General features: G+C 36.8%; 58 protein-coding genes, 1 tRNA gene and 2 pseudogenes (2 of these 61 running past the window's edge). 37 read left to right on the top strand and 24 right to left on the bottom strand.

Features of this window, described 5'->3' with window-relative positions:
- Window positions 1-276, top strand: partial view of a translocation/assembly module TamB domain-containing protein gene (locus E0H80_RS08260; RefSeq protein WP_131364822.1) — the end only. Its footprint begins 4239 nt before the window's first position; only the last 276 of its 4515 coding nucleotides appear in the window; its start codon lies off the left edge, out of view; its stop codon occupies window positions 274-276.
- A 578-nt stretch (window positions 277-854) separates the two neighbouring features.
- Here the strand turns inward: E0H80_RS08260 and E0H80_RS08255 are convergent.
- Window positions 855-1064: a cold-shock protein gene (locus tag E0H80_RS08255; protein WP_053577989.1), complete on the bottom strand. Its 210-nt coding sequence runs from the start codon at window positions 1062-1064 to the stop codon at window positions 855-857.
- Between the two features lie 574 nt (window positions 1065-1638).
- Here E0H80_RS08255 and E0H80_RS08250 point away from each other — a divergent pair.
- From E0H80_RS08250 to E0H80_RS08225, 8 genes are all read left to right on the top strand, one after another.
- A tRNA-Met gene (locus tag E0H80_RS08250) sits at window positions 1639-1715 on the top strand.
- Between the two features lie 156 nt (window positions 1716-1871).
- Window positions 1872-2231 (top strand): hypothetical protein, encoded by a 360-nt coding sequence (locus tag E0H80_RS08245; protein WP_131364820.1) that lies wholly within the window; start codon window positions 1872-1874, stop codon window positions 2229-2231.
- A gap of 159 nt (window positions 2232-2390) precedes the next feature.
- The gene (locus tag E0H80_RS08240) at window positions 2391-2660 is read left to right on the top strand and encodes a hypothetical protein (RefSeq protein ID WP_131364818.1); all 270 of its coding nucleotides are present in this window, start codon (window positions 2391-2393) and stop codon (window positions 2658-2660) included.
- Between the two features lie 56 nt (window positions 2661-2716).
- The gene (locus tag E0H80_RS16630) at window positions 2717-2854 is read left to right on the top strand and encodes a hypothetical protein (protein WP_165494297.1); all 138 of its coding nucleotides are present in this window, start codon (window positions 2717-2719) and stop codon (window positions 2852-2854) included.
- A 103-nt stretch (window positions 2855-2957) separates the two neighbouring features.
- A complete protein-coding gene (locus E0H80_RS08235; protein ID WP_131364816.1) occupies window positions 2958-5597 on the top strand; it encodes a bifunctional aconitate hydratase 2/2-methylisocitrate dehydratase in 2640 nt (879 codons plus the stop codon).
- Window positions 5598-5730: 133 nt separating this feature from the next.
- A complete protein-coding gene (locus E0H80_RS16845; protein ID WP_228259970.1) occupies window positions 5731-6000 on the top strand; it encodes a DUF4062 domain-containing protein in 270 nt (89 codons plus the stop codon).
- Between the two features lie 485 nt (window positions 6001-6485).
- Window positions 6486-6695, top strand: a complete 210-nt coding sequence (locus E0H80_RS16840) for a hypothetical protein (RefSeq protein ID WP_228259969.1) — start codon at window positions 6486-6488, stop codon at window positions 6693-6695.
- A gap of 115 nt (window positions 6696-6810) precedes the next feature.
- Window positions 6811-7032 carry a hypothetical protein gene (locus E0H80_RS08225; protein WP_067866982.1) on the top strand — a complete coding sequence of 74 codons (222 nt, stop codon included), beginning with the start codon at window positions 6811-6813 and terminating at the stop codon, window positions 7030-7032.
- 286 nt (window positions 7033-7318) lie between these two features.
- Here the strand turns inward: E0H80_RS08225 and E0H80_RS08220 are convergent, their stop codons facing one another.
- Complete coding sequence (locus E0H80_RS08220) at window positions 7319-8179, bottom strand: alpha/beta fold hydrolase (RefSeq protein WP_131364814.1); 861 nt, start codon at window positions 8177-8179, stop codon at window positions 7319-7321.
- Between the two features lie 117 nt (window positions 8180-8296).
- On the opposite strand from E0H80_RS08220, the gene E0H80_RS08215 reads away from it, so the two are divergent.
- Entirely contained in the window at window positions 8297-8761 is a 465-nt protein-coding gene (locus E0H80_RS08215) for a hypothetical protein (RefSeq protein ID WP_131364812.1), read from the top strand.
- 73 nt (window positions 8762-8834) lie between these two features.
- On the opposite strand, the gene E0H80_RS08210 is transcribed toward E0H80_RS08215, so the two are convergent.
- Complete coding sequence (locus E0H80_RS08210; RefSeq protein WP_067866989.1) at window positions 8835-9077, bottom strand: hypothetical protein; 243 nt, start codon at window positions 9075-9077, stop codon at window positions 8835-8837.
- A gap of 487 nt (window positions 9078-9564) precedes the next feature.
- Window positions 9565-10851, bottom strand: a complete 1287-nt coding sequence (gene brnQ / locus E0H80_RS08205) for a branched-chain amino acid transport system II carrier protein (protein ID WP_131364810.1) — start codon at window positions 10849-10851, stop codon at window positions 9565-9567.
- Between the two features lie 360 nt (window positions 10852-11211).
- On the opposite strand from brnQ, the gene map reads away from it, so the two are divergent.
- Window positions 11212-12006, top strand: coding sequence for a type I methionyl aminopeptidase (gene map / locus E0H80_RS08200; protein ID WP_131364808.1), 795 nt, complete (start codon window positions 11212-11214; stop codon window positions 12004-12006).
- 408 nt (window positions 12007-12414) lie between these two features.
- On the opposite strand, the gene E0H80_RS08195 is transcribed toward map, so the two are convergent.
- On the bottom strand, window positions 12415-13314 hold the full coding sequence (locus tag E0H80_RS08195) for a LysR family transcriptional regulator (protein WP_131364806.1): 900 nt from the start codon (window positions 13312-13314) through the stop codon (window positions 12415-12417).
- 252 nt (window positions 13315-13566) lie between these two features.
- Here E0H80_RS08195 and E0H80_RS08190 point away from each other — a divergent pair, with 252 nt between their 5' ends.
- Window positions 13567-14481, top strand: coding sequence for a LysR family transcriptional regulator (locus E0H80_RS08190; RefSeq protein ID WP_131364804.1), 915 nt, complete (start codon window positions 13567-13569; stop codon window positions 14479-14481).
- 61 nt (window positions 14482-14542) lie between these two features.
- Here E0H80_RS08190 and E0H80_RS08185 read toward each other — a convergent pair whose 3' ends face one another.
- On the bottom strand, window positions 14543-15442 hold the full coding sequence (locus E0H80_RS08185) for an alpha/beta fold hydrolase (protein WP_131364802.1): 900 nt from the start codon (window positions 15440-15442) through the stop codon (window positions 14543-14545).
- A gap of 18 nt (window positions 15443-15460) precedes the next feature.
- Window positions 15461-16003, bottom strand: coding sequence for a PadR family transcriptional regulator (locus E0H80_RS08180; protein WP_131364800.1), 543 nt, complete (start codon window positions 16001-16003; stop codon window positions 15461-15463).
- A gap of 136 nt (window positions 16004-16139) precedes the next feature.
- Between E0H80_RS08180 and E0H80_RS08175 the strand changes: the two genes are divergently transcribed.
- From E0H80_RS08175 to E0H80_RS08160, 4 genes are all read left to right on the top strand, one after another.
- Entirely contained in the window at window positions 16140-18164 is a 2025-nt protein-coding gene (locus E0H80_RS08175; RefSeq protein WP_131364798.1) for an NADPH-dependent 2,4-dienoyl-CoA reductase, read from the top strand.
- Between the two features lie 176 nt (window positions 18165-18340).
- Window positions 18341-18751, top strand: coding sequence for a nuclear transport factor 2 family protein (locus tag E0H80_RS08170; RefSeq protein WP_131364796.1), 411 nt, complete (start codon window positions 18341-18343; stop codon window positions 18749-18751).
- 83 nt (window positions 18752-18834) lie between these two features.
- Window positions 18835-19926: a YheT family hydrolase gene (locus E0H80_RS08165; RefSeq protein ID WP_131364794.1), complete on the top strand. Its 1092-nt coding sequence runs from the start codon at window positions 18835-18837 to the stop codon at window positions 19924-19926.
- A gap of 254 nt (window positions 19927-20180) precedes the next feature.
- Window positions 20181-20411: a hypothetical protein gene (locus E0H80_RS08160; protein WP_067867009.1), complete on the top strand. Its 231-nt coding sequence runs from the start codon at window positions 20181-20183 to the stop codon at window positions 20409-20411.
- A gap of 579 nt (window positions 20412-20990) precedes the next feature.
- Here E0H80_RS08160 and E0H80_RS17000 read toward each other — a convergent pair.
- Window positions 20991-21188 (bottom strand): lipocalin family protein, encoded by a 198-nt coding sequence (locus E0H80_RS17000; RefSeq protein WP_265937224.1) that lies wholly within the window; start codon window positions 21186-21188, stop codon window positions 20991-20993.
- 37 nt (window positions 21189-21225) lie between these two features.
- Entirely contained in the window at window positions 21226-21321 is a 96-nt protein-coding gene (locus E0H80_RS16995) for a hypothetical protein (RefSeq protein WP_265937223.1), read from the bottom strand.
- 950 nt (window positions 21322-22271) lie between these two features.
- Between E0H80_RS16995 and E0H80_RS08145 the strand changes: the two genes are divergently transcribed.
- Together E0H80_RS08145 and E0H80_RS08140 are read left to right on the top strand one after the other, a co-directional pair.
- Window positions 22272-22481 (top strand): hypothetical protein, encoded by a 210-nt coding sequence (locus E0H80_RS08145; RefSeq protein WP_228259968.1) that lies wholly within the window; start codon window positions 22272-22274, stop codon window positions 22479-22481.
- A gap of 168 nt (window positions 22482-22649) precedes the next feature.
- Entirely contained in the window at window positions 22650-23012 is a 363-nt protein-coding gene (locus tag E0H80_RS08140; RefSeq protein ID WP_228259967.1) for a hypothetical protein, read from the top strand.
- 245 nt (window positions 23013-23257) lie between these two features.
- On the opposite strand, the gene E0H80_RS08135 is transcribed toward E0H80_RS08140, so the two are convergent.
- A complete protein-coding gene (locus E0H80_RS08135; protein ID WP_131364792.1) occupies window positions 23258-23875 on the bottom strand; it encodes an SOS response-associated peptidase family protein in 618 nt (205 codons plus the stop codon).
- A gap of 660 nt (window positions 23876-24535) precedes the next feature.
- Here E0H80_RS08135 and E0H80_RS16625 point away from each other — a divergent pair.
- Together E0H80_RS16625 and E0H80_RS08130 are read left to right on the top strand one after the other, a co-directional pair.
- Window positions 24536-24703 carry a hypothetical protein gene (locus E0H80_RS16625; protein ID WP_165494296.1) on the top strand — a complete coding sequence of 56 codons (168 nt, stop codon included), beginning with the start codon at window positions 24536-24538 and terminating at the stop codon, window positions 24701-24703.
- A gap of 123 nt (window positions 24704-24826) precedes the next feature.
- Complete coding sequence (locus E0H80_RS08130; RefSeq protein ID WP_131364790.1) at window positions 24827-25081, top strand: hypothetical protein; 255 nt, start codon at window positions 24827-24829, stop codon at window positions 25079-25081.
- Window positions 25082-25135: 54 nt separating this feature from the next.
- Here E0H80_RS08130 and E0H80_RS08125 read toward each other — a convergent pair whose 3' ends face one another.
- On the bottom strand, window positions 25136-25372 hold the full coding sequence (locus E0H80_RS08125) for a hypothetical protein (RefSeq protein ID WP_067867017.1): 237 nt from the start codon (window positions 25370-25372) through the stop codon (window positions 25136-25138).
- Between the two features lie 239 nt (window positions 25373-25611).
- A complete protein-coding gene (locus E0H80_RS16620; protein WP_165494295.1) occupies window positions 25612-25788 on the bottom strand; it encodes a hypothetical protein in 177 nt (58 codons plus the stop codon).
- A gap of 260 nt (window positions 25789-26048) precedes the next feature.
- Between E0H80_RS16620 and E0H80_RS08120 the strand changes: the two genes are divergently transcribed.
- Window positions 26049-27206 (top strand): MFS transporter, encoded by a 1158-nt coding sequence (locus E0H80_RS08120; RefSeq protein WP_131364789.1) that lies wholly within the window; start codon window positions 26049-26051, stop codon window positions 27204-27206.
- Between the two features lie 32 nt (window positions 27207-27238).
- Here E0H80_RS08120 and E0H80_RS08115 read toward each other — a convergent pair whose 3' ends face one another.
- The gene (locus tag E0H80_RS08115; RefSeq protein ID WP_131364787.1) at window positions 27239-28729 is read right to left on the bottom strand and encodes an amidase; all 1491 of its coding nucleotides are present in this window, start codon (window positions 28727-28729) and stop codon (window positions 27239-27241) included.
- Between the two features lie 497 nt (window positions 28730-29226).
- Here E0H80_RS08115 and E0H80_RS08110 point away from each other — a divergent pair, with 497 nt between their 5' ends.
- Window positions 29227-29709 (top strand): hypothetical protein, encoded by a 483-nt coding sequence (locus E0H80_RS08110; RefSeq protein ID WP_131364785.1) that lies wholly within the window; start codon window positions 29227-29229, stop codon window positions 29707-29709.
- Window positions 29710-29789: 80 nt separating this feature from the next.
- Here E0H80_RS08110 and accC read toward each other — a convergent pair whose 3' ends face one another.
- The 4 genes and pseudogenes from accC to E0H80_RS08090 form a co-directional block, all read right to left on the bottom strand.
- Window positions 29790-31157, bottom strand: a complete 1368-nt coding sequence (gene accC / locus E0H80_RS08105; protein WP_131364783.1) for an acetyl-CoA carboxylase biotin carboxylase subunit — start codon at window positions 31155-31157, stop codon at window positions 29790-29792.
- An 18-nt stretch (window positions 31158-31175) separates the two neighbouring features.
- Window positions 31176-31592, bottom strand: a complete 417-nt coding sequence (gene accB / locus E0H80_RS08100) for an acetyl-CoA carboxylase biotin carboxyl carrier protein (protein WP_131364781.1) — start codon at window positions 31590-31592, stop codon at window positions 31176-31178.
- Window positions 31593-31608: 16 nt separating this feature from the next.
- A complete protein-coding gene (aroQ, locus tag E0H80_RS08095) occupies window positions 31609-32064 on the bottom strand; it encodes a type II 3-dehydroquinate dehydratase (protein ID WP_131364779.1) in 456 nt (151 codons plus the stop codon).
- Window positions 32065-32300: 236 nt separating this feature from the next.
- A pseudogene (locus tag E0H80_RS08090) lies at window positions 32301-33615 on the bottom strand (Y-family DNA polymerase).
- Between the two features lie 319 nt (window positions 33616-33934).
- On the opposite strand from E0H80_RS08090, the gene E0H80_RS16615 reads away from it, so the two are divergent.
- Window positions 33935-34087, top strand: a complete 153-nt coding sequence (locus E0H80_RS16615; RefSeq protein WP_165494290.1) for a hypothetical protein — start codon at window positions 33935-33937, stop codon at window positions 34085-34087.
- Window positions 34088-34241: 154 nt separating this feature from the next.
- Here E0H80_RS16615 and E0H80_RS08085 read toward each other — a convergent pair whose 3' ends face one another.
- Window positions 34242-34850 carry a LexA family protein gene (locus E0H80_RS08085; protein WP_131364777.1) on the bottom strand — a complete coding sequence of 203 codons (609 nt, stop codon included), beginning with the start codon at window positions 34848-34850 and terminating at the stop codon, window positions 34242-34244.
- A gap of 125 nt (window positions 34851-34975) precedes the next feature.
- Here E0H80_RS08085 and E0H80_RS08080 point away from each other — a divergent pair, with 125 nt between their 5' ends.
- The 5 genes and pseudogenes from E0H80_RS08080 (at window position 34976) to E0H80_RS08060 (ending at window position 38695) form a co-directional block, all read left to right on the top strand.
- Complete coding sequence (locus E0H80_RS08080) at window positions 34976-35332, top strand: hypothetical protein (protein WP_131364775.1); 357 nt, start codon at window positions 34976-34978, stop codon at window positions 35330-35332.
- A 299-nt stretch (window positions 35333-35631) separates the two neighbouring features.
- On the top strand, window positions 35632-35889 hold the full coding sequence (locus E0H80_RS08075; RefSeq protein WP_131364773.1) for a hypothetical protein: 258 nt from the start codon (window positions 35632-35634) through the stop codon (window positions 35887-35889).
- A 4-nt stretch (window positions 35890-35893) separates the two neighbouring features.
- Window positions 35894-36646, top strand: a complete 753-nt coding sequence (locus E0H80_RS08070) for a zeta toxin (protein ID WP_131364771.1) — start codon at window positions 35894-35896, stop codon at window positions 36644-36646.
- A 115-nt stretch (window positions 36647-36761) separates the two neighbouring features.
- Window positions 36762-37639, top strand: a pseudogene (locus tag E0H80_RS08065) (MBL fold metallo-hydrolase).
- A 285-nt stretch (window positions 37640-37924) separates the two neighbouring features.
- A complete protein-coding gene (locus E0H80_RS08060) occupies window positions 37925-38695 on the top strand; it encodes an alpha/beta fold hydrolase (RefSeq protein WP_131364770.1) in 771 nt (256 codons plus the stop codon).
- A 49-nt stretch (window positions 38696-38744) separates the two neighbouring features.
- Here E0H80_RS08060 and E0H80_RS08055 read toward each other — a convergent pair whose 3' ends face one another.
- The 6 genes from E0H80_RS08055 to tssH are packed head-to-tail and all read right to left on the bottom strand — an operon-like array spanning window position 38745 to window position 46167.
- Window positions 38745-39698, bottom strand: coding sequence for a M15 family metallopeptidase (locus tag E0H80_RS08055; protein ID WP_131364768.1), 954 nt, complete (start codon window positions 39696-39698; stop codon window positions 38745-38747).
- Window positions 39695-40123 carry a hypothetical protein gene (locus E0H80_RS08050; RefSeq protein WP_131364766.1) on the bottom strand — a complete coding sequence of 143 codons (429 nt, stop codon included), beginning with the start codon at window positions 40121-40123 and terminating at the stop codon, window positions 39695-39697. Before E0H80_RS08050 ends, E0H80_RS08055 begins: the two co-directional genes overlap by 4 nt.
- Before the next feature lie 11 nt (window positions 40124-40134).
- Complete coding sequence (locus E0H80_RS08045) at window positions 40135-40941, bottom strand: DotU family type IV/VI secretion system protein (RefSeq protein WP_131364764.1); 807 nt, start codon at window positions 40939-40941, stop codon at window positions 40135-40137.
- Between the two features lie 15 nt (window positions 40942-40956).
- Window positions 40957-42318 (bottom strand): type VI secretion system baseplate subunit TssK, encoded by a 1362-nt coding sequence (gene tssK, locus E0H80_RS08040; protein ID WP_131364763.1) that lies wholly within the window; start codon window positions 42316-42318, stop codon window positions 40957-40959.
- Between the two features lie 5 nt (window positions 42319-42323).
- Window positions 42324-43451: a type VI secretion system protein TssA gene (gene tssA, locus E0H80_RS08035; RefSeq protein ID WP_131364761.1), complete on the bottom strand. Its 1128-nt coding sequence runs from the start codon at window positions 43449-43451 to the stop codon at window positions 42324-42326.
- Between the two features lie 37 nt (window positions 43452-43488).
- Window positions 43489-46167 carry a type VI secretion system ATPase TssH gene (tssH, locus tag E0H80_RS08030; protein ID WP_131364759.1) on the bottom strand — a complete coding sequence of 893 codons (2679 nt, stop codon included), beginning with the start codon at window positions 46165-46167 and terminating at the stop codon, window positions 43489-43491.
- Between the two features lie 368 nt (window positions 46168-46535).
- On the opposite strand from tssH, the gene E0H80_RS08025 reads away from it, so the two are divergent.
- The 9 genes from E0H80_RS08025 to tssM form a co-directional block, all read left to right on the top strand.
- The gene (locus tag E0H80_RS08025; RefSeq protein WP_228259966.1) at window positions 46536-47237 is read left to right on the top strand and encodes a hypothetical protein; all 702 of its coding nucleotides are present in this window, start codon (window positions 46536-46538) and stop codon (window positions 47235-47237) included.
- 15 nt (window positions 47238-47252) lie between these two features.
- Window positions 47253-47756, top strand: a complete 504-nt coding sequence (gene tssB, locus E0H80_RS08020; protein ID WP_131364755.1) for a type VI secretion system contractile sheath small subunit — start codon at window positions 47253-47255, stop codon at window positions 47754-47756.
- Window positions 47749-49230 (top strand): type VI secretion system contractile sheath large subunit, encoded by a 1482-nt coding sequence (tssC, locus tag E0H80_RS08015; RefSeq protein WP_131364753.1) that lies wholly within the window; start codon window positions 47749-47751, stop codon window positions 49228-49230. The genes tssB and tssC overlap by 8 nt, the downstream gene beginning before the upstream one ends.
- A 52-nt stretch (window positions 49231-49282) precedes the next feature.
- Window positions 49283-49786, top strand: a complete 504-nt coding sequence (locus tag E0H80_RS08010) for an Hcp family type VI secretion system effector (protein ID WP_131364751.1) — start codon at window positions 49283-49285, stop codon at window positions 49784-49786.
- A gap of 75 nt (window positions 49787-49861) precedes the next feature.
- Window positions 49862-50338, top strand: a complete 477-nt coding sequence (tssE, locus tag E0H80_RS08005) for a type VI secretion system baseplate subunit TssE (RefSeq protein WP_131364749.1) — start codon at window positions 49862-49864, stop codon at window positions 50336-50338.
- Between the two features lie 11 nt (window positions 50339-50349).
- On the top strand, window positions 50350-52158 hold the full coding sequence (gene tssF, locus E0H80_RS08000; RefSeq protein ID WP_131364747.1) for a type VI secretion system baseplate subunit TssF: 1809 nt from the start codon (window positions 50350-50352) through the stop codon (window positions 52156-52158).
- On the top strand, window positions 52122-53114 hold the full coding sequence (gene tssG, locus E0H80_RS07995; protein ID WP_131364745.1) for a type VI secretion system baseplate subunit TssG: 993 nt from the start codon (window positions 52122-52124) through the stop codon (window positions 53112-53114). Before tssF ends, tssG begins: the two co-directional genes overlap by 37 nt.
- Entirely contained in the window at window positions 53114-54520 is a 1407-nt protein-coding gene (locus E0H80_RS07990) for a hypothetical protein (RefSeq protein WP_131364743.1), read from the top strand. The genes tssG and E0H80_RS07990 overlap by 1 nt, the downstream gene beginning before the upstream one ends.
- A 63-nt stretch (window positions 54521-54583) precedes the next feature.
- Window positions 54584-57671, top strand: the 5' portion of a protein-coding gene (tssM, locus tag E0H80_RS07985; protein WP_131364741.1) for a type VI secretion system membrane subunit TssM. The gene runs 737 nt beyond the window's last position; only the first 3088 of its 3825 coding nucleotides appear in the window; the start codon lies at window positions 54584-54586; its stop codon lies beyond the right edge, outside the window.

The raw sequence follows: 57671 nt of genomic DNA, 5'->3' as shown, positions 1-57671 counted from the left end.
AGTATGGGCTTGGGCGGTACACGTGCCTTAACCAATCAAATCGGTCGTACCTTTGGCTTGAGTGGTTTAGCACTTGATGCACAAGGAACAGGTGATGATACCCAAGTCAGTGTGACGGGTTATATTACCCCAGACTTGTTTATTCGTTATGGTGTAGGTGTGTTTACACCCGTTAATAAATTGACCTTGCGTTATCAAATGAACAAGCGATTGTATTTAGAAGCGAGCCAATCCTTAGAGCGAGCAATAGATGTATTCTACAATTGGAGATTCTAAATTTATGAAAAATATAGTTTTTTAATTTATTTTATTTGTTTTAAGATAGCTGAAAAGTTGTTCACCTATACCGATGAGCAGCTTTTCATTTTATCTAAGTATTAAGAATTATAAAAACAGGGCATTATCTAATTTTTTAGATTTTATAAAACTAAGAGTAGTAGCAAGAATCATTAAAATTCTAGTGTGTAGAAAAAAGTGATCTAAATAGATCTCTGCTGTGAAACCGACCAAGCCAGTTAATAAAAAACATATGAATAAAACTAGGCAGCATATATCCCCCATACCAATTCATACACAATATAATTGAGGTGGTTGACTGGGGTAAATTATAAAAGTTAAATTAAAAATACGTCTTATTTGATGATTAAATATACTATTTGTAAATACTATTAGCGTAAGATTTAAATATGAAAGTTGCAATGAGGGGGGTAAAAATTCAAAAGGAGAGACTTGAAAATAAAGCTCTTATTTATTATAGGAAAAATATTTTTATAAAGTCCAGATATGAAAAAGCGAGAGTGGACTCTCGCTTTTTACTCTTAAACTATCTTACTAATGTAAGAATAATTTTAGAATTATAGTGCTACGATGTTTACAGCATTCGGGCCTTTTTGACCTTGAGTAATGCTGAATTCAACTTGTTGGCCTTCAGCCAAAGTTTTGAAACCAGAGTTAGCGATTTCGCTGAAATGAGCAAAAACGTCAGGACCGTTTTCTTGTTGAATAAAACCGAAACCTTTAGTTTCGTTGAACCACTTAACAGTACCTTTAACAGTATTAGACATAATACAATCCTATAAACTTTAATATTTGTTGGCTTAATAAAAAACCGGATGTTAACTTGAAAATATGAATGGAACTTTAAATCTGAAAAACGAAGGATTATGACTAAAACTGCGAAATACAAAAAGATTTACCAGAACAAAACTATTTTTCTAGTTGAGATAAAGAATACAGGCATATTTAAGAATGTGCAAGCTAATATTTAATAATTGATGCTTTTTATAGGTGTTGCATGTGTAACTAAATAATTATTTATTTTAAATCAGTAGTTTATACTATAATTTGGTTAATTTTTTTAAGTTAAAATTATAAATAGACTCTATTGCATGAATGTAAACTGCTTTATTTAAACCTTATTTGAAAAAAATGACTTAAATTTTCTAGATTGGCCATCTTGAGCATAAAAAAATACCCACATAACGACTTTAAGCAATCCTTATTATAGTTTCATGTGTTTTATGATTTTGAATTTAGGGCTTAAACAGGGCAATGACTGCCTAAATGCGTTATTTTTCAATTGAAATGGAATAAAGTTTGCTTTGTTATGATTTAGGGCGTATAAAGCTAACTCGTTGATGCGGGATGGAGCAGTCTGGTAGCTCGTCGGGCTCATAACCCGAAGGTCGTTGGTTCAAATCCAGCTCCCGCTACCAACGAAAGAATAAAAGAGTTTATAGCCTAATCTACACAGATTAGGCTTTTTTTATGCTCTTTATTTGAGTTTAAAATTTGATTTTTCCTATATAAGCGATGAGTTATTTCGTATTTTCCTTAACTTTGATTATGATAGAGCCAACAGGAGAAGGTTCATGAACAAGTTATTCACTTTAATGGTGTTGGTTGCTTTGGTCGGTTGTGCTGAAAAAAAACCGTTAACTGCTGAAGAGCAGTGGAAAGGCTATTGTAAAAGTGTGGGAAATGCTGCAAATACAATTATGTATGACCGTCAAAATGCAATTGATAAAGCAGCCGCATTAGAACATGCCAGTAAAATTGAAGATGCAACGACAAAAACATTCATCTTGGATATTATTGAACAAGTGTATGCGTTTCCATTAGCTGAAATTACTGCAGAGCCTGAAGCAAGCCGTAATCAATTCAAGCAAAAAATCATAGAAAAATGTCTCGCGACTCCGCACGATAAAATGCCAGATTACAAACCGTTCTAAGGAACGGTTTTTTTATATTGGCAGTTATTTAAATTTCTAAAAATAGCCTAAGGATGGGCGGCATAAATTGTGACATTTGAATAAATCATAAATATAGAAAAGCTTATATAAATAGTGAATAATCAAAATAACTACAAAAAAAACTCTAAGGAGCGCTATATGGACGTTGTGGGTTATCTACATAATGCAGACTTGCTCTTAGAAGATGAACAGGGTGCTGTCGTGATGAGCGGAAGTCATTACGTACTCAGTTTGGGCGATAAAGTCTATCTTCAGCATATAATTGATCAAGAAACGAAGCTTTATCAGGTTCATATTTCATTTGCCAGCGCAGACCATGCTATGCTGCATGAAGATGAAATTCAGGTTAAATTTGAAGGTTGTCGCGATGATTTACGTGAATATATGAATGCAACAACAGTCCACTAAGGTTGAATGTTTTTCTTTTTAAGAAAAGGGCAACATATAGGTTGCCTTTTTTATGTATGAGTTTCAGTCAAAAGTTAATTATTATCATCTTTAAAGGTGTACATTGGGGTGAACCTGCTGATTCATTGATCAATATGGGCATCATTTATTTAGAAAATAATGGGCATCACGAAGAAACACTGGTAGCGCATTAACTTTTAACTGGAATTTTAGTAAAATTTAGCAGTCCATATTATTTGTGAAGCTTTATACAAGCTGGAATTCACAGGTAATTTTTTAAAAAAGAGGAATAACACCGTGCTAGAAGCTTACCGCCAACACGTTGCAGAACGTGCCGCACTCGGAGTCCCACCGAAGCCACTTGATGATGTTCAAACAGCTGACTTGGTTGAGCTATTAAAAAATCCACCCGCTGGTGAAGAAGCATTTTTAGTTGATTTACTAGAAAACCGTGTTCCTGCGGGGGTTGACCAAGCTGCTTATGTTAAAGCTGCTTTCTTGGCTGCTTTAGCAAAAGGTGAAGCAAATTCTCCATTAATTTCTAAAGAACGTGCTGTTTACTTACTAGGTACTATGCTTGGTGGTTATAACGTAGCGCCTTTAGTTGCTCTTCTTGATGATGCTGAACTTTCTGAGCTTGCTGCGGAAGCGTTGAAAAAAACACTTCTAGTATTTGATGCGTTCCATGACGTAGCTGATAAAGCGAAAGCGGGTAATGTAAATGCACAAGCTGTTATGCAGTCTTGGGCTGATGCTGAATGGTTCACTACGCGTCCAGACGTTCCATCTGAAATTAAATTGACAGTTTTCAAAGTAACTGGCGAAACAAATACAGATGACTTGTCTCCAGCTCAAGACGCTTGGAGCCGTCCAGACATCCCATTGCACGCAAATGCGATGTTGAAAAACGTACGTGATGGCATCAACCCAGAAGTTCCTGGTGAAGTAGGCCCACTGAATCAAATTAAAGAACTTATCGCGAAAGGCAACCAAGTTGCTTACGTAGGTGACGTTGTTGGTACGGGTTCAAGCCGTAAGTCTGCAACTAACTCTGTACTTTGGTTCTTCGGCGATGACATTCCGCACATTCCGAACAAAAAAGACGGTGGTTACTGCCTAGGTTCTAAAATCGCTCCAATCTTCTTCAACACGATGGAAGATGCTGGTGCGTTACCGATCGAGATCGATGTTGGCAACATGAACATGGGCGATGAAATCGTTCTTAAAATTGATCATGCTGCTGCGAAAGTAACTGCGTTCAAAGATGGCGCGCAAATCGCTGAAGCTGATCTTAAAACGCCTGTACTTCTAGACGAAGCTCGTGCTGGCGGTCGTATTAACCTGATCGTTGGTCGTGGTTTGACAACTAAGGCTCGTGAAGCTTTAGGTCTTCCTGTATCTACTTTGTTCCGTGTTCCAGTTCAACCTGCTGCAACTGGCAAAGGTTTCACTCAAGCACAGAAAATGGTTGGTCGCGCTTGTGGTCTTCCTGAAGGTCAAGGTGTACTTCCAGGTACTTACTGTGAACCACGCATGACGACTGTAGGTTCGCAAGATACTACAGGTCCTATGACTCGTGACGAATTGAAAGACTTGGCTTGCCTTGGTTTCTCTGCTGACCTTGTGATGCAATCGTTCTGTCATACTGCTGCGTATCCAAAACCAATTGACGTTCAAATGCAACACTCGCTTCCTGATTTCATCATGAACCGCGGTGGTGTGTCTTTACGCCCAGGTGACGGTATTATTCACTCTTGGTTAAACCGTATGCTTCTTCCGGATACAGTTGGTACTGGTGGTGACTCGCATACTCGTTTCCCAATTGGTATTTCATTCCCAGCGGGTTCTGGTCTTGTAGCATTTGCTGCAGCAACTGGTGTTATGCCACTTGATATGCCTGAATCTGTTCTTGTTAAGTTCAAAGGTAAAATGCAGCCTGGTATCACTCTACGTGACCTTGTACATGCAATTCCTTATGTTGCGATTCAGCAAGGTGACTTAACTGTAGAGAAGAAAGGTAAGAAAAACATCTTCTCTGGTCGTATCCTTGAGATCGACTTAACAGAAATGGAAAATGACTTAACGGTTGAGCAAGCATTCGAACTTTCTGATGCTTCTGCTGAGCGTTCAGCTGCTGGTTGTTCTATCACTCTTTCTGAAGAGAAAGTTGCTGAATACCTGAAATCAAACATTACGATGTTGAAATGGATGATTTCTGAAGGTTATGGCGATGCGCGTACAATGGCTCGTCGTGTTGAAAACATGGAAAAATGGTTAGCGAACCCCTCACTTCTTAAAGCTGATGCTGACGCTGAATACACTAAAGTGTATGAAATTGACCTAGCAACAATTACTGAACCAGTTCTTTGCTGTCCAAACGATCCAGATGATGCGAAATTGTTGTCTGACGTTCAAGGCGTGAAAATTGACGAAGTATTCGTTGGTTCATGTATGACGAATATCGGTCACTTCCGTGCAACTGGTAAGTTACTTGAGAAAGTTCCTGGTGGCGTACTTTCAACTCGTCTGTGGATTGCTCCGCCTACGCGTATGGACGAACGTCAATTGATGGAAGAAGGTTTCTACAACATCTATGGTAAAGCTGGCGCGCGTACTGAAATGCCAGGTTGTTCATTGTGTATGGGTAACCAAGCACGTGTAGCTCCGAACACTACTTGTGTTTCGACTTCTACTCGTAACTTCCCGAACCGTTTAGGTCAAGGTGCTAACGTTTATTTAGCTTCTGCTGAACTTGCATCTGTTGCTGCTGTACTTGGTAAATTACCAAGCCCAGAAGAATACCAACAATATGCAGCTCAAATTGACAGCATGTCAGCTGACATCTATCAATACTTAAGCTTCGACAAAATGAGCGACTACACAGACGCTGCTGCGAATGTTGATACTAAGAAAATTGCTGCTGCTCAATTAACCTAAGTTGTTGTAAAACAATTTAAATTGAGTTAGAAATAAGGGCTGATTATTCAGCCCTTATTTTTTATTTATGTTGTTTTTCTATCAGATAATAATTAGAATTAATTTAATATACTTATTTGTTTTAAAAGAAAAAATGGCTAAACCTAGAATTTTTATTAGTTCAACTTATTATGATTTAAGAAATATCCGTTCAGATCTTGAACGTTATATTAAAGAAAGAAATTATGATCCAATTCTTAATGAAAGAGGACATATTGCCTATTCAAACTTATCAAGACTAGAAGATTATTGTTATAAAGAAATTGATAATTGTGACATATTGATTTCGATTATAGGTGGGAGGTTCGGTTCTTCAGCTTTTGAAAGTGGTGGTTATTCAATATCACAAAAAGAACTAAAATAGCTTTAGAAAAAGGGAAGCAAATATATATTTTTGTTGAAAAAGCAGTTTTACATGAATATAAAACTTATGAGCATAATAAAGATAATGAAGAAGTAATAAAAATAATGAAATTTTCTGCTGTAAACGATATAGGTATATATAAATTTTTAGATGAGGTTTTCGCCTTACCAATTAATAATCAATATACAGGATTTGAAACTTCAAATGATATTATTATTTATCTTCAGGAGCAGTGGGCAAGTCTATTTTAAAGTTTATTAAGTGATGTTTCAAAACAAAAAGATTTTAAGCTTATAGAAGAACTAAAAGACACAGCTAAAACTTTAAAACAACTAGTCACTTATCTTACTAATGAGAAATCAAAAGGGAATGAGGCGATAAGTGAAATATTATTTTCCAATCATCCTGTATTTAATGCTATCAAAAAAGCAATAAATACGAATATTAGAGTTTATTTTACAAATGAAGAAGAGCTGAATGCACTTTTGAGCGCTTTTGGTTATCATTTTGAGCTATTTGCAGGAGATAAGGAATTCCAAGTTTGGGAGAATAAAGATGGGGAAAAAACAAAAATTGCAAATAGCTTATTTTCTGAAGACAAAAAATTAAAACCAATAGATATTAATGATTGGGATAAAAATATGGTGCAAGCTATATTAAAACCAACTGATTTGGATGATGACTTACCGTTTTAGAAAATTTTATAAATATTTAAGATTTTTTGAAAGTCATGTGTTGCTCTGCTTTACACTTCACCCAATAAATTGTTTAATCCCCCCATTGTAAAATGATTAAAAAGTTGATGTAACAATGGCAAAACAATCCCGATTCCTCTGTATTGGTGGTTTCCTAAATGGAACTCAAGTCAAAGACCAAGGCGATAGCTTTGTCTGTGTCGAAAAGTCAAAAAATGTGACTTACGTTAAGAAAGAAATCTTCCATCAAGAGGCGTGGAATCATGACTACTATGTGTGTGAAACAACCACAGATAAAGAAGCTCGAAACTGGGTGTATGACATCAAATCTAACTAATTGTTTATTCAGTAAATATATCTTTAAAAACTATTATTAACGCGATTAGGATTTAAAAGATCATCGTATTTTTTGGTTAACCATCCATTTAAGATTCTTGCATCTAGAAAAGGGTTGGTATTGTTATCAGCCTATTTTTAATGTCTGTTGTAAAACATTCAGACATTAAAAAACCCCATGGTTAGGGGTTAGTCGTATACAGGTCAAGCCCATATACTGTAAGAGGCTCATCTCAAACTAAGTGTATTAGAACACAGCAGCCTTCAAATAACTATCTATATCTTATTTAAACTACAAGTTGTTGTTCAATCACCCGCCATAAGTTTTGATGCGATTTTTTAAATATCAACATATGACCAATGGCTTTATGCTCATAGTTTTTAGGCTTGAGTTCGATCATCCGGGTATTTGCATTCGGGTATAAACGCAGTAAATCTTTCACGTTTGCAAACGTGGCAATCTCATCGTCTGAAGACCAAAGCACGGTGATGGGACAATTAATTTCAGCGTGATAATCTTCAAATACGGTTTTACCCATCGCATTCATGACATAACCCGGTTTGCTACAAAATTGCGCCCATTGTTTAGCCACATCTTTAGGCAAGTTTTCACCCATACCTATGGCTTGGGTTGGACCATAGCCTTTGGTAATACGCGCCAGTGGGAAAATAACATTGAACATGACAGGGGCAAGCAATTTGGTTTTGCCTTTTAGACCCTTCACATGTCCGGTCGAGCCTGAAACTGCAATGACTTTGGCAACTTTTTGATAATTTGACACAATGCCTAAAAGCTGCCCGCCTGCACTATGACCCAATAAAATGACCTGTTCCGCTTGTGTCTTGCATAACAAGGTGTCTATTGCTGCAGGAATATCCAGTTGTCCCCAATCGACAATACTCGCCTCAGACTTACTTAAAGGGCCGTGTAGGGAGCGACCAATACCACGGAAATCAAAACTTAAAACATCATAACCTTGCATAGCCAACCATTCTGCAAAAGCCTGGTAGAAATGTTGGGTAATGCCAGTCGCAGGGCAAATTAAAACAGGATAATTATTTTGACTTGGATTTTGATTTGGGTAAAAACGTCCACTGAGAGAATATCCATCTTTGCAGCTGATTTCTAATGTTTCAAAAACACTCATATGGAGAACATTCTATAAATTTATCTTATTAATACTGTACCCAAGTTCCAAAAAGAAACTTGCGCAAATGATGACTTTAAAGTCAGAATAGCATTATAAAAATATGGATATAAATCAATGGATATTGGAAGTTTAGATCAATCTGTTTCGCTTGCCATTATATTTAGCGGTATTTTTCTTTGGGTTGGCATGCTGACTGGGGTATGGAAATATTATCAGATAAGTCATTCTGAACAGGCGCGGGCCCATTATTATGTCGATATTGCGCATAGAAGCAGTTTGCTTTATGCCCCCGCCAGTTTAATTCTTGCGGTATTGGCATATTTTTCAGTCTGGCCTGAAGGGCTTAACTTAATTTTCATACTGATTAATCTATTCTTTTTTAGTTTTTCAATTTTAAGTTATGTATTGCATGGCTGGCTTAAAGATACCAGCAACCAATTTAAACAGCCGCATCAAATGGGGCGTTGGCATTTACCAAAATGGATGCTTAGCAGTGCAATGATTTTTTTGGTGATGGGTGAGTTGGGAGCGACAGCAGGGTTGTTGCTTGGAGCAATAATGGGCTTGAATGGATTTTGATTAAGAAGATTAACTAGATAATATTTATGATTTTTCTTGGCTTTTTTTAAGATGGGTGAGAGTCACCCATCTTTTATTCGGTAGAATTAATTTGTTTCTGTTGACGATACTTTTGATCGACCACAGCCCAAATGTAAAAGGCAATCGAAACAATAAAAGCATACAAAAAGTATTCAGGCTTCAAATTACCTTGAATTAAACCATGAATGATTAATGTCACGAGCAGAGCAACAGTCGTACTCAAATAGGTGACCATGTTCTTATTTGCTTTTAGAGCGTTAATGAAGATTTCTTTATTGAAATGTAATGATAACATCTCCACCCCTCCTGTCATTTTTTGACCAAAACCTAATTGTTTTAGTCAGATTAGTATCTATTGTTGTACTGGTTATTTAGCGGCATTTCAATAGCTATTGTCATTATTTTGTAATAAAACTATGTTAATGCATAAATTCATATACGGATTTTATTCAAAATGTATACATTCGCTATTTTTTAGTGCATAAAGCGACCAAATTTTATGGTATCCCTTTGCAATAAATAAGCTTTATTCAACAATAGTAGATAGATATATAAGAAAGCAATATTGATGCCATTAGCTGAAAATATGGCATAGTAAGTGAGGAGGTGTTGAGAAGAATAACGATTAATTATCGAGCATTATTAGAATGGTGTTTATACAGAAACTGTGTCATTCAGGGATGTAAACAATAAAACTCTATTTGGGTAAAACAGGATGTTTTATTGATCACGCTTAAAATCATGTTTGGATAAAACTTGATTTTAATGACCTCAGTTTTCGGTTATTTTTTAACTTTGTCGATCACAATAGCAATAATCAGCACAATAGTTGACGGGATTAGCCATGCTAAATTTTGTGCGTTTAAAGGTAAATGCTGAATAATTTCAGGTAAGTTGAAACCTGCAACTTTAAGTCCATCCAGTATGCCAAATAAAAATGCAATCGCAGTTACAGGTGCAACGACGTAAGCAGGTTTATTGAAAAACTTCCAGCAGAAGCTCAGTAGAATAACGACAATGGCTGGTGGATAAATTGCACTTAACACAGGTACAGACACTGCAATAAGTTTGGTTAAACCTAAGTTTGAAATGATGAACGAGAAGCCAACCAAAACAAAAACCAAGATTTTATAAGGAATTTTAGTTAGTTCAGAGAAGTATTCTGCACATGCACAGGTTAAACCAATGGCGGTAACCATACAGGCAAGGAAAATCATTCCAGTTAAGAACAGCGAGCCAACATCACCAAACGCATGTTGCACATATGCATGCAGGATCACTGCACCATTTGCTGCATTTGGAGCAACTTCGTGACTGCCTAAACCTAATTTGAACAGACTTAAATAAACCAGCGTTAAACCCACACCAGAAATTAAGCTTGCGATCACTGCATATTTAGTCACCAGTTTTTTGTCAGTTACACCACGTGAATGAATCGCGTGAATAATGACAATACCAAAGACCAATGCGCCTAAAGTGTCCATGGTTAAGTAACCATTCACGAAACCTTCAGAAACAGGAGCAGTCACATAGTTATCAATTGCAGGTGGAATGAATCCAGCAGGAATTGCAAACGCAGCGATACCCAGCACAGCTAAAGAAATGATCTTTAAGGGTGCAAGGAAGTGACCTACAGTGTCGAGCAGTTTATTTGGGTATAAAGATACAACAGTCACCACGGCAAAATAAATTGCACTGTAAATGAGCAGGCTGCTACTTTCTGTACCAAAATAAGAAGAAAAACCGATTTCATAAGAAACGGTTGCTGTACGTGGAGTTGCAAATAAAGGACCAACCGCTAAGTAACACACGATAGTTAAAATCAGACTGGCGATTTTACCTAAAGGAGAACTTAAATTCTGGATGGATCCTTCTACACGCGATAACGCCATAATAGTGATAACAGGCAGACCAACTGCAGTAATGAGAAAACCTAAAGCAGCTAACCATACATGTTCACCCGCTTGTTGAGCTACAATCGGAGGAAAGATAATATTGCCGGCACCAATAAAAAGTGCAAATGTCATGAAACCTAAGGCAATAATATCTCTTGTACGGAGACTTGTCATAGAAGGGAGAGGAATTGATCAAAAAAGCGATTTTAGAGGATAGAAAAGCATTTTGGTAATTTATTTTATTCTGGTTATGGCTTTTACTTATATACATATACAAAGATATGAACCAATGGCTGAATTTAGGTTGATTTATATTGTTGATTATTGAATGGAAAATACAAAAAATAAGGAAAAATAATCTTCTATTCTAAAGCCTTGCATACTATTTAATTTTTTTGTAATGATAGTTTAAGTGTATAAAAATCAGTCATTAAAATCTTGAAAGCTAATATCGTTTTTCCTTTACGCACTGTAATTAAACAAAAAATTAGCAAAAGGGCTATAATCATAAGCCTTATTTATGAGGATGATGCAATGAAAGCTTCGACTATCACGATTAAAACTGAGCAAGATCTCGAGAAACTGCGTATTTCAGGGCGTTTGGCTGCTCAGGTTTTAGAAATGATAGGAAAGTATGTCAAGCCGGGAGTAAGTACAGAATATCTGGATGATATTTGTAATGATTTCATTGTAAATACTTTAAAAGTAATTCCTGCCAATGTTGGCTATTATGGTTATACCAAAACCACCTGTATTTCACCCAATGAGGTGGTGTGTCACGGTATTCCATCGCCAACGACCATTTTGCAAGATGGCGATATTATCAATATTGACGTTGCAATTATTAAAGATGGTTATTTTGGCGATACCAGTCGTATGTATTACGTCGGTACAGTGAAGCCTGAAGCTAAAAAACTGGTTGAAACCACCTATGAAGCGATGGTCGCAGGCATTCATGCAGTGAAACCAGGGGCAACGCTCGGTGATATCGGTTTTGCGATTCAGTCGATTGCACATCGTGAAGGTTATAGCATTGTGCGTGAATACTGCGGGCACGGCATTGGCAAGGTTTACCACGAACAACCGAATGTTTTGCATTATGGTCAACCGGGCCAGGGGCTTATACTTAAAAAAGGCATGGTGTTTACCATTGAACCCATGGTCAATGCGGGTAAGCCACGTGTAAAAGAGCTTAAAGATGGCTGGACAGTGGTTACAGCAGATCGCTCTTTGACTGCACAATGGGAACATATGGTTGCTGTGACTGATACCGGTTTTGAGCTTTTATCTCCTTGGCCAGAGGGTACGGGTTCATATCCTGAAATTTAATTGACAGTATTTAAATGAAATAGTCTGTTTTAATTTCAAATTGAAATAAGTTTATTTCGTGTATTAATAAAGTTTTAAAAACGATTAGCTATAAAATTAAATTATTGTTTTAGTTTGATAAATATTTTTTTATTTTTTTTCATGATATTTATTAAATATTAGATTTTTCTGTATTTTGTTTGTACTATAGCCTTATAGATTCTAGCTGTAGTTTCTTTTTCAAAGTTTATAGGCTTGTCCACCTCGGATAAGCTTTTTTTTGCCTAAAATTTTCATTACATTAAGTGAAGTTTCAAATTTTTTTGATGAGTATCGTTTCATGTTTTGTCACTTGATGGCTGAAAACTGTAAGCAAGGTTGCTTGAAATATTCAGCCATTCTCTCTTAATAGCTCAGTCATGAAAAAAATTAATATTTACTGAGATGTTCTACTAAATAATCGATAAAGACACGTACAGCAGGCAGTAGTCCACGGCGTGATGGATAAACAGCATGGAAAATACCATGCTGTGCTTTCCAGTTGGGGAGCACACGAACTAATTCACCGCTTTGGACGTAATCCTCCACAATAGTGTCAGGTAATAAGGCAATACCGCAATTTTGTCTTGTCAGTTGCGCAAGCATGATTAAATCAGATCCCATCACCATCGGGTTTACCTTGATTTTTTTTTGATTTTTTTTCTCATCGTGGACCACAATATGCTGATCGAGATGTTCATCTACCATACTCAGGATGTGATGCTGGCTTAAATCTTCCGGTTGTTTTAATTCACCAAATTCATTTAGATAAGCCTGACTGGCAAATAAGTGCTGTTCGATATTTTCAAATTTGCGTATCACCAGACTTGGATCGTCATCTAAATTTGAGCGTACCCGTAATGCAACATCAATTCCTTCATTGATGATATCGACACGGCGATTACTCACAATGAGCTGGATTTTGATTTCCGGATAGGTCTTGAGGAATTGAGGCAGAATTTTTGAAATTTCATTTTGCGCGATGGAGACAGGTAGACTGACCTTAATCACGCCACGTGGCTGGATACTGAGATGATCAACCAAGTCATGGGCAGCTTGGGCGGCATTCATCATGACTTGTGCGTGACGATAAATATTCATGCCAATGTCCGTGACTGCAAAATGGCGCGAACTGCGTTGAATTAACCGAACCCCCAAATGCTCTTCCAGATTATAAACGCGACGACTTAATTTTGATTTGGGAATGTCGGTGGCGCGTTCTGCTGCACTAAATCCGCCATGTTCAACCACCAAGGCAAAGCAATAAAAATCATCAAGATCAGACAGCATTTAAGAATTCCATTTATGCAACAATATTCAAGATTAAAGGTTTATCGTTGCAGTTTGTCAACTTCAAATTTATTTAATTTTTCAGATTTAAAGTGCCTATCTTATTGAGATCGCAAGGCTAAAGTGGAATATCTATATAGAAGGCTTTTCTTTAATTTGATGTGTGACTGCTTTGAGTCAAACAAGGTTGGATTTCTCCATTCGTATTATGACTTCTTATCAATATATAGATTTGCATAAAGGAAAAATGTCATGGAATTAAGACATTTACGCTATTTTGTTGCAGTGGTTGAGGAGCAGAGCTTTACCAAGGCTGCAGAAAAATTGTTTATTGCCCAGCCTCCTTTAAGCCGTCAAATTCAAAACCTTGAAACTGAGCTGGGGGCTTTGCTATTTGAGCGTGGAAGTCGTCCATTAAAACCTACTGCAATAGGACATTTTTTTTATCAGCAAGCAGTGAAACTGTTATCCAGCGCAGACCAGTTGAAGTCAATCACCATGCGGGAAGGCATTATCAAAAAAACGATTAGCATTGGTTTTGGTGGTTCATTGTTGTATGGATTATTACCGCGAGTGGTTTATTTGTTTCGTCAGCAACAGCCGTATTTAAAAATTAAACTGGTTCAAATGAATGCAATGGAGCAAATAGACGCGCTTAAAGAAGGGCGTATTGATGCCAGTTTTGGTCGGGTGCGGATTTCTGATCCTGCAATCAAGCGAATTTTATTGCGTGAAGAGCCACTGATGGTGGCTGTGCATTCAAGTCATCCACTTACTGAAAATAAAAACGGGGTTAAACTCGAAGAAATTGTGGAGGAACATGTGTTGTTGTATCCCAATCAACCCAAACCGAGTTTTTCCACCCAAATGAAAGGTTTGTTTTCAGAGTATGGTTTAGAGCCGAAGAATTTAACCGTGGTTGAAGATATTCAACTGGCTCTAGGTTTGGCGGCTGCGGGCGAAGGTCTGTGCATTGTTCCAGAGAGTGCTAAAACTATGCAGTTTAAACATCTGAATTATATTCCTATCTTGGATGAGGACGCCGTCAGTCCGGTCTTTATGATTATTCGGAATACTGATAATAGTGACTATATCCATTCATTATTAGACAGTGTGTATCAAGTCTATGACCTGGAAGCCATCAAGTATGACCGTCGAATTTTTTAATATTGATGGTCATTTAATGACTTTATTTATTATTTAATTGTTCTGTTTAAGAAATATGACTTTATTTTAGAAACTCGGCTATTTCGCGACCGAATTTGATCGGTTCACTGATTAATGGCGTATGTCCAGATTTTTCAAAGATAATCTGTTTGGCATTTTTTACGCTACTGGCAATCATTTTTTGCCCGGCTGCAGGATAAAGCCTAGATTTTTCGCCAATAAAAAAAGTACTTGGACAAGAAAGCTGTGCAATGGCGTCACGATAGTCTTCGTTATGATGTAAATAATTATTGATATACCAGGCCAAATAATCCAAACGCTGCATGGGTAAAAGAAGGGACTGTAATTTTGGCTGTTTTAATGCGATGTTAAAAATTAAAGGTGTGAACTTATTACTGGCTTGAAGCTGAAGAAAGTCTAGCCATAATTCTAGTAAATGTTGCCGGGATGTTGAATCCAGATCCGACAACAGTTTTGCATCGGATTTTAACGCCAGTAATTGTGAGATGTCTGCCAAGAGTTGTTTGAGTTTGGGTTGTTGCTGGCTCAATAAACCGTATTGCCAAGTCTCATCGACCGAAATCTTGGGCGTTTGATCAATATGTAAATAGCGCGTTAATTTTGCATTTAAGTTGCTGTATTGCATACCATGCATGGCCGTTGTTGCACCCATGGAATAAGCGATCACTGAAAATTGATCTAACTGAAGTTGTTCAATCAAGCTGTCTATATCACGCCAGTGACTGGAAATGGCATCCATTTCAGGAATTTTGCAGCGTTGTGAGCCGCCAAAACCGCGCCAGTCGGGAATAATGAATTTATGATTCATGGCTTGAGGATATAAGAACGGCAGCCATTGCCAACTTTGCATGCCCAAACCTGACAGAACCAATACAGGCTGTCCTTGTCCAAATTCGCGGACAAACAGTTGTTCGCCGTCCGGCATGCAGTAATGCGGCATGGTGATTTCCTTTATTTATTATTGTTGATCGAATGCTTTTAATTGCGGGATCATGGTTTCCAGCCAATCAATCCAACCTACCTCTAAATCAATTCCAAGTTGTAGAATCATTTTATGAATAAACTGGGTGCGATCTTGAGTTTGCCCCTTGGCGAAATCTTTTGCAAAAATTGTTTGGTAAGTTTTTAAATTTTCTTTGTGTAAAATCAGATGCCGTTCCAGTTCAGGCAGTACAGTGTTACCGCCCAGTTGAGCTTCAGCACGTAGCCGCACCATTAACTCTTCACGTAATTGGGCAGGCGGACTTTGTTTGACCATCCATTCTGCTAATTCAGTCCGACCTAATTTTTCAACTTGATAGGTTTTTTTACGGCTCGTGGAGTTGCTGTCTTCTAGAGTGGAAATCCAGTTTTTCTGCTGCATTCCGCTCAGTTCACGGTAAATTTGCTGATGCGTTGCATTCCAGAAAAAGCCCATGGAACGGTCAAAACGACGTGCTAAATCAATTCCTGTACTCGGTTTTTCAATTAAGCTGGTCAACAAAACATGGGCTAAAGACATAAACGGCTCAGTCAGTAAAAATTTACCTAAACATTATGCAACATGTTGCATAAAAATCAAATCTAGAATATAAATTATGCAACAAGTTGCATTAAAACCCTATTCGCTAGCTCAAATAGCACGCCAAGGAGATCATATGTCTAATTACCCTCATTTGTTAGCACCTTTAGATTTAGGCTTTACTACATTAAAAAACCGTGTCTTGATGGGGTCCATGCACGTGGGCTTGGAAGAAGCACCCGGTGGTTATGACCGTATGGCCGCATTTTATGCTGAACGTGCACAAGGCGGTGTAGGGCTGATTGTGACAGGGGGTATTTCACCAAATGACGCAGGTCTGACCTTTGCTGGTGGCGCGAAATTAGACAGTCGTGAAGAAGCTGAAAAGCATCAAGTGATTACTCAAGCGGTGCATGATGCGGGTGGTAAAATTGCTATGCAGATTTTACATACCGGACGCTATTCTTATCAGGCCGATTTGGTTGCGCCGTCCGCTATTCAAGCACCGATTAATCCAAGTAAACCGCATGCTTTAACGACTGCAGAAGTGAATCAGACTATTGCAGATTTTGCTCACTGCGCCAAGTGGGCACAATATGCAGGTTACGATGGCGTAGAAATCATGGGTTCGGAAGGTTATTTGATTAATGAGTTTATTGCCGCACGTACCAACCATCGTGATGATGAATGGGGGGGGAGCTATGAAAAGCGAATTCGTTTCCCAATTGAAATTGTAAAACGCACCCGTGAAGTAGTAGGTGAACATTTCATTATTATTTACCGTTTATCCATGCTGGATCTGGTTGAAGGCGGTTCAACTTTTGATGAAGTGGTGCAACTGGCGAAAGAAATTGAAAAAGCCGGTGCCACAATTATTAATACCGGGATTGGCTGGCATGAAGCACGTATTCCCACTATTGCCACCAAAGTACCGCGCGCAGCATTTACCTGGGTGACAGAAAAACTAAAAGGTCTGGTCAAGGTTCCCCTGATTACTTCAAACCGTATTAACACCCCAGAAATGGCAGAGCATGTTTTGGCTTCAGGTCATGCCGATATGATTTCCATGGCGCGTCCAATGCTTGCCGATGCATTCTTTGTGCAAAAGGCGGAACAAGGTCGTAGTGATGAAATTAATACCTGTATTGGTTGTAATCAAGCCTGCCTTGATCATATTTTCTCGATGAAAATTGCAACTTGCCTAGTCAATCCACGCGCATGTTATGAAACAGAACTAATCTTTAAAGAAACAGCGATTGCTAAGAATATTGCGGTGATTGGTGCAGGTCCGGCGGGTCTAAGTTTTGCCACCTATGCGGCAGAGCGTGGACATCAGGTCACTATTTTTGAAGCAGCGAATCAAATTGGTGGTCAGTTTAATATTGCCAAAACTATTCCGGGCAAAGAAGAATTCTATGAAACGCTACGTTATTTTAAACGCAGAATTGAATTACTTCCTAACATTCAGTTACGTCTAAACCATCAAGCGACTTATGATGAACTGAGCAAAGCAGACTTTGATGACATCGTAGTAGCAACAGGGGTGACTCCACGCCATTTAGATATAGAAGGCATTGATCATCCAAAAGTTATGACTTATCTGGACGTATTAAAAGAACGTAAGCCGGTCGGTCAGCGTGTCGCGATTATTGGTGCAGGCGGTATTGGTTTCGATACAGCTGAATACTTAACCCATGAAGGTGATAGCGCAAGCCTGAATCCGGAAAAATTCTATAATGAATGGGGCATTGATACCACGTATGAAAATGTCGGTGGTTTGAAAGCACCAGAACTAGAACAATCCAATCGTGAAATTTACCTATTGCAGCGTAAGGCAAAATCAGTGGGTGCAGGCTTGGGTAAAACTACGGGCTGGATTCACCGTACCGGTTTGAAACACCGTGATGTGAAAATGATAGCAGGGGTAAGCTATGAAAAAATTGATGATCAAGGCTTGCATATTCTGGTCAATGGTCAGCCAACAATACTAGAGGTTGATAACGTGGTGATCTGTGCCGGTCAGGAACCGTTTACTGCCATGTTTGATCAATTGAAAGTAGATGGCAAGAGCGTACATTTGATTGGTGGTGCTAAAGAAGCTGGTGAACTGGATGCAAAACGCGCCATTCGTCAAGGTGCCGATTTGGCGGCAGTGATTTAACAAGAAATAGACCTCTCCCTAACGAACTCAAAATATATATTGAAGATTCTCACTTCCTAAAAGGAGAGGGAATCTCCCTTGGTTGTAAATGGGTAATAACTCCTCTTTCTCTGCAAGGGAGGATTGGGAGAGGGAATAAATAGAATGAAACAATGGATATAAAGAGAGGAAATAAAATGGCTCTAACAAATACTCAAGCATCGGTTCAGCGCTGGCATGAAATGCTTGCAACACGAGATATGTCTATCTTGAATGATCTGCTTGCTGAAGATGTGGTGTTCCGTTCACCGGTGGCATTTAACCCTTATCCGGGTAAGCAAGTGGTATTTTTTATTTTGACCAATGTCATTCAGATCTTTGAAAACTTTACTTATCACCGTGAATTCTATACAGAAGACGGATTAAGCGTGGTACTGGAGTTTTCAGCCAATGTCGGTGAAAAGAAACTTAAAGGCATTGATATGATTCTTTTTAATGAACAAGGGCAAATTTTTGATTTTGAAGTGATGTTGCGTCCCAAGAGCGGTTTGGAAGCATTGGCTGTACAGATGGGACAACGCATGGCTGCTTTTATGCCAAAAGCATAAAGAGTATAGTAAAAAAATAAACTGTTAATGAAATGACAGGTACTCAGTATTTTAAGTTGCATCATTTTTAAGGTGGAGCAAATATGAGACTTTTAGTCAAAAAAATTAGTATGTTGGCACAAGAAATTGTTGATCAGATGACCGGTGCAGAATTGCCTACGCTGTATTTCAATCCGCAAGGTGAAGCACGGCAAATGCTCGATGTTTTGCCTCAACTAAAGCAGAAATATCGTCCGACACCGTGGTTGTCAAATACGCATTTGCATTTGATGTATTTTGACTTGATTAAAAAGAAAACCATTCAGCTTAAATATGATGCCCTTGAACAGTTACAGATGTCGGATGGTGGTGTCACAGGTGTTGCCTGGTATGGGCTTGATCTGCCTGCCGATACTCCGACTATTATATTAATGCATACACTGACTGGTACACCTGAAAGTATGTCAGAACTTGTGCGTGACTTACATCAACATACAGGTTGGCGTGTTGCACTGTGTTTGCGCCGTGGTCATGCCAACTTGCCCATGCCGATACCGAAGATTTCTATATTTGGTTCAACGGATGATTTGCGTGAACAGATTCTGCATATTCAAATAAAGTTTCCAGATTCTCCTTTATATGCTGTAGGTTCATCTGCGGGTACAGGATTATTGGTGCGCTATCTGGGTGAAGAAGGTGAGCAAACTCCATTTAAAGCCGCTTTTGCCCTTTGTCCAGGTTATGACACTGAAAATGGCTTTAAAAACGTCCATCCTTTTTACAGTAAGGTGATGACCAAAAAGCTTTTTAAGTCTTTTATTTATCCTTATACGACAACTTGGGGACAAACGGCTTCTTTGTCGCAGGTGCTAGCCACTACAAGCCTATTAGAATTTCAATATCAGTGTTTTGAACTGGCAGGCTATAACAGTTTTGAGGACTATAATCAGGCAACCAATCCGATCTTGGTATTTGAAAATGTCAAAATCCCACTCATGATTTTAAATGCAGAGGATGATCCAGTATGCCATATTCGAAATTTTGATCCTTTTAAAGAAGCTATCCAACAGATGTCAAATATAATGGTGGTAACCACAAAAAAGGGCAGCCATTGTGGTTTTTATGAGGGCTTAAATCACACGAAATCATGGTCAGCACGGTTGATTGCAGACTATTTAATTGCGCAACACCAGTAAATTTTAAAAGTTAGGAATTGCTTTGTAACGAACTCTTTGAAATGTTTTGATGCAATTACAATTGTTCTGTCTGGTAAATAATTGGCTTTTAAGTCAGTATCTCTGTTATAGTGAATCAACAATAAAAATGACATGAAAGTGTTCTTTTTTTAAATTGATATAAGTCTTATTAAATCTGAGTTATCAAAGTTAAGGTTGTTATTTTGAAATGCCAATGGTGGCGTTTCTGTATGTGTTGAAAAAAATTGGTGTAAATGTTGAATATAATTGAAAATTTAGTAGCAAAATCTGTAAATGGTAGTGAAATTATTGTATCGCTGGTGCCTTCAAAAAAAATGCAAAGTACTCGTGATGGGTTTAAATGGGTTGAAGTTGGAAAAAGAGTAATGCTTCAGTCTGGTGTTGAAATCGATTTGAACCTTGATGGTCGTAGCTTCTATACAGGTGTTAATGAAATGTTCCGATTCACCTCACGTGTGAATTAAACATTTAAATACTCACTGATCTAAATTAAAAACCGCCTTGATGGCGGTTTTTTGCTATCTGCTCATTCGTTTATAGTTAAAGTTTTGTATCAATGAAAATTCTCATCGATACAAATATTTTTATAATAAAAAATATGATCTTAGATGTGAAATGCTTGATCTGTTTTAGGAATTAAATAAGTTAGGATTTTATCTAAAGCTATATTTGAAGAAATTAATTTTTACATTTTTGTGTTTTTGTGAGCGTTTTATGTCACTTTTTGTCATTTATTGGTGAGTATAATAAAGGTATAAAAAGTAATCCACTTTATATAGGGGGTGGTAGATAATGAGCACACTAGAATTATTAGTAACTTCCTCATCAGCTCTTATGCTCATGCTTGTTATTTATGCTTTTGGACAAATGTTTAATTAGTCAAAAATAGGTTATATAAAAAAGCATCTTAGGGTGCTTTTTTATTGCTCTCAACTTTATCACCCTGATTGTATAAAACCACTTTAAGCAATTTTAGGCCCGGTATGTATAGTGTAAATGAGTTCAGACAAATCCTAATCCAAGCTTTCTGCATACGTTAAATATTATTTCTTGGTCGCTTCATCCAAGTTTAGATCGCGATTAAGTAGCCATAAATATTTTAAGTCAAGTTCACCGACTAGTACCATATTATAATCAGCGTCAATTTTTAAAACCCAATCATTACCTTGGGTAAATGGAATCCAGCGTAAACCTTTAGGTAGGAAATTCACTTCAAGTTTGCCTTTTGCTCCATCTACAATAGTGGCTTCCGCAATTGCTTCATCTAAAGCTTTGTCCTTATCTCAGCAGCGATTTTTTGTCCGAACTGTAGCATTTATCATTTAAGCTATAAATTGCTGAAATATCCGTACAAGCTTCTGCTTGATGCATCATCGGTAAGTGGGCAATTTCATACCAACTGCCAAGATAATAATTTAATTCAAAATTAGAAACTGGAGGAATTTTTTGAGATATTTCTTTTCCTTATTCATGTTTTCTTTAGTGATTTAAGCAGTGTTACTGATAAATAAGATATTGAATATATGAAATTTGTTTGGTTGTTGAATTTTATATATTTTAAAAAGTATATTTTTTAAACGTGATTTATATATTTATTTTAAAATCGTGATTGAAAATATTGTATATTCTTAAAGAATTACATTAAATTATTTTATAAATATTTAATGTAGGAGTAATTAATTTTAGACATTTTTTTATTAACTACCAGGTTGTTTAGTCTTAATATTTAACTTTATAAATATACTTTTATTTCAGTATTATATTTTGATACATCATTGCTGTTTTTATTAAGTTAACTTGGGTATATGCTGATATTGTGATTAATAATTGGACTGATATTGTCGTTTAGTGCAATGGCCATCAGGAATACTACTATGTCTAAATCGAAATCTCAAAATCAACCAGAGTCTAATCAACGTAATCAACCTATAAAACAACCCCACCATCTACCCGAGCATGACCATAGGAATAATGAGAAAAGATCGCCTGAAAAGCAGCCTGCACAGAGCGAAAAATAAAAACCAGCTCTTATGTCATTGCTGTGTTTAAAGGGGTTTAGGCCCCTTTAAACAAGACAAGAGGATTAAAGTATGCATATTAAACCTGTGAAAGTTTATAAAATGAATGAGGATTTTAAAATCTCACCTAACTTTATTTATATGTGGGAGTATGATGATGAGTATAATTTAATGAGTGTGTATGATTCATTACAAAAAAATTAACTAGAATTATGGGGACTTATCAATGGATTCTAAATTCTACAGGGGAGGTTTTTTTTATAGAAGAAGATCTTCCTGATTTAATACATTAAAGGTTTATATAAAATGAACATGACAACAACATATCCGCAAAAATTAGTCACATTTTATAAATTGGATAGTCCTGATATTCAGCGAGGTGTTTGGGCTAATTATGATAAAAATGGAAATTTTATAAATCTCACTAATTATTATGGTAAAAAATTAGAATTAACTGGACCTGATCGTGTTCGGATAGATGGGGAAGTATGGGTGTGTAAAGATCATTTTAAATAAATTTTTATTATGTCATGTTTTAGATAATGATAATGATAATGATAATGATAATGATAATGATTATAAATATAAAATTTTATATGTTAATTAATACACAGAATTAATATTATATTTCAAGATGTATAATTATATATTTAAATTTGAAATAATTAAATAGTGGACTCAGAGATGTTGAATCTCTATAAATTGAATAAGTATAAAGTCTTAAAGAAAATTTCTGGGGAATCATATATATTTGTATTTCTTCTGAAAGCCAATATTGAGATTAAAAACATGCTATCAAAACAATTAAGAATACTTAGCGCTATTCTCACCATTCTTGGTATTTGTGCATTTTTCGCATTTCAATATTTTTTACAATCTGATGAGCGTGGGGGCTTTAAAGAAGGAACTGAACAATACAATGGATATCGCTATGCCCAAGACAATCAGTTAAAGTCTGTAGATGAGTGTAGTGATGGAAAGAATGATCCAGCAATGAATTTTAATCCTGATTTTTTGCAAGGGTGTCAGCATTACTTTAATCAATAGTATCGGCTGGTATTTTCACTTATGAAAGTTGCACAACTAAAAATAAACCCTAGAAATAAAATATTTATAGAAAGAATAATTACTGAGGTTATCAGTTAATTATATAAATTTTAGAGATAAACACTTTATGGCAATGACCTCTTATTTATTGAATAAATAGCATACTTTCTTGATATGATTAATGACTAAAATGACAATTTTTTCAGTATTAGGTTCGTCAAAAACATTCTACTACAGTCGTTTTTTTATGCCTGACGTTTTGGACTTGCGACATATTCATCTTTCATTTCAAAGAAGAATTGATTTGCTTGCTTAGCATTGCAATTTAGCCAGTCCATTCTATTATTTTCAGGTATCACAATAATGGAACGCTTTTCATCATTCGGCTTATGGAATTGCTTCATAAATGAATGATGATCTGCATTGATGGTTAATAAGCTCATTGATCTGACAGGTTTGCTATTGATTACTGCATCTTCATAGATCGCAGCAAGAGTGAAAGGCAGTCCATCTTCACGGGAAATTCCATACCAATGTGGCTGTCCATCTATATATTTAGGTTCAAAAACCGTTTCCACAGGGACTAAGACAAATTGGCTTTTATGCCAGGCATGTCGAAAGCTGGGCTTCTCAGCCACGCTTTCAGTTCTGGCGTTATAGGTATGACGACCAAATTTTAACTCTTTAGCCCAAAAAGGAATGAGCCCAAATTTGGCCAGATCCCATTCGGGTTGATCAACCCCATGCATTAAAATTGGCGCGTTGTATAAAGGGAAAATATCATCAGGAAATTCAAATGGAGGTTCTGGAAGGTCCAGAAGAAAGGCTCTATTTTTTTTGATCGCTTCAAAATTTGCACACATGAGCAGTCTCTTTATTTTTATGAATATTTATTAAATCAAAAATAATCCACACAAATAATGAATCTTACAAATCTAGAACTATTCCTATTAAAGCCAGTTATCTCAAGGACTGTAATTACATTGCACGTATGTAAATTATAGGATTTGAGTGATGGAGATTTCGGACTGTAATGCCAAGGCGAGTTTTCGGATTGATCTTTACGGGTGTGAATAATAGAACGAAAAAGAACTTTATTTTTCCAGTTTTTAGTGGTCTTTGAAAACACGATATAGATGAGTTTGATAATGTCATCGTTTGTTGGGATTAATTCATAGAAGGAATTTTTTGCAAATTAGTTTAATTCAGTATACGTGGAAAATAACCCATAGAAATTAGTTGAAATTTATATTACCTCAACCTGAGGTATATTTTGGTCAATAATACGGCGATGTAATTGAGCTTAAAAGGGGCTTGTTAATGAACATAATATTTCTAACACTACTGGTAAATAATGTGAATTTAGGAACTAATATACTTGTGATAGAGCAATCATATAGATGAATCCAACTTACATAGAAGAAAATTGAAACAGATCTAGTGTGGAATAATTAAATTTAAGGAGTAGATTAAAAAAAGTCGTTATGAGTACGGCATATTCCAGATGATAGGATGTAAATAAAATGACTAATCAACAACCCTTGCAGCAAAGTCAACATAATCAGCAGTCTGATCAGCAAAACCAATCTAATCAGACACAGCCGGATCAGCAAAATCAACACATTCAGGAATCCAACCCACAAAAGCAGCCCAATCAGCAACCTGAACAACCACAAAAGCAACAGAAATAAAACTTTGTCTTATTCGCCTTGAATCGAAGTATTCAGGGTTTTTATTATTTTAAATTTTTATACATTCACTGTCCGCTTATCTTTATTTATCATCATTTTCATCAAAGGCAAAGAATAAATTAAATGAACTTAAAACCCTTCAAAATCATAAGCGCGGTTATAGCAATTATAGGCCTTGCAGCCTTTCTATATTTTCAATCTTCAATGAAACAAGACGAATTTGGTGGTTTTAAAGAAGGGACCGAGCAATACAATGGTTATCGCTATGCACAGGACACGCTTAAGTCTGTTGATCAATGTGATGATGATAAAGATGATCCAGCCATGAACTTTAATGAGGAATTTTTTGAAGGATGTAAAAAGTATTTTGAAAAATAAAACGAGGTGTCTAAGATAGAGTTGATTGCATAAGATCAATAATCACTGATGCAGTTATAATTTAAATAAAATAACCTCTGCACCCCTAAAAAATTCTCCGTAACGCTCTGCAATAAAACTTTCAGCTTCTCTTTGACTGGTAAAAACTTTTGACCGATCTTCTTCAGTCGTCCAGTGCCATTGGTTAAACATCGAAAAATGCAACTCAGATATCTCGCAAGTATGTGAGTCATTGAATTGATCGCGATAAGTTAAAAAGTTCCTATCTTTTTTTATGCAATAGAGCGCCATCAGTTTTGCCCCCTATAGTGTAAAACTGAAATTGTAGATGAGCAGGAACCCTTGAATATTGTTAAATTGTGACTTACAAAGAAAAGTATGTTTTCTACACAATTAAAGCTATGTTTCTACATTGTTTATTCTATTTTTCTTCCCGATAAGCGGTAAATAACGGCGAATAATACGTGAATTGAATAGAACAAAGCCCTAATTAAAGGGCTTTGTCAGAATATAAAATATTCTTTTAATTTTTAATGGTGATGTCTTTTTTTCTTGCCACCACCATTTTGCTTATTGACTGTAGCCCAAGCAATACGCTCTGCATCTTCTTCAGAAAGACTACGTTCTCTTTCACTGTCGAAAATATGTTTCGCCTGTCGCTTCTGCTTTTCTGTATACGCTGATTTATCACCTGCACCTGTAGGCATAATTTTATCCTCCTACAAACATCAATAGATCTCTTTATAATTTTAAATGAAGTAAAGCAAACTTAACAGGCATAATTCATACGCAGGATGTATCATAGATTGCTGAAAAAGAGTCATTTTTAATTTGTATACAAGTTTTGAAATAATTAAGTTTTAAAAAACTCTATCAAGTTGAACTGCTACTTGCGTTGTCTTAGATACAAGCCAATAGCACTCTTTTAATTTATTAACTCATTTAAAGTACATCTGTTTATAACGCTATGTTCTCACTACCGATCCATCATAAACTGGCAGGATTTTACTTTTTCTACTATTCCATAGTCGGAACCTTCATGCCTTTTTGGAGCCTTTATCTTGAAGATCAGGGTTTTAATTATCAAGAGATTGGGCTTTTATCTTCCATAGCGATTGTGACACGTTTTTTTGCACCATTTATTTGGGGATGGATTGCTGATAAGTCTGGCAAAAGAATGTTGTTGGTACGCATCGCAACATGGATGGAAGCCTGTATTTGGTTCATGATTTTTCTGATTCCAAATACTTTCCAGTCTGTTGCATTACTCATGCTTATTTTTAGTTTTTTTCAAAATGCAATTTTAGCGCAATTTGAAGGGGTGACTTTATTCTGGTTGGGTGAAAAGCGGACTGAACTATATGGAAAAGTTAGAAAATGGGGTTCGATCGGTTTTATTGTCGGTGTCTTTGGTGTCGGGGCCTTATTAGAAATTGTCCCTATTTCAATGTTGCCTGTCATGTTGCTGTGCATTGCATTTCTGGCTTTTATTTGGTCTTTCAGCATCAAAGAACCGAGTAGCGCACCGCGTTCACAAACGCAATTGGAACCACTGTTACCGATATTAAAACGACCTGTTGTGGCTGCTTTTTTTGCAATTGAATTTGTCTTGTTATTTTCCCATGCGCCATTTTATAGTTTTTATAGCAATTATTTGCATCAAGTCGGTTTTAGCACAACAGAAATCGGTTTTTTATGGTCAGTGGGCGTGATCGCTGAAATTATCATGTTTGCTTTTGCCCATATGTTTTTAACTCGGTTTTCTTGGCGTAGTCTGGTGAGCCTTTGTTTGATTCTGACCGGAGCAAGATGGATTGTTGTTGGCTTATTCCCCAACTTATTTATTGCGCAATTTTTAGCACAAACCATTCATGCCTTTAGTTTTGGCTTGTTTCATATGATTGCCATGCGCATTATTTTTCAGAATTTCTCAATGGGTCAGCAAGGTCGTGGCCAAGCGATGTATAGCACCATGTGGGGCTTAGGTGTAGCGATAGGCAGTATCTTGGCAGGTCAATACTGGCAACTGATTTCTGGCGAGGTGGTTTTTATCATTGCCGGGCTTTCAACGCTAGTCGGCTTGTTGTTTGTTCGATGGCTACCGAAACAGATTCAACAAGCCTAAATCTGAAGTTGAATAATATTGAGAGCCTATTTTTACAGCTGGATTTCACTGTATCGCTTAAACCAGGGCTGTGCTTGCTCAAGTTGAGCGGCCAGTTGCAGTAATAAGTCTTCACGAGCAAAAGGTGCAATAAACTGTGAACCTAAAGGCAAATTGTCCTGATTCCAGTACAGCGGAACAGACATCGCCGGAAGACCGGTAATATTGGCCAATTGGGTAAAAGGAACCCATTTTAAATTTTCTTTCACAATTTGATCGACCATTTTTCCTTGAGCCAGTAAATGGGCTTTGCGGAGTTTTAATAGACTTTTTAAAATCGGTTTTTGCCAGTTGGGTATTTTGATTTCACCATTTTTAGGTGCGGCCGTAGCCGTTGCAGGGGTTAAATATAAGTCATAGCGATCAAAAAAATGATTCATTTTTGTGGCATAGATCCCCCAGTTATTCAGGTTGTGAATATACTCCATTGCCGTGGTTTGCCCACCAAAGGCAGCAAGTGCAAGTGAATCCAGTTCAAAATCACTATCTTTTGCCTGATGTTGTTGTTTAATTTGCTCAAGCATATAAGAGAACTGACTGAACCAAGTGGTAATAAAATCTTTGGCGAGTGCCATACCATCAATCGGTGGGGTATCTTCCACTACCGTATGACCTAATGACTCTAATAGTTGCGCCGTATGTTGAACCGCAGCAATCGCATCTTTAGAAACATGGGTGCCAATAGGGGAATGGGTACTAAAAGCAATTTTTAGTTTTTTAGGCAGATATTGAATGGCATCTAAATAGCTACTTTGAGGATGTTCAATTTTAAATAAGGAACTATGTTCAGCGCCGTGGGTTGCATCCAGCATTGCTGCGCTATCGCGTACGGTTTTGGCGAGGATGTGTTGAATAGCAGCCCCATGCATGGCCTCACTCATTTGTGGTCCCCACGGGGTGCGTCCACGACTCGGTTTTAATCCAAATAAGCCACAGTAAGATGCTGGAATACGAATAGAACCACCACCATCGCCAGCACCGGCAATCGGAACAATACCTGCTGCAACCGCAGATGCGGAACCTCCTGATGATCCGCCACTATTATGTTTTAAATTCCAGGGGTTGTGACAGGCTCCCCAAGCCTCAGGCTCGGTAATTCCTTTAATACCAAATTCTGGGGTGTTGGTGCGTCCAAAAGTGACAATGCCGGAATTTTCCCAACGATTTACAATTTCAGAATTATGTTCAGAAATATGATTGATGCGTTTTAAGCCTTTGCAGCCATAGAAAGTAGGATAGCCTGCATATTCTTGAAATAAGTCCTTCACTAAAAATGGCACACCCGCAAAAGGACCAGTTAATTCTTGCTGAGTGCGTTTCTGTGCATAGTCATGCATGGGAATAATAATGGCATTTAATTTGGGATTGGTATGAGTTGCACGCTGTAATGCTAAATTCAGTAATTCTGAAGATGAAACTTCTTTGTTGGCAACTAATTTGGCCAATCCTAGGCCGTCATATTGTAGATATTCAGAAAGATTCATTAAAGACCTGGTTTTATTTTTCATATGAACTTTAGTTGTTGTAATGGATTTTATATGAAGAAGCAATACTGACCTGATTTCACTTCGAAGCATCTGATTGGTAAAGCGCTTGGTTAAAGTTTGAAAATCAGGAATGCGTCGGCTTGTGGCTAAATAAAACGGGATTAGATTCCGATCCAGGTTTGCAAATGAAAAAAATTTATCAATGTTCTAAAATATATCCTAAGCATTAAAATTTACTCTAGTTATATTTTACTCATAAAAATAGAATAGAAATCTTTGATTATTCATAATAGCCTAGAGCGCTCTTGAAGGTCATATTAAGCGCATCTGTGTTATGTAAATTTAAAGAAAATAATTTAATTATTTCAATCAAGTATCTTTTTATTTTTTAGATTAATATGATTGAAAATATTGTTGTAATATGGTGATAAATACTGGTTTTTCATAAAAATATGCTAAGTTGTAGAGAGAGATTTTTAGCCTTGAACTTCTGTATGAAAAACGCATATCTAACAATTTTACTTATATTCTGCTCATCGGTAGCAATGGCAAATGATAATCAAGCCGTTGTAGCAACTGAAGATGACACAGCTGAAACAGAAAGTTCAAATACTATTCGTGTCGTAACTCGTCCCGAAATTGTTGGCCTATGGGGAATGCAGGTTGCCAATAATAAAAAATGCATTGAATATTATAATTTTAAAAGTAATAACAATGTCATCATAAAGAGTGGGCAAGAGTGGTCATCAGGTATTTATGATTATCAGCAATCCCAAGAGGAACGCACTTTGTTGCCTGCGCTGGTGTTGCAGGTAAAATATGACAATAATGAAAAAGATTGCTCGGGTCTTCAGGAAGATCAAACCGGCGAGATTTCTCAGTATTTTGTACAATGGAAAAATCCATCAACCATTAATTTTTGTAGTAATGAAAAAGCAGAACAATGTTTTGCGACATTACGCCGTGTTTTACCTTAAGCGCTAAAAACTAAGCTATAAAATTATAGATATAAAAAAACCGCTCATAAAGAGCGGTTTTTACATTTAAGACATCAGTATTAAGAAGCTTCTTTTTGCTGACCTTCTAATTTCTGAAGCAAATGCTTTTCAAGATAATGAATATCCATGGCTTGAGCACAGAAATTTTCATCTTTTAAGATTAAGTCTTTATGCAAAGGAATATTGGTTTTGATTCCAGTTAAGATCATCTCTTCTAAGGCTTGTTTCATACGCGCAATACAAGTTTTACGATCTTTACCATGCGCAATGAGTTTAGCAATCATTGAGTCATAGTAAGGTGGAATGCTGTAGCCCTGGTAGATGTGCGAATCTAAACGAATACCTGCACCACCTGGCGCATAATAATGCTCAATTTTCCCAGGAGAGGGCATGAAGTTGGTTGGATCTTCCGCATTAATACGGCATTCCATTGCATGACCATGACATTCAACATCGGCTTGTTCAATATCTAAACCAAGCCCGCCCGCAATGCGCAGTTGTTGTTCAATAATGTCGATACCAGTGACCATTTCAGTGACTGGATGCTCAACCTGAACACGAGTATTCATTTCAATGAAGAAGAACTCATCATCTTCAAATAAGAACTCGAATGTACCTGCACCACGGTATTGCATCATCTTACAGGCATTGACACATGCTTCTAAGATATCAGCGCGTGCCTGTTCCGGTAAGCCTGGAGCAGGTGCTTCTTCAAGCACTTTTTGATGGCGACGTTGTAAAGAACAGTCACGGTCAAAAAGGTGAATGGCATGACCATTACCATCTGCCAAAATCTGTACTTCAACATGACGCGGCTTTTGCAAGAAGCGTTCCATGTAGACAGTATCATCACCAAACCACATTTCTGCATCACGCTGTGCTGCCTGAACAGACTCAAGTAGCGTATCTACGCGTTCTACAATACGCATACCACGACCCCCACCACCTGACGCGGCTTTAACAATCAATGGGAAGCCAATTTCTTTCGCCTCAGCCAGTGCATTGTTGGTGGTTACTGCATGAGCCGAACCTGGAACCGTTGGAACACCGGCTTTACGCATTGCAGTAATGGCAGAAACTTTGTTCCCCATCAAGCGAATATGTTCTGGACGTGGGCCAATGAAGATAAAACCTGAATTTTCGACAATTTCCGCAAACTCGGCATTTTCAGACAAGAAGCCATAACCTGGATGGATGGCATCTGCACCGGTAATTTCAGCAGCAGTAATAATTGCTGGAATATTCAAGTAGCTTTCACTACTCGCGCCCGGACCAATACACACGGCTTCATCAACAAAGCGCAGGTGCATGAGGTCTTTATCGGCATCGGAATAAATGCCAACGGTTTTAATTCCTAAAGTTTTGCAAGCGCGGGTAATGCGTAACGCAATTTCACCACGGTTTGCAATTAACACCTTTTGCAACATTTATAAATCCCCGTGGTTTTAAGCGCGATAGCGGAAAAGTGCTTGACCGAATTGAATGACTTCACCATTTTTCACTAGAATTTCTTCAACGACACCGCTTTGAGTGGCTTCAATCGGGTTCATGATTTTCATGGCTTCAATGATGCCTAAAGTGTCGCCTGCAGAGATCGTTTGGCCCACTTTAACAAATGGTGGTTCACCAGGGCTTTGTGCAGAATAGAACACGCCAACCATCGGTGAAGCTTCTACAGCACCACGTGGAGTTTTTGCAACAGGTGCCGCTGCTGGAGCCGCAGTCATGGTTGGAACGCCTGCCGCAACCACTGGATTGCGACGAGTTAAGGCGATGGATTGATCACCTTCTTTAACTTCTATCGCTTGTAAGTCAGATTCAATCATCAGGTCGATGAGTTTCTTGATTTTACGGATATCCATGAGACAGTATTCCTAATTATGATTGCGTAGAAAGTTGAATTTTTTCGATGGCATAATTCAGTGCAGCGGCATAGCCCTGAGCACCTAAACCGCAAATTACGCCAACGGCTTTATCGGACAGATATGAATGATGTCTAAATGCTTCGCGAGCATGCACATTCGATAAATGAACCTCAATAAACGGGATTGCGACACCTAGAAGGGCGTCACGTACTGCAACAGAGGTATGGGTCAATGCAGCAGGGTTGATAATGATGAACTGAACGCCTTCTTGTTGGGCTTGATGAATTCGGTCCACAATTGCACCTTCCCAATTACTTTGGAAAGTATCTAATGAAAGAGATGAATTTTGAGCTTGAGCGATGAGCTTCTGATTAATATCTTCTAGGGTGAGATGTCCATAAACTTCAGGTTCTCGCTTTCCTAACAAATTTAGATTCGGTCCATGAATAACCAAAATGGTCGAGCTCATTCAGCTTGCTCCAATTATAAGTTTGCAAATCTACCTTGCAAGATGTCAGCAAAGTTTGCGTATTATGGCATGTATTTCCACATTTTTATTATGAACTGTTTTAATCAATGTGAAAGCTACGTGTCAAAACTGAGCTATATAATGAAAACTTTGCAAGGAATTGGCAATGTTAAAAAATGACATTTTTTATAATTATTACTATTTTTTACATTGTAAACTGAATTGACCAAAACAGTTCATTTATTTTGTGTAACAGCTAGGCCTGAATAATGGATAGTCAGAAGTTCTTGCCAGCAGGTGGTATAACGTGGAGATCGGTGGTGCTGTTTCATTTGCCATGCTGGGCTGGTGGAATGATAACCGACTTGTATACAATCTGAACCGTAACGTTGCTTCATTTTCAATAAAATTTTCATCAAATCATCACGCTGTTGAATCAGTTGCAAGGGTTGCCATAAGTCATGCATATGCTGTTGCTTAGAAGACAGCGCCGTAAACATCACTTCAACTTTGACATATTTTTTATTTTCTTTAAATAAAACATTTACTTGCTTTAATGCTGTGTGATTTAAAGTCAGTAAATCATCGGTGGCATATTCAAGTCCTAGTGCATGGGAAGTACCCTTTTTATAGGGGGGATTGGGTATTTTTTCATACAGTGAAACATGCACACACGCGCAAAGTTGCTGCTGTGTAGTTAAGCGTTTATGAGCACGGTTTACATGAAAAGTAACGGCTTGCTTTAAGATGGACTTTTCGCTTAAAACTGAAGCAAAGCTGCGGGATGAAAGTATCCTTTTTGAGGGGATTGCAGGGTCATCCAAGGCAATGCAGGATTGACCTTTTAGCTCACGAATAGTACGTGCAATGACCACCGAGAACTGCTTGGCAAGATGGTGTTCATTGGCAAAAGTTAAGTCATAGCTATTATAAATTTCATAATCTTCAAGTTGCTTGCTTATTTTGCGACCAATTCCCCAAACATCGGCTACAGGTGTTTCTTGAAGTAAGCTTTCATAACTGCATAAATCTAAGTCAGGCAAGAAACAGAACGATTTAAAACCGGTTCTTTTTTTCGCAAAATGATTCGCTAGTTTTGCTCTGTAAGTCAGAAAGTATACAGCAGGGTAAACCAATCCATTGATCAATGGTGCTGATCAACTCCCGGCAATATTGTTCAATGTCGATGCTTTTTGCATAAGGCGTTAAGCGGATAAAGCATTCATCAATCGAATAAGGCTCAAGATCATCTATATGGAAGTATTGCTGTAAGATTAGAAAAAAGCGCCGTGACATATCTCCATATAACGCATAATTACTGGAAAATACTTTTACACCTGCCTGCAAAGCCTCTTTCTCAATTTCATACCATGGAACAGCCATCCCGATGTTTAAAGCTTTGGCTTCATTACTGCGAGAGACTACACAACCATCGTTATTGGAGAGTACAACCACTGGTTTCTCATTCAGTTGCGGGTCAAATACGCGCTCACAGCTGACATAACAATTATACCTAAGAAGGACGTAGGTATGGACATGCTTAACCAATATTATTTTTAATCTTGATTTTGTAACATTATCAAGTCAAGAATAAAGAGATATTTAAAAAAACTCAAATCAAAAATTTGAGAATAATCAATAGGGCATTAGATGAGGAGGTTTAACCTCATGTAAGCTTGAGTGTAATTACAGTTAATAGCGTAAAGTTAGGCGAGAGTTATTTGCTAGAAATCAATAAATTAATATTTTGAATATTACAATGAATTAAGTCGATACAGTTTGGGGGTTGGTGAAATGGAAATATCCGCTAGATTAGTAAGAGTCGTAATTAGTACGGCATATCCCTAACAACTAAAGGATGGATATGGAAATGGCTAATCAACAACAACCAAATCAGCAAAATGACAATCAACGTCAACAACAGCAAAACAACCCACAAAGTGACAAGCAACAACAGCAACAAACGGGTAAACAACAGCAGCAACCCAATCAACAACAGCAAAAAAATCCTCAGCAACGCTAAGGGTTAAACAAAAAGCCTCAAGATCATCTTGAGGCTTTTGTCTAGCTATAGCTGCTTGATATTTTGCGGCAATAAGAAATTTACTATTTTATATTTAAGAGAGTCTTTCTATTTATAACGAAAAGACCCGTTTTATTGAACTTATATAATTTCATTATCGTAATTTTTTTAAAATACAGGTCACAACCCCCCAAATAATCAACTCATCTTCACTACCTAAATAAATATCTGGATATTCCGGATTTTCTGCTTTTAACCAAATCTTAGGTTGACTATTGTTTTGCTTCTCTTTCATCAGTCGTTTTACCGTGAACTCATTATTGATTAAAGCTAAAACGATGTCCCCGTGTTCTGCGTTTAAGCTACGATCAACTAAAATCTGGTCATCTATATCTATCCCTGCATTTTTCATCGACAAAGAATTCACCCTCAATACAAATGTACTCAGTGGGTTATGGATTAAATATTCATTTAAGTCGATAAAGTTTTCTGTGTAATCTTGAGCAGGAGAGGGAAAACCTGCAGCAACCGACTCCAGCGGATAAGCAATATCTATCTGGGTGCGAATTTGAATAGGGTGGAGTTCAATATTTTTAATGCGATCATCTTCAGGCTTCGGCTGTAACCAGGCTTTAATTTCTGCTACTTTGGACTCGGGAACACGCATAACCACCGTTTTTTCTTGATACTGGGTTTTTCGCCCTGCATTTCTACGTCTGCCGCCGTGGCTATATGCTGTTATCGTTGGATCTTTAGCTTTCATTATTGTTTCTTGAATTTGTAACTTTTTCAAGCTTAGCAAAAAATACAGAAAATAAAAAGATTGCCTACATATTTATGATCTAGGATAAAATGCACTATTCAGCTCAATTTACCAAGGTATAAGCCATGAACCAGAAATCACCCTTAGAAGAATTAATCGCAGAACAAAAGCTATTGTGTGAAGAATTTGATTCTGCTTATATCAAAGTGAGCGGTGATGATGTTATTGCAGTTGCGATAGATACATTAAATCAAGAACCGATTGTCGGAATTCGTAAAAAGCCTGAGACAGAAGAAAATGTCGCTTGGTTTATCTATGGTGGAGAGCTAGGAGAGGGCGAAGATTTTTTTCAAACCCTCACTGTTCGAGAATTACAGGATATTTTGCCGGAAGTGCTTCCGTACTTGGCTTTGGCTGAAGGCTTCCGTTTTATGATTGATCGTGAAGATTATGAAGATGTATGGAAAGAAGGCCAAGATTAAGTAAAAAGTAAGCTGTTCAAATTGATGATATGAGCCACTAAATAAGTGGCTTTTAATTTTTAGCCTCAGGATCTGAAAGTAACAATGTTTTAAATAATGATTAAGACGCTAATAAATAATTTCTTGAATCGTTAAAGCGATTCTAATAAGTTCCTTAATCGCTAGGAATGACACAGCGTGATTAAATTTTGCATTTATTAATCCACAGATTACATTTCTATGTTGGTGTATAAATAGACAATTATTGGTACTATGTTAATATTAGATAGAAATATACCTTGTGTAACGGGAGTTGTTCGATGACAGCTTATACCATCATGAAAGCAGGCAAATATGAGGATGACATGATTCCTAAACTTGCTATACATGCATTTCGTCATGCCTTTAACAAAGCATGCTCGGTAGCGACGGTCGTTTATGCAAAAGAACATCAGCTGCTGCAACGCGAAGTTAATGGACATGAAACCGTGATTCGTGACTTGTCTAAGGCTTATGTCACAGTTGATCATCTTCCTAAAGTTCTAAAACGCAAGAGAAAACAAGAGGCAGCTGTATAACTGAATGCCTCAACCAAGAATAAGGATGTTTGCCGGTCCCAACGGATCTGGAAAGAGTACAGTCAAAGAATATCTATTGCCCCATCACATTGGGGCTTATTTAAATGCCGATGAATTAGAACAGAATCTTAACACGAGTCATCAGCTAGATTTAACGACTTATCATCCCACTCTAAAATCACAAAATCTCATTGCTTTTCTAAAACAGAAAAAACGTCCGAATGCTGGACAGTTGGTTGCTTTGCTAACAAGTGAGCCTATTCTATTAGAGGATGGGAACATTCTGTTTGATCCATCAGAAATAGATTCCTATCTCTGTGCACGTATTATTGATTATATTCGCTTGGAATTTTTACGCTTAAAGATTAGTTTTACTTTTGAAACGGTGATGTCTCATATTTCTAAAGTGGAATTTCTACAAGCAGCAAAGCGACAGGGTTTTAAAACTTATTTGTATTATGTATCGACTGTTGATCCGATGATTAATATTGCCCGAGTTAAATATCGGGTCAGCGTAGGTGGACATCCTGTACCTGAACAAAAGATTGTGGAACGCTATTACCGGAGTATGGATTTACTCATGCAGGCGGTAGATGCGAGTGATCGAACCTATTTGTTTGATAACTCTTCCAATGGTGAAAAGGCTGCATTTATTGCAGAGATCCAATCTGCAGAAACTTTAAAAATGAATCCTGATGTTCAAAACTTGCCTTGGTGGTTTGCAGACAAAGTTCTGAAAAATTTTACTGAAGAATAAAAGATTATATAAAAGTTATATCAACGATATCTTAAATACTTTTTATGTCCGATTACTCTATTGCTGCCATGTTTATGGGTATGTTGATTCAGCGCCAATTGATGGAAAGAAATTTATGATACAACATCCACAAGTGCAGCATTTTGTTGATCAGCAGACCAACACCTTTAGTGATGTCGTGCCAGATTCTATAAGTCAGCGCTGTGCAATTATCGTTAGCGTTTTAGATTACGCTGCGCCGTCTGCGACAACTAAGACCACACAGGCCGATTTAATTATTAACTATATACATCAAAATAGCCTAAGCGTAGAGTAGATTTTAGAAACACATATTCATGTAGACCATATCACTGCATCACAATATCTAAAAGAACAATTGGGCGACACAATCGCTATGAGCAAAAATATTGGGATTGTAGAGGAAACTTTTAGTGCAATTTATAATCTAGACAGTAAGCACTTTAATGCTAACCAAACATTTGATCATCTATTTAAAGATGGGGGAGCAGTTCAAAATTGGTGAATTGGCAGCCTATAACATCCCGACTCGGATATACGCCTGTATGTTTAAGCTATGTCATTGGAGATGCTGTATTTGTAGGAGATACTTTATTTATGCCAGATTATGGTACGGCACATTGTGATTTTCCTAAGGGCAGTGCAGCGAATTTATTTGATTCTGTCAAAAAACTATATCAATTAGATGAAAATATGCGAATTTTCCTCTGTCATGATTATTTGCCTGAAAGTCGGCTTGAATACAGTTAGTTGTCAAAGCAGTATTCAAACGCAAAAGAACAGCAATATTCACATTAATGTTCAAACAATAAAAGCTGAATTGATAGAGATGCGAAACCGCCGTGATGCAACATTGTCTATGCCGAAACTAATTTTACCGGCAATTCAGATCAATATGGGGATGGGGGTAGATTTCCTGAACCTGAAGCAAACGGAATTCGTTATTTAAAATTACCACTCAACTATTTTAAATAAGATGAGCGATAGAGCAGAATTTTAACAATCAAGCGTCATTCATAGTGTCTAAGACGATATTAAACATAAACCTGATGACTTTTGATCTATTTTTAAAATAGATCTTTTGTTCCCATATAAATTGATTATTTTAAACCGCCACTGAAGACATCAAAATAAAATAAAGAGTCCGAAATTACCTATCTAAAAATAGCCTAAGCAAAATTACATATTTAAAATGGCAATTGATTAAATACCTATTATCATCAAAAATAACTCAACCTAACAATGTAATCAAAAAAAATTATGATTTTAAATTATCAAATTCATCTTAATGAAATCCGTTCAGAAAAAATACCTCTCGTATTCATTCATGGTTTATTTGGGAGTTTAAGTAATCTTGGCATGTTGGCGCGTGCATTTTATCAATCACATTCGGTCATTCAAATTGATGTACGTAATCATGGGCATTCGCCCCATTCGGCTGAAATAAATTACGCAGTTATGGCAATGGATATTTTAGAAACAGTGGATGCTTTGAATATTCAAAAATTCTCTGTGATTGGCCATTCTATGGGTGGCAAAATTGCGATGCAATTAGCGAATAGCGCAGGGGAGCGCCTAGAACAATTGGTCGTTCTGGATATGACTCCATTTGCATATAAAGAAAGTCATCATGATCAAATCTTTAAAGCCTTATTTGCTGTACAAAATGCTCATGTTAAACACCGAGAACAAGCAACTCAAATCATGCGTGAACATTTAGATGAAGAAATGGTGATCCAGTTTTTAATGAAGTCATTTAGCCAAGGGCAGTGGCTCTTTAATGTCGATGCATTATTTAACCATTACCCGGATATTATCAATTGGACTGCGATTCAGCCTTGGCAAAAAGAAACCCTCTTTATTCGTGGCGGTAAATCTGCATATATAAGTAAAGATGAGCATTTTGATGCAATCAAAATGCAATTTCCTAATGCCAATCTTAAAGTGATAGAAGATGCAGGACATTGGTTACATGCAGAAAAGACCCAACAAGTTGTGGATGAAATTAATCAATATTTAAAGTTAAATTAAAGTATTCATTAGAAGCTCTAATGAAAAATTAGGCTTCTAATGTAAATAATTAATTTATATTAGTTACCAATAACTGTCCTTCAGAAGTTAATTGCGTAGCCATTTCAGCAGTTTTTCTGAGTCCGGGCATACGATACTCTGTATGCCCATAATCCTGAATCGACTTCCAACGACCGCCCCAAGTTAAGCCAAGCGATTCTGCAACTTCCCCATATAATTGATAGCCTTGCATTGCCCATGGATCACGTTCAGAAATAATAACTTTGCCATTTTTTTTAAATGCAACATCGGCAGCCAAACCAAATTGGTGATAACTTTGAAAACCTCTGGCACGGGTAATATTACTATTTCTAGCTAAAGTATTCTGACGTTCTGGACTGCGATAGCCCTCTAATAAAATCATTTCATAACCATGACGTTCTTGCATGATTTTAAATACCATCAGTAAACGCTGTTTATAACGCGGATTTATTTTATGCCATTTACGATCAGCCGATGCAAAATCTGCATGTGAATATTGCATCGACAGATCTGCAGCATTTGGCTTAAATACCTCTGTCTGAATATTTGGCTGAGTAGATTCGATATTTGTCGCAGTAATAATAGCTTCTTCGATCAATGATTCTTCCACTTCTGCTGGTGGCGAAAGCATTTGTCCCTCTAGCAAAGCATAAATTTGAGGATCTACTTCTATTAAATAATTTGCTTCAATCATGCTAGGATTAACCGGTCGTGTAAAAGTGAAAATCAATATACTGGCAAACAGAAAAAATCCGGCAACCAGAATCCACCATTGTTGCAAATGCCAATGCGACTGGATCTGTTTAGGCGAAGCAGCATGATTCAACTGTAGAGCAAATTTCTTGGCAGAATGAAATTGTTTTTTACCTTGAGGAATAACACCTAAGAAAAATTGTTGTGTTTTATCCCGAAACTCATAAGAAGATAGCAGTGCGAGGCTACAGGAAACCAAGATAAAACCAATAAATATAGCAATGATCATGGAGACACGGCGGTTTCTTTGGTTACTAGGGGCGTTTTATTTAGGCTTTTTGCCCTAGGTTTAGCTTGATCCTGATGTAGAAGTACCTTACTTAAATCATCATTTTGGGATTGGGGGAAATCAACGCGATGTTCCTCATCTGGTACAAATTGATTGGTTTGAATATCGGGCTGAATGACACGAGTTTCTAGCTCTAAAACTGCCTGCTTGTTTTCTAAAAAACCTGATTCAGTCTGGCTTATATTTGCAGATACCAAACTACGCATAATTGCATTGTGAATTAAAGTATTTAAATAAATATAGCTCACCATAGAGCTAAAAATAACTCCAGTACAAAAGCCTAAACCCCCATAGAATGCCGCTGGATGATGTATTTTTTTTGAAGGCTTTAAGGTTTTTAAAGAAGTCTGTTTTTCGTTCGCCATTTTTTATTTTCTTATGGTAAATGGATGATGATATATGCCTGTTCAGCAGGTGGACTAATAATGTTTTGGTAAGCTGTTAAGGATTTATTATTTTGATTTGAAAGCATGAAATTTAAACCAATAAATGACAATAAGGCAAAGCTTGCTAAAAAGATTAAAATCCAGAAAAATGGTAATTCACGGTGAATAATATGTTTAATCTGATCGGGCAAGGCTGCAAATGGAGAAAAAGAGGTTTTTTTACCTTTTAAAAAGTCAATTTCATCTCCAATACGTGCCACCAGATGAGTTAAATTCTGTATAGACTCAATCCTGAATTTTCCATGAAAACCCAACAGCATACAATAATGAAAGACTTCCAGTGCCGCGAGTCGTTCTTTACCGTGAATACGAAGGGATTCTAAAATTTCAAAAAAACGATAGCCCGCAAGTTGCGAACCAAAAAGGCTTAATTGTAATGGACTAATTATCCAGTGATTCTGCAACTCGAAAAACTGTGCATCTTGTTGTGTGACAATGGTTTCATCCAGTAATGCACAATAAGCATATTTGGCATCATGAATATCATTTGCTGAAAATTGAAGTTTTAGCGCCTGATTTTCAAAGTGGTTTAACAGATTCAATATTTTTTCACGAAATTCATCTGCATTGGCTGGGACATATTGGTTCTTTAATAGAAATACAATATAAAAACCGTCATGTAGTAAATCGACAAGATTCGTTGCACTGATGGCTTTAGCGTGAGTTGTAGTTGGGTTCAAACCCATCCCAATTTGGCCATTCTCAAAGAGTGAAGGGGTAGGATTATTTATAGTCATTGTAATGATCCTTCACTATTTCATTACCGCAATCAGTTCAATAGAAATATCCTGAAAACCGGCTGGGATATAAATACAAATCGATTCCGCTTCTAGCATCCGTTGATACAAATCATTGTTCGGTTCAATCTCAAAATAACTGACACCGGAACGCACTGGAATTGCAGTCGGTACCTGTATTAAGTGATGTAAAGGAATGACCGGAAGTGCTGCAACCACACGTTGTTCAACATCGACAGAATTGCCGACTTTAAAACGCAGCGGCACCAACTGAACAAGTTCATGGGTTTGCATCATGCCACTTGAAACCGCAATATAAAGTCGCGTATCACGGGTAATTTTGTCCGACTCTAGACTTCCAATCCAATAAGATGGACGGACTTCTTTTAAAGCAATACTAATATAGCGATTTGAAATAATCGTATCGAGTAGATCTCGTAAGATTAAATCAATCTGTAAAAAACTATCCTGTAAATGATGATGTCTATACTGCGGTAACTGATCAACTTCATAGGCGGTAGAAAAGGTGAGTAGTGATCCGGTTAAGCGCAGTAATTCAAAAAAGAGACGTTCCGGATGAATATGCGGATGCTGCAACAGATGATTCAGCGTGGCATGTGCAGTATTCAGGGCATTGACTAACCAAAAGGAAACAATATCTCCCGAACGGAATTCAATTAGTTTTTGCTCATTTTCACGATTGTTGCTTTGAATGGTTTTAATCTTGGCCCTAATCATATTTAAGGTACGTTTTAACCCGGAAATCAGCGTTTCGCATGCTTCAATATGCAAGATCGGAGCAATAAATTTACGATCGAATTCAAAATTCCCAGAACTTTGACGTTTAACTTTTGCTACAGGTAAATATAAGAAGCCATCCAGTTCATGGTTGGGTTCAATATTTGATTCAAATAATTTAAATTCGGCACGGCGTCGTAATAAAGTAATATCTGCTGCATTAGCACCGGTAAACAAATCATGTGTTTCACTAAGGTGGGAATGATAACGGCTAGGCTGGATACTTGCTTCAAATGCTACATTACGTTTATTCGGCTGAATCATTGGTAATGCCAAATAAACCATTATTTCACCACGTAAATTTAACTCATCCAGTTGAACCGGTTGTGGCAATAAGTCACGAGCAGGTGCCTGGTAAATATCACCATCTTGCCAAATCATTTCCAATTTTTCTAAAGCTAGGACATGCATGTCCAATTGCAATTCATCAAACTGCAGGGATTGCACACCGTATGAAAATGGGATGGTCGCACGAATGGTATGATTCAATCGCTGTTCATGATAGGCATCCTGCAATTGAAAGTGTTGTGGACGTAAAAATAAGCCTTCGCCCCAAAGAATTTTTTCAGCTTTAAACATGTAATTTACCAATCGTTATTTGTGTCATGATTATTTTTTTGTACACCTAAAAGCTCATGTACGGTTTCTAATGGATTTTCATTTTTTATGACCTGGCTTAACCATTCATGTAACGGCATCTGGCTCCATTTAATGGTTTTTTGCAACATATAGCTGACTGGACTATGCGGTTCATTGGCCTGAAAATAATTGGCCATATCTTGAAGAACTTGCATGGCCTGTTCACGATTTGCCACATGATTTTGAATTTGCGGTTGAAATACTTGTTGATTCATTGTTGTCAAAGTTGAGGAGATTTCAATTGCTGAATGAATAGCTTCAGGCGAAATGCTTATTTCAGCTTTAGTATTCCGATGACTTGTTACTACGGCTTGTGATTCAAAGGCATCAGTTTTATATATTTTTTTTAGATTGTTATGAATGGATTCAAGTTGAGAATCGATCGATGCAAAGCTTGGAGCATCCAGACCCATTAAGCCATCCAGTACATCTTTTAAAATATTCCACTGCTTCAAAATTTCTAAAAATGCTTGATAATTTTGATCTTGAAAAGATTTAGAAAGGTTAGAGAGTGCTTGTTCAAATTGCTCAAGTAACGAGTTGGCTTCTACCTGATCATTATCTTGAGCATGTTTACGGCGCACATTCTGTTGGTGCAATAAGCTTTCATACTCCATTAAAGAATAAAAAGGTGGAGCATTTATAATTGGAATATTTTTAACTAGCGAGGGTAATTGATTAATCAGTCCTTGCAGCAAACCAAGACGTTGATCCAAATCATCATCATCAATTTTTGGATGCAATAACATCCAGAAATCACTTAAGCTACGTTGTGTCAGCTCTAGACCTTTGGCTACACCTTCAAAACCATAAAGGTGTGACCAGGCTTTAATTAACCCACTATATAACCGGATATCTTTCGTTTTCTCAGTCAGCAATTCAGTCGACTTGGTACTTACAAAGTTCCAGTCGGCCTGCTTAGGTTCAGCAATCCAGTCACCTTGATCTAATAGTGGATCATCCTGAGTTTTTGCTTGCTTAATGGCATGAAAATCATTGGAAAATGAACAATCTATCCCGCAAGGGGATTCATCTGAAATTACTTTTAATAATGCTTCGAGTTCTAAACTCATGTTATGCCTTTCTCATGTTTTTATAATATTTTTAAAATTATGCTTGGGTAACTTTGATATTTTTAATAGGTTTTTTTATGGTTTTTGCAACAGGATCAAGTTGATAAAGAATTTCATCACCCTGTATACCAATATAGATTTGCTTCGGTAATTTTTGTTCTGCTAAGCCAACTAAAATTTGTGTGGCTAAAGCTGGCAATACCGATGAATTAAGGATGTTATCTATATTACGTGCACCACTATCCACTTCGGTGCACCGACTGAGTAGTAATTCAATTAAATCTCCACTATAAGAAACTTTGCTTGAATATTGTTGTTCTAAACGTGCCGTAATTTTATTTAATTTATGTTTAATGATACGTAACAGTAATTCATCAGGCAAAGGAAAATAAGGCACAACACGCATACGACCTAAAAATGCCGGTTTAAACTGTTGATATAAACTTGGCTTCAAATGATCGATTAATTCTTCTGCAGTTGGCCATTCCTCAACAGACAAGTTCAAGCAGGCTTTCATGATGTCACTCGAGCCGGCATTAGATGTCAACAGGATGATGGTATTTTTAAAATCAATTAAACGACCTTCACCGTCTTCAAGCATGCCCTTGTCAAAAACCTGATAAAACAATTCCTGAACATCACTATGTGCTTTTTCAATTTCATCCAACAAGACGACACTATATGGATTACGCCGAACCGCTTCAGTCAAAACACCACCTTGACCATAGCCGATATAGCCAGGGGGAGCACCTTTCAAAGATGAAATGGTATGCGCTTCCTGATATTCAGACATATTGATCGTAATCAGATGCGATTCACCCCCATATAATTCATGAGCAAGTGCTAGCGCAGTTTCTGTTTTACCTACCCCACTTGGTCCGACCAATAAAAATACACCTTGTGGTTTATTTGGATCTTCAAGTTTTGCTTTGGAGGTTTTAATGCCTTGAACAAGTTGCTCTAAGGCATAGTCTTGTCCCATGACGCGTTCAGCAAGTTTATCTTCTAAAGTCAGAATCTGTTTAATTTCATCACTAACCATTTTACCTACAGGAATACCGGTCCAGTCCGAAATAATTTCATTAATCATTTGTGCATTTACGCGTTCATAAACCAACGGGGATACTCCTTGGACCTCAGCCAATTGCTGACGAAGAGCGGAAATCATGTGTTTATCTTGATCTGAATGTTCAGCTAACTGATCTTTGTGTTCAAGCACTTGAATTTTTTCAACAAGTTTAAGTTCAGATTGCCATTGTTGTTCTGTAGCTATAATTTCAGACTCAAGTAATTTAATTTTCTGACGCAACGTTTCTAAACGCTCATGATGAATAGGTAGATTTTTATTTTCGTTTTCTAAAATATCATGTTCCAGCTGTAAATTATAAAGTTGAGCTTCGAGTTGATCTAGCTTGACTGGTTGAGCATTCTGTGTGAGTGCCACACGCGCAGCTGCCGTATCGAGTACGCTAATGGCTTTATCGGGAAGTTGACGTCCACTGATATAACGATGTGAAGAGTGTACTGCGGTAACAATCGCTTCATCATCAATCTGCAAATTAAAATGCTTTGCCATTACAGGAATCATGGCACGAAGCATGTCTATTGCGACAGCTTCCGTTGGCTCTTCAACTTTTATTACCTGAAAACGACGACTTAATGCAGCATCCTTTTCAAAATACTGCTTATATTCCGCCCAAGTGGTTGCCGCAATAGTGCGTAATTCACCGCGAGCCAAAGCGGGTTTAAGTAAATTTGCAGCATCATTTTGACCCGCCTGACCCCCTGCACCAATTAAGGTATGTGCTTCATCAATAAATAGAATAATTGGATAGCTTGAGCTTTGAACTTCCTGAATGACCTGTTTTAAACGGTTTTCAAATTCACCTTTAACACTGGCACCTGCCTGTAACTGCCCCATATCAAGTGTATGTAGATGTACATTTTTTAGGACATCAGGAACTTGATTGTTGGCTATTTTAAGGGCTAGACCTTCAACGACAGCGGTTTTTCCGACACCAGGTTCACCCGTTAAAATCGGGTTGTTCTGACGACGGCGCATTAAAATATCAAGCATCAAGCGAATTTCAAATTCACGACCAATCACGGGATCAATCGCACCATTTTTTGCTTTTTCAGTTAAGTTGATAGTGTATTGATCTAAAGCAGGTGTTTTTAATCTTTGCTCGAACTCTTGCTTCATTTTTATTACATCTTGATGATTTTCACTTTGTTCATATTCTTGTTCAATACTGTGTGAACATAGATCTAAAACCCTGTGTTTCATGCTATCCACAGGAAAAAATTCAAATAAACTGGAAGCGCGCACTGCAATTTGATAAAGATCAGCCCCAGTTAATAATGCAACCAATAAATGCCCACTTCGAATTAACGGTTTTTGTTCTATAGAAGCCACCAGCCAAGCTTGTTCTAATAGACGTATAATTGATTTTGCAAAAATAGGGGTTCGTGCATTGCCTTTAGGTAATTGTAAAATACTTTTTTTTAAATCATTAATTAAAGCATCAGTCGAAATTTTGTATTTTTCTAATAACAGCTGTAAATCATTTTTTGCAGCATTCTGTAGAAGTTCTAAAAAGAAATGTTCAATTTCTATTTCATAATTTTGTTGAGAAATACATGTATTGGCTGATTTTTCCAGTGCTAAACGGGCACAGGAAGATAATTTTGTGATCAAAATTTTTAAATTATTCATATGTTACTCAACGTTCTAAAAGAACAATCAGGTTTTATTTTTATTTCAATGCTAAATGATCTTATTTTATATTTTTATTAAAAACAAAGCCTTATGTTTTTATGTGTTCAGGCTTTTGGCACACTATACACATTTCTTTCGAAATATTAAAAAAAATTTGATCAAAATTAGGGGGTTTTACATAAATAAACAATAAATAATAACAAATAGTGCAGGTTACTGTTAATTTCCTGTTGACTTGAGGTGGTTATTTTTTGTTAAATTCGCAACGTTGATTTGAAATTATAAAAATTAAACTAAATTGAGAAAATCACGGAATGTGATTTAACTCAGATAAACAATAAAATTAAAATAATTTGAGGCATCTTTTGAATAAAAATATATTTTTTATCCCCTTGATTGTAATAATTTCGGTGAGTCAATTAACTTTTGCTGATGAAAAACCAGTCGAACTAAAAAAAGGATGTATGAAAGACTATCCTTTAGTTTCTGGTGAGACTGACCAAGACTTACTCAACATTTATCGCCAGATATGCGATAAAAAGAATAAGAAAAATATTACTTTGCAAAATGAATTATTGATTCAAGCTGCAAAAAAATATCAACAACTTGGGAAGAATCTGAAAGCGTTACAGCTGGTGGAAAACTTACATCAACAAAATGTTCAACGTACCGCTCTTACAGATGTAGCTTTTCTTGCGGGAGTAGGGATTGCCGAGAGTTCTTTGCAGTATATGCGTTCTTATGAAGTGCGTTATTTAAGTGCACAAACGACTTATCCTGCAGCTAAAAAACTGTCGGAATATATTCAAAGCTCATTACCTGAACCAGATACATCCAAGGCTCAGACCATTACCGAAGCATCAATTAAACAAAAAAAATTAACTAAAACGACTTCATTGAAGTATTCAAGCAATAAGGCAAGACGAATAGACCAGACAAAAAATGTGAGTGCTCCTCAAACGACAGTAAAAGCAAGCACACGAAATACGACAGTAATGACGAAACCACAAAGCGGCAATACAGCAACTGCTGGTTCAAGTCCTTTTGTTTCTTTTAATAAAAATTAATATAGGACAACATTCATGGCAAAACGCGAAAGTGTGCAAAAAAAATTACAACGGATTCGTCCACCCCGTGTACAACTGACCTACGATATAGAGGTAGGTGATGGTAAAGAAATAAAAGAATTACCCTTTGTTATCGGAGTATTAGGTGATTTTTCAGCAGCTTCAGAATTAGAAAAAACAAAGTTAAAAGATAAAAAATTTATCAATGTTGATTTAGATAATATTGATGAGGTCATGAAATCACTTGCGCCACGTGTAACTTTTCAGGTCGAAAACACTTTAACTGAAGAAGGCGGACGTATGTCAGTCGACTTAACTTTTAACTCAATGCAAGATTTCCGTCCAGAAAATGTAGTACAGCAGGTTAATCCTTTACGTAAATTGGTTGAAGCACGCGAGCGTTTAACCGATTTACGCAACAAAATTTCGAATAATGAACGACTTGAAGATTTACTGGATGAAGTTTTACAAAATACCGATCACGTTCGTAGGCTAAGTGCAGAGGCAGAGTATGAATAATTTACAAACTGCTCATGCGACCCATACAGATGTTGAAAAATTTACTTTACTTGACTCTATTGTGGAGCAAAGCCGTATTGCCCGTAATGATGAAGAGCATGACCGTGCAAAAAGTTTAATTGGTGAATTGGCCAAAGAAGTCATGGCCGGAACTATTACAGTTTCTGAAAACATGACTTTGTCGCTTGATAAACGAATTGCAGAAATTGATGCCTTAATTTCAAACCAGTTAAGTAAAATTATTCATCATGAACAATTTCAAAAAATCGAATCAACATGGCGTGGTATATATTATTTCTGCCAAGAAACGCCTTCACATTCTCTAATCAAAATTCGTATGCTCAATACGACTAAAAAACAACTGACGAAAGATTTTCAGGGTGCTACAGATTTTGACCAAAGTACATTGTTTAAAAAAATTTATGAAGAAGAATATGGTTCATTTGGGGGTGCACCCTATGCAACTTTAATTGGTGATTTTGAATTTGATCGCACGCCATCAGATCTGTATTTGTTAGAGCAAATTTCTCATGTTGCAGCTGCGGCACATGCACCATTTATTTCAGCAGCAAGTCCCAACCTGCTTGGAATTGAATCGTTTACTGACATTGATCGGCCGCGTGATGTTTCTAAAATTTTTGAAACAGCTGAATATGTACAATGGCGTTCATTCCGTGAAAGTGATGATGCTCGCTATGTCGCATTAACCATGCCACGAGTATTAGGTCGTCTGCCATATCATCCTAAAGAAGGTACGGTGACCGAAGGATTTAACTTTATAGAAGAAGTTTCGGGCCAAACTCATGAAGAATATTTATGGATGAATGCGGCTTATGCATTTGCGACACGTTTAACCAATGCCTTTGATATGCATGGCTGGTGTGCAGCGATTCGTGGTGTTGAAGGTGGAGGCTTGGTTGAAGGTTTACCGGTTCATACTTTTAAAACCCAGGATGGTGAAGTTGTTTTTAAATGTCCAACTGAAATTGCCATTACCGACCGTCGTGAAAAAGAACTCAGTGATTTAGGCTTTATTCCGCTGGTACATTGTAAAAATACAGATTATGCAGCTTTCTTCGGTGCACAATCAACTCAAAAACCAAAGAAATATGATAGTGATACAGCAAATGCCAATTCTGCTTTATCCAGTCAGATTCAATATATTATGGCTGTTTCTCGTATTGCCCATTATTTAAAAGCCATGATGCGTGACAAAGTCGGTAGTTTTACATCTTCGGGAAATGTTGAAGCATTTTTAAATGAATGGTTATCGCGATACGTTTTATTAGACGATGGAGCCTCACAAGAAGCGAAAGCACAATATCCGCTTCGTGAAGCTTCAGTCAAAGTTGTAGAGAACCCCGCTCAACCTGGACACTACAAGTCTGTGGTTTTTTTAAGACCGCATTTTCAATTGGATGAGTTGTCAGTCTCTTTACGACTTGTTACTGAGTTACCTCAGACCTCTCATTAATCAGAGTGCAATTTTATAATAACTTAAAATTAAAATAGGAAAATTTATAAAAATGAAAGATATATACGTACAATTTCGTGGGAAATATAAAGTTGACGGCGAATCCCGTGACTCAGAACATAAAGATTGGCTAGAAGTTAACTCTTGGGCGCATAATATCCGCCAACCAAAATCTGCAACATCTTCAAGTGTTGGTGGCCATACTGCTGAACGTGTTGAGCATTCAGATATGCTGTTTATTAAAGATCTGGATGCAACCAGTCCAAAACTTTGGGAAGCTTGTTCAGCCGGTTATACCTTTGATGAAATTCAAGTCGATTTTTATCGTGCCAATGGTGATAAACGTATTAAATATCTTCAAATAAAACTAAAACATGTTCTGGTATCAAGCGTAACGCCACACGTAAATGAAGAAGGTGTCCCTACTGAATCATTCGGTTTGAAATATGCAGCGGTAGAGTGGACTTATAACCAACAAGATATTAACGGCACACAAAAAGGTGCTGTAACCAAAAAATGGTCACTTTCAAATAATACAGCATCTTACGCTGCATAATTTAATGATAAAAATAGTGGCTAACCTATGTTGGCCTCTATTTCTTCATCAATTACATAAATAAATAAGAAAAATATGAATCTAGATCAACTCTATCCATATGGTTTTAGAACAACGTTATTTGACCGTTTATTGCCTGAAAACGAGCAAAATTATCAGGGAAGAACGCTTCAGCAACTACGGGAATCTGTTGCCTCTGATCTCGAGGATTTGCTTAATAGCCGCATGGCTAAATTGGATGATTTAATTGATGATTTTCCTTTAGCGAAACAATCTATTTTGCAATTTGGGATTATCGATTTTGTTGGTTTATCTACCGCTAATCCAACAGATCGGGACAAAATTTGTCAATCCCTTGAGCAGTCTATTGCCGCTCATGAACCCAGGTTAAGACAAATTAAAGTAGAGATGTTACTTGATGGTCATAATATGGGAGCCTTATGTTTAAGCATTCAAGCCTATTTAAATATTCATCCTATATTTGAACCGGTTGTTTTTGATGCGTTATTAAAACCAACAACACAACAATATGTTATTTCTGCACGATCTTAAGTGGGTTTTCTGTGATTGAAGAACTGTTACCTTATTATGAAAAGCAATTACAAGAATTTGGGCAACAATCGCGTGAATTCGCACAAAAATATCCAAAAATTGCTCAGCGCTTATCGCTCAATCAGGAACAAATTGATGATCCGCATATTGAGCGTTTGATTCAGGCTTTTTCATTGGTTGCTGCGCGTATTGATAAAAAACTGGCGGACAGTTATGACATTTTTACCCGTTCATTATTCGAGGTGATGTTTCCTCAATACCTTAAACCTTTCCCTGCATGTTCAGTGGTGAGTTTTGAGGATATCAGCAAGGTCAAACAACTGACTGAAGCACATGAAATTCCTAAATCTACCCCATTAAAGTCGCGTAGTTTTAAAGGTGTGCAGTGTGAATTTACCACGACAAGATTAGTTAAATTACTGCCTATTTCATTGAATAATTTAAACTTTAAGACTAATCCAAGTGCGCATATGCATTTAAATCAAAATGCCACCTTGAGTTTCAATTTTGAAATTTTCAATCAAAGTACAAAACAGTTAATGAATGAAAAATTACCGATTTATTTGGATGCAATTTCCAATTTTCCATTACAGGTTTTAGATAACATATTTAATAAAAGTACTGGATTTTCATTAAAAATAGGAAATGATTTTATTGAAATCCCCAATCCATTTGAAGTAATGGGTTTTGATGAAACAGAAAGTTTATTACCTGTCGATCAGCATACTCATCATGCTTATCGTTTATTGATGGAATATTTTTGCTTTCCTGAAAAATTTAACTATCTCAATCTGGATTTAAATTTCTTAAAGCATTTACCCACTGAGCAAAACGAATTTGAAGTACGGATTCATTTAAAGTTAAATCTGAATGATCAGGCCTGTATTCGAAATTATGCTGAATTAAATGTCGCTAACTTTAAATTGTTTTCAGTGCCAGTGGTGAATCTATTTAATAAGCAAGCAGAACCCCAGAAAATCAATCATAAACAACTGGAATATTCCTTGGTGACAGATGCTCATCATCCCGAATTCTATCAAGTTTATTCAATCCTTGAGATGAATATGATTCGGGAAAAAAGTAGTCAAGATCAGAGCACTTTTCCTGTTTTTCCATTTTTCGCCATGAGCCATTATCATCAGGGTGATGTTCAATTTTTCTATAGTCTCAGTCCAACTAAATTACAAAATAAATCTATTGGAACAGGCTATTCTATTATTTCAAAACACTTATCGCCACATAACACAAAGTCTGATTTTATCAGTACTAAATTATTGTGTTGCAATCGAGACTTGCCGCATGAGGCTTTAAGTCAGGTCAATAATGTCCTGACTTTGAATGATAGTAACTTGACACGGCGCGCACTTGTATTAAAACGACCCACTAAGCCCTATTATTTTGAGCAAAATAAAAAAGAACAGTGGCGCATTATTTCTCATCTTTCTTTAAACACATTGTCATTCATGAAAGGCAATGCGATTAGTCATATGAAGGAACTTTTGGAGTTGTATAATTTACCTCTATTAAAAGAAAATCATCTGATGATTGATTCCATTAAAAATATTAATTTTTCATTGACCCAAAAACTGGTTGAGGCCAAACCTTTTCCATTATTTGTGCGGGGCATTAAAGTCAATTTAGCTATTGATGCACAAGTTTTTAGAGGGCATAGCCTATATATATTTACTCAGCTTTTAAGTCATGTTTTTAATTTAAAAGTTCAGATGAATAGTTATGTAGATGTCATTGTCAGTGATTCAAATAACCAACAGGAGTTATACCAATGCGTGCAGAACGTTGGTGGCAAGAAGCTTCTGTAATTGATGATCTAATGACCACACCTACAGCTTATGAATTTATTCAGGCGACACGTTTGTTGCGACACGTGCCTAATTCATTCAAAACTCAGTATTGGGCGAATGACTTTAAATTTCACAGTTCTTTAAATCTTAATTTTCCGGTTTCAGAAATTGAAACCTTAAAGCTAGAGAATAAATATATTCATTTTACCAACCTGATTGTCGGTTTAACCGGTATGCAAGGAGCTTTACCTTACACCTATAGTCATAAAATTAAACACGGTAGTCGGCAGCAGAAAGTAGAAACTATTAACTTTTTGGGTTTGTTCAATCATAAGCTCACAGCACAATATGTAGATGCAAGCTTAACCTATCATTTGCCGGTACGTTATGAAATTGAACAAGAAAATGATTATCTAGATATTCTGCATGCGTTAAATGGTTATGTCAGTTCGCAACAAGATCAAGCTGAATTAGATGATTATTTCGCTGAATTTTCAGGTTTAATGCAGGGGCAAAATAATACGACTTATGCTTTAAGGACAATGCTGGAATGTATCTTTAAAAAAGATTTTGAAATTAAAGAATTCATCGAAGAAAAATTTAAATTAACAGATGAACAAAAGACAACTTTAGGTGGCTTAAGCACAAGTTTATTAGGTATGAATACCTTTTGTGGTGAAAGTATTCGACAAATCGACGAGAAAATAGAAATCCAGATTGGCCCATTGTCCAAAACAGATTATCTCAGCTTTTTACCGCAGCAAAAAATGAGTGAAAAACTAAAAAAAATCCTCACAATCTGGTGTAGTCCAACCTTAATGGTAGATTTACGTTTAATACTAAAAAAAGAAGATATACAACCTCTTTGCTTAAATTCTAGCTCACAGTTTGGCTTGGCACAGGGAGCTTTTTTAATGCCTAAACTTACTGAATATAATTCAGAAACCTGTTATGCATTATTGAGAGAAATATAATGATTAAACTCATTCTGGGAACGTTTACCAGTATTTTTCTAATGGTCAGCATAGCGATTATTTATTATTGGCGTGACATCCAATACGATCCATCTAGCATGGATTTATTGTCATATTTTATTGTTATACCTTTAGTTTTGTCTTTAATCCTGCTTTCGCCATATTTACTTTATCAAGCTTACTATGCATATAAAAAGCATAAACAGCAACGAAAAACAGCTTTATTAGAACAACCGAATAAAAAAATACCAGAAACAAATAAAATATTTGAAGAGTTTAAATTTCTGAATTTAAATATTTTTTCATCAAATGCATTGAGTGCATTTGGTGCAAATGAAAGTATTATTAATGCATTAAAAAACTTTAGAAGTCCTGAATTGGATCAGCACTTAACCAATGGTTGTGGCTTACCAGTTTTGTCGTACAGAATTAAGTACTTGGATGATGTGATGGCACAACAAGATGAGGATTCAGATATAAAAGAGAAGCAGGGGCGCTTGCAACGAATCCAAGCCCTAATTCAATATCAGTTAGAGCAGCAGAGTAAAATTCTATCGCAGTTGGCAGCACACTTAAAACAGTCTGCATTTTTTTATGATAGTGAACTGGCATACCAGTATCGCATGCATCCTGCATGGATCGACCCAGATTATCAAGCACAGCATGAAGATGACCGATACTTTCAGGTTGAACCAGTACCGCGTCTAAATCGACTGAATATTCATATTTTATTATCAGACCAGGTATTGCATGTTTGGGATGAGCATTTCAGTCAAGAAATACTGCTCAATTTTATGCAGTCATTGGGCATCATTTCGCAGCAAATACATATCCAACATCATTTTATTGGTCAGCGAAGTTCCTATAAATACTGGCTGAATTTACTCAGTCAAATATCAGCACCATCACATGAAATTTCATTGGTAATCAATGTAGATTCTGAAATTGATCAAGAAGTGCTGGATGACAAAATGTGGTTGTCTAATGATTATTTGGCAGCAGAATTTACATCAAGCTGGTGTGTGGCTTCTCATGACCTAAATATTAATCAGCTTCATGTCATCAAGTCACTTAAAATTGCACTGAATGTCCATGATCTAGCGAATTTTCTAAATGAAACTGTGCCTAATTACACGGAACAGATCCAGCAGGAACAGCCTTTTGTAGTGATTTTAGATGATACAACTGATATCAATGCGATTAAAAAAACCAACCAAATTTTTGTTCCGACTTTAATAGAAACACATCATTCTTTATATATAAAACAAAGTCTGGGTCATACACAAACCCTCTCAAAAATTTTTGGATTTATGCTGGGCGTGCATTTTCCAGAGGAACTTACAGCAATGACCTACAGTACGGATCAAGCTTTCACCCATGCTTTTTTTCAAACGGTTGCTGAATAAAATCAGTTCGAAGAAGAGGTCATTTAAATATTAATAAAAATTAAAATAATAACGAGAATCCGCATGCTTTATACCATTTTAGGTTATGTTTGGCAGTATATAACCCATCCTAAAGCCATCATTGTACTATCATTTTTAGTGGCACTGATTTCTTCATATAATGTCATTCCCCGAAATATTTTTTGGGTATTGCTGGCAGCCTATGTTTTGGCACTCATCGGCTATGGCATATATTGGCTGATTCAAAAATATCGTTATGCTCAACAAGGAGGATTCCTTGCTGAGGCCATTCAACATGGTACCCAGGCTGAATATGGCAAACAGAAAAATAAAGATGAATTACTGCTGATCAATCAGCAAATGAAGGAATCGATCCAGTTGATTCGTAAGTCAAAGCTGGGAGACAAGAAGGGCAATGCAGCTTTATATGAATTACCTTGGTATATGGTAATTGGTAATCCGGCGGCAGGTAAAAGTTCGGCAATTTATCATTCAGGGCTAAAATTCCCCTTTGAAGCCTCACATCAAAAAATGGTTTCATCTGGCTTAAGTGGGACACAAAACTGTAACTGGTTTTTCTCAACGCAAGGAGTGTTACTCGATACGGCGGGGCGTTATTCGGTTTATGCTGAAGATCATTCTGAATGGATAGGCTTTTTGAGTTTATTAAAGAAAAGTCGCTCTAAGGCACCCATTAACGGATTGATCGTAATGGTGAGTATTGCAGAGCTAATAAGTCAAAGTCCTGAAAAATCAATCAAACTGGCTAAAAATTTAAGAGCACGGATTCAAGATTTGACTGAACGTTTAGAAATTTTTGCACCTGTGTATTTAGTATTTTCCAAAATGGATTTGATTGCAGGATTTACCGAGTTTTTTGAATGTTATGAAGTCAATGAATTTGATCAGGTATGGGGTGCAACATTAAAGTATGAATTGAATTCTGCAAATAATAATGCTGTTGAGCTTTTTGAGCAACACTATTCTGTTTTATATGATGGTTTAAAAGGACTGAGTACCACGCATCTCAGTCGTCGGCATTCGCAGAATATATCACCGAGTGTAATGACATTTCCTTTGGAGTTTAAGAGCCTAAAACCAGTCCTAAAAACTTTTATTGGCACTTTATTTGAAGAAAATCCCTACCAGTTTAAACCAGTCTTCCGTGGCTTTTATTTCACCAGTGCCTTGCAAGAAGGCATGATTGAAAGTCCAATGACCGAACAGCTAGCACAGGATTTTAATTTATCTAAAAGCGCAAATAGTGAAAATGGCATACCGAGCAATTCGATTGCCCAAAATCATGGTTACTTTCTGAAAGGTTTATTTTCGGATGTGATTTTAAAAGATAAGAATCTGGTTAAACAGCATATTAATCCAGCACGTAAGAAACAGCGTTACCTTGCATTTATTGCAGTATTATTGGGTGTGTCTATTATTCTCAGCTTATGGATATCGTCATATCGTCATAATCAACAGCTGATTGCTGATGTACAAGCAGATTTAGACAAAGTCGTACAATTAGAAAAACAATCGGGGCAAGAGCTATCCACCCAATTAAACGCTTTGTTGATTTTACAAGATCGAATGCAACAACTAGATCAGTTTGATCAAGATCGACCTATTAAATTTGGCTTTGGTTTGTATCAAGGTCAGGAACTGCGCAACAAGTTAAAAGCGGAATATTTAAAAGGTGCGAAGCAAATTGTTTTACAGCCGACCCAGCAGAATATTGTCCAGTATTTACAACGGGTAAAAAGCAACGAAACGACTTTAAAGGCCAATCATGTCAATGGGGAAATAAAACAAATTGCTAAAAATCAACAATATTTAGAGCCATCTGAAACCAATCCTCAAGATGCTTATAATGCATTAAAGGCCTATTTAATAATGAGTAATCCACAATATATGGATGCCAGTCATTTAAGTGATCAAGTTACACGTTTCTGGCGATCATGGTTAGATTCCAATCAGGGTCAAATGCCGCGTGGGGAAATGATTCAAAAAGCGGAGCAAATTTTATCCTACAGCATGACCCTAACAAATGAGCAAGCATTTCCTATTCTTGAATCAGATCCCATGGTGGTTGATCAAGCTCGCCAAGTTTTATTGTCCGTGATTCGTGGTATGCCTGCACGTGATCGTGTCTATAATGAAATTAAAATGCGTGCAGCAGTTCGTTATCCTACTATCACTGTGAAGCAGTTGATGAATACAGATAGCCAAAATACAGTACTGGGCAGTTATGCATTACCGGGCATATTTACCTATAAAGCATGGTCTGATTATGTAGAAAAAGCAATTGATGACGTGGCAAACCGGCCAACAGAGAGTAAGGATTGGGTGTTAAACAGTACACAATCGGATGACCTGACTTTTAGTGGAAGTCCGAATCAGATTCGCCAGCAGTTAACTGCTTTATATAAAGAGCAATATATTGCTGAATGGCGTAAATTCCTGAACGGCATTCACTATGCTAAAAACAATGATTTTAAACAACAGGCTAAAAATATTGAAATATTGGGTGAGCCTGAAAATTCACCCATTCGTATTCTTGTGAATCATATTGCCGAAGAAACCAGTTGGGACAATCCAATTGTGCAAGCAGAACTCGCTGCACCACAAACAGGTTTTTTGACTTGGTTTAAAGATAAATTTTTAAAGAAAGATCAAGCTAAAAGTACACAACAGGCATTGAATCAAGGGCAAGGCGTAATTTCAAAAGAATTCCAAGTATTTTATAAAATTGTGCGTAAGCGTGATGATCAGCAAAACAAATCATTGTTGGATGAATACATGCAATCACTTGCCCAAGTTCGTAGCAAGTTTAATGATCTAAAAAGTGCAGGGGATATTGGTCCTTTTGCCATGAATTTGGTCAAAAAAACCATTAATGATCAAAATTCAGTCTTTAACAGTACCCAAAAAATTATTGATGAAAAAATGTCCGCTGGACTAAATGAACAGGATCAACAAGTTTTGCAAAAATTATTGATGCGTCCATTATCACAGTCATTTGAGAGTTTGTTGATTCCTGCTCAGGATGAAATTAACAAGTTATGGATAATACAAGCCAGTCAACCATTTAAAGCAAATTTAAGTCAGAAATATCCGTTTAATTCTTCGGCAACATTACAAGCCACCAGTAATG

Source organism: Acinetobacter sp. ANC 4779, assembly GCF_004331055.1.
Classification (GTDB): domain Bacteria; phylum Pseudomonadota; class Gammaproteobacteria; order Pseudomonadales; family Moraxellaceae; genus Acinetobacter.
The sequence above is the reverse complement of the archived record's forward strand: the minus strand, read 5'-3'. Positions and strand labels throughout refer to the sequence as shown.

Bases quoted from the DNA above. Each gene is read 5' to 3' on its own strand.
- E0H80_RS08125 (WP_067867017.1), bottom strand. From the start codon at position 25,372: ATGGCGCTCTATTGCATAAAAAAAGATAGGAACTTTTTAACTTATCGC.
- E0H80_RS08045 (WP_131364764.1), bottom strand. From the start codon at position 40,941: ATGACTATAAATAATCCTACCCCTTCACTCTTTGAGAATGGCCAAATT.
- E0H80_RS08050 (WP_131364766.1), bottom strand. From the start codon at position 40,123: ATGGCGAACGAAAAACAGACTTCTTTAAAAACCTTAAAGCCTTCAAAA.
- E0H80_RS08195 (WP_131364806.1), bottom strand. From the start codon at position 13,314: ATGCTGTCTGATCTTGATGATTTTTATTGCTTTGCCTTGGTGGTTGAA.
- tssH (WP_131364759.1), bottom strand. From the start codon at position 46,167: ATGAATAATTTAAAAATTTTGATCACAAAATTATCTTCCTGTGCCCGT.
- E0H80_RS08175 (WP_131364798.1), top strand. From the start codon at position 16,140: ATGTCTAATTACCCTCATTTGTTAGCACCTTTAGATTTAGGCTTTACT.
- E0H80_RS08055 (WP_131364768.1), bottom strand. From the start codon at position 39,698: ATGATCATTGCTATATTTATTGGTTTTATCTTGGTTTCCTGTAGCCTC.
- E0H80_RS08135 (WP_131364792.1), bottom strand. From the start codon at position 23,875: ATGTGTGCAAATTTTGAAGCGATCAAAAAAAATAGAGCCTTTCTTCTG.
- E0H80_RS07990 (WP_131364743.1), top strand. From the start codon at position 53,114: ATGATTAAACTCATTCTGGGAACGTTTACCAGTATTTTTCTAATGGTC.
- tssA (WP_131364761.1), bottom strand. From the start codon at position 43,451: ATGAGTTTAGAACTCGAAGCATTATTAAAAGTAATTTCAGATGAATCC.
- accC (WP_131364783.1), bottom strand. From the start codon at position 31,157: ATGTTGCAAAAGGTGTTAATTGCAAACCGTGGTGAAATTGCGTTACGC.
- E0H80_RS08110 (WP_131364785.1), top strand. From the start codon at position 29,227: ATGAAAAACGCATATCTAACAATTTTACTTATATTCTGCTCATCGGTA.
- E0H80_RS08245 (WP_131364820.1), top strand. From the start codon at position 1,872: ATGAACAAGTTATTCACTTTAATGGTGTTGGTTGCTTTGGTCGGTTGT.
- E0H80_RS08165 (WP_131364794.1), top strand. From the start codon at position 18,835: ATGAGACTTTTAGTCAAAAAAATTAGTATGTTGGCACAAGAAATTGTT.
- E0H80_RS08120 (WP_131364789.1), top strand. From the start codon at position 26,049: ATGTTCTCACTACCGATCCATCATAAACTGGCAGGATTTTACTTTTTC.
- E0H80_RS08190 (WP_131364804.1), top strand. From the start codon at position 13,567: ATGGAATTAAGACATTTACGCTATTTTGTTGCAGTGGTTGAGGAGCAG.
- E0H80_RS08115 (WP_131364787.1), bottom strand. From the start codon at position 28,729: ATGAATCTTTCTGAATATCTACAATATGACGGCCTAGGATTGGCCAAA.
- E0H80_RS08220 (WP_131364814.1), bottom strand. From the start codon at position 8,179: ATGAGTGTTTTTGAAACATTAGAAATCAGCTGCAAAGATGGATATTCT.
- accB (WP_131364781.1), bottom strand. From the start codon at position 31,592: ATGGATATCCGTAAAATCAAGAAACTCATCGACCTGATGATTGAATCT.
- E0H80_RS08215 (WP_131364812.1), top strand. From the start codon at position 8,297: ATGGATATTGGAAGTTTAGATCAATCTGTTTCGCTTGCCATTATATTT.
- E0H80_RS16995 (WP_265937223.1), bottom strand. From the start codon at position 21,321: ATGATGCATCAAGCAGAAGCTTGTACGGATATTTCAGCAATTTATAGC.
- tssC (WP_131364753.1), top strand. From the start codon at position 47,749: ATGAATAATTTACAAACTGCTCATGCGACCCATACAGATGTTGAAAAA.
- E0H80_RS08240 (WP_131364818.1), top strand. From the start codon at position 2,391: ATGGACGTTGTGGGTTATCTACATAATGCAGACTTGCTCTTAGAAGAT.
- E0H80_RS08070 (WP_131364771.1), top strand. From the start codon at position 35,894: ATGCCTCAACCAAGAATAAGGATGTTTGCCGGTCCCAACGGATCTGGA.
- E0H80_RS08060 (WP_131364770.1), top strand. From the start codon at position 37,925: ATGATTTTAAATTATCAAATTCATCTTAATGAAATCCGTTCAGAAAAA.
- E0H80_RS08075 (WP_131364773.1), top strand. From the start codon at position 35,632: ATGACAGCTTATACCATCATGAAAGCAGGCAAATATGAGGATGACATG.
- E0H80_RS08145 (WP_228259968.1), top strand. From the start codon at position 22,272: ATGAACATGACAACAACATATCCGCAAAAATTAGTCACATTTTATAAA.
- tssG (WP_131364745.1), top strand. From the start codon at position 52,122: ATGCGTGCAGAACGTTGGTGGCAAGAAGCTTCTGTAATTGATGATCTA.
- E0H80_RS08080 (WP_131364775.1), top strand. From the start codon at position 34,976: ATGAACCAGAAATCACCCTTAGAAGAATTAATCGCAGAACAAAAGCTA.
- tssB (WP_131364755.1), top strand. From the start codon at position 47,253: ATGGCAAAACGCGAAAGTGTGCAAAAAAAATTACAACGGATTCGTCCA.
- map (WP_131364808.1), top strand. From the start codon at position 11,212: ATGAAAGCTTCGACTATCACGATTAAAACTGAGCAAGATCTCGAGAAA.
- E0H80_RS08085 (WP_131364777.1), bottom strand. From the start codon at position 34,850: ATGAAAGCTAAAGATCCAACGATAACAGCATATAGCCACGGCGGCAGA.
- E0H80_RS08180 (WP_131364800.1), bottom strand. From the start codon at position 16,003: ATGTCTTTAGCCCATGTTTTGTTGACCAGCTTAATTGAAAAACCGAGT.
- E0H80_RS16625 (WP_165494296.1), top strand. From the start codon at position 24,536: ATGACTAATCAACAACCCTTGCAGCAAAGTCAACATAATCAGCAGTCT.
- E0H80_RS08130 (WP_131364790.1), top strand. From the start codon at position 24,827: ATGAACTTAAAACCCTTCAAAATCATAAGCGCGGTTATAGCAATTATA.
- E0H80_RS08140 (WP_228259967.1), top strand. From the start codon at position 22,650: ATGTTGAATCTCTATAAATTGAATAAGTATAAAGTCTTAAAGAAAATT.
- E0H80_RS08160 (WP_067867009.1), top strand. From the start codon at position 20,181: ATGTTGAATATAATTGAAAATTTAGTAGCAAAATCTGTAAATGGTAGT.
- E0H80_RS08185 (WP_131364802.1), bottom strand. From the start codon at position 15,442: ATGCCGCATTACTGCATGCCGGACGGCGAACAACTGTTTGTCCGCGAA.
- E0H80_RS08210 (WP_067866989.1), bottom strand. From the start codon at position 9,077: ATGTTATCATTACATTTCAATAAAGAAATCTTCATTAACGCTCTAAAA.
- E0H80_RS08170 (WP_131364796.1), top strand. From the start codon at position 18,341: ATGGCTCTAACAAATACTCAAGCATCGGTTCAGCGCTGGCATGAAATG.
- E0H80_RS08225 (WP_067866982.1), top strand. From the start codon at position 6,811: ATGGCAAAACAATCCCGATTCCTCTGTATTGGTGGTTTCCTAAATGGA.
- E0H80_RS16620 (WP_165494295.1), bottom strand. From the start codon at position 25,788: ATGCCTACAGGTGCAGGTGATAAATCAGCGTATACAGAAAAGCAGAAG.
- tssK (WP_131364763.1), bottom strand. From the start codon at position 42,318: ATGTTTAAAGCTGAAAAAATTCTTTGGGGCGAAGGCTTATTTTTACGT.
- E0H80_RS16630 (WP_165494297.1), top strand. From the start codon at position 2,717: ATGAGTTTCAGTCAAAAGTTAATTATTATCATCTTTAAAGGTGTACAT.
- E0H80_RS08010 (WP_131364751.1), top strand. From the start codon at position 49,283: ATGAAAGATATATACGTACAATTTCGTGGGAAATATAAAGTTGACGGC.
- E0H80_RS16615 (WP_165494290.1), top strand. From the start codon at position 33,935: ATGGCTAATCAACAACAACCAAATCAGCAAAATGACAATCAACGTCAA.
- E0H80_RS16845 (WP_228259970.1), top strand. From the start codon at position 5,731: ATGGCTAAACCTAGAATTTTTATTAGTTCAACTTATTATGATTTAAGA.
- E0H80_RS08255 (WP_053577989.1), bottom strand. From the start codon at position 1,064: ATGTCTAATACTGTTAAAGGTACTGTTAAGTGGTTCAACGAAACTAAA.
- aroQ (WP_131364779.1), bottom strand. From the start codon at position 32,064: ATGAGCTCGACCATTTTGGTTATTCATGGACCGAATCTAAATTTGTTA.
- brnQ (WP_131364810.1), bottom strand. From the start codon at position 10,851: ATGACAAGTCTCCGTACAAGAGATATTATTGCCTTAGGTTTCATGACA.
- tssE (WP_131364749.1), top strand. From the start codon at position 49,862: ATGAATCTAGATCAACTCTATCCATATGGTTTTAGAACAACGTTATTT.